The sequence below is a fragment of the Bacillus sp. 7705b genome (assembly GCF_002289525.1).
GTDB lineage: Bacteria > Bacillota > Bacilli > Bacillales > Bacillaceae > Bacillus > Bacillus halotolerans.
In genome coordinates this window covers 115,343-173,013 of sequence record NZ_NSDH01000003.1, presented here as the reverse complement: position 1 = coordinate 173,013, position 57,671 = coordinate 115,343, and the positions used below count along the sequence as shown (strand labels likewise).

Annotated in this window: 44 protein-coding genes, 5 pseudogenes and 3 riboswitches (2 of these 52 running past the window's edge); of the genes and pseudogenes, 12 read left to right on the top strand and 37 right to left on the bottom strand. The window is 42.9% G+C overall.

Features of this window, described 5'->3' with window-relative positions; all coding sequences use genetic code 11:
• The 6 genes and pseudogenes from pepT to CJU60_RS01210 all read left to right on the top strand — a co-directional run.
• A protein-coding gene (gene pepT / locus CJU60_RS01225; protein ID WP_024123364.1) for a peptidase T crosses the window boundary here: on the top strand, positions 1–643 show its 3' portion. Its footprint begins 590 nt before the window's first position; 643 of the gene's 1,233 nt are visible here — the last part of the coding sequence; the start codon falls outside the window, past its left edge; its stop codon occupies positions 641–643.
• Between the two features lie 107 nt (positions 644–750).
• Positions 751–876 carry a hypothetical protein gene (locus tag CJU60_RS21680; protein ID WP_255237564.1) on the top strand — a complete coding sequence of 42 codons (126 nt, stop codon included), beginning with the start codon at positions 751–753 and terminating at the stop codon, positions 874–876.
• Positions 877–1,153: 277 nt separating this feature from the next.
• Positions 1,154–1,432: pseudogene (locus CJU60_RS21675) on the top strand (hypothetical protein).
• Between the two features lie 151 nt (positions 1,433–1,583).
• Positions 1,584–1,739 (top strand): annotated as a pseudogene (locus CJU60_RS01220) (LURP-one-related/scramblase family protein); the annotation flags it as partial.
• A 66-nt stretch (positions 1,740–1,805) separates the two neighbouring features.
• Positions 1,806–1,912: riboswitch (SAM riboswitch) on the top strand.
• Positions 1,913–1,996: 84 nt separating this feature from the next.
• Complete coding sequence (locus CJU60_RS01215; RefSeq protein WP_095712773.1) at positions 1,997–3,130, top strand: 5-methyltetrahydropteroyltriglutamate--homocysteine S-methyltransferase; 1,134 nt, start codon at positions 1,997–1,999, stop codon at positions 3,128–3,130.
• Between the two features lie 68 nt (positions 3,131–3,198).
• A riboswitch (SAM riboswitch) is annotated at positions 3,199–3,306 on the top strand.
• Positions 3,307–3,384: 78 nt separating this feature from the next.
• Positions 3,385–4,524, top strand: a complete 1,140-nt coding sequence (locus CJU60_RS01210; RefSeq protein WP_095712690.1) for a 5-methyltetrahydropteroyltriglutamate--homocysteine S-methyltransferase — start codon at positions 3,385–3,387, stop codon at positions 4,522–4,524.
• Positions 4,525–4,571: 47 nt separating this feature from the next.
• On the opposite strand, the gene CJU60_RS01205 is transcribed toward CJU60_RS01210, so the two are convergent.
• The 6 genes from CJU60_RS01205 to CJU60_RS01180 form a co-directional block, all read right to left on the bottom strand.
• Positions 4,572–5,966 carry a sigma-54 interaction domain-containing protein gene (locus CJU60_RS01205; RefSeq protein ID WP_095712772.1) on the bottom strand — a complete coding sequence of 465 codons (1,395 nt, stop codon included), beginning with the start codon at positions 5,964–5,966 and terminating at the stop codon, positions 4,572–4,574.
• Positions 5,967–6,046: 80 nt separating this feature from the next.
• The gene (locus CJU60_RS01200; RefSeq protein WP_095712689.1) at positions 6,047–6,820 is read right to left on the bottom strand and encodes a 3-hydroxybutyrate dehydrogenase; all 774 of its coding nucleotides are present in this window, start codon (positions 6,818–6,820) and stop codon (positions 6,047–6,049) included.
• Positions 6,821–6,837: 17 nt separating this feature from the next.
• Positions 6,838–7,494, bottom strand: a complete 657-nt coding sequence (locus CJU60_RS01195) for a CoA transferase subunit B (RefSeq protein ID WP_024123370.1) — start codon at positions 7,492–7,494, stop codon at positions 6,838–6,840.
• Entirely contained in the window at positions 7,491–8,204 is a 714-nt protein-coding gene (locus CJU60_RS01190) for a CoA transferase subunit A (RefSeq protein WP_095712688.1), read from the bottom strand. The genes CJU60_RS01195 and CJU60_RS01190 overlap by 4 nt, the downstream gene beginning before the upstream one ends.
• Before the next feature lie 24 nt (positions 8,205–8,228).
• Positions 8,229–9,668: a GntP family permease gene (locus CJU60_RS01185; protein WP_095712687.1), complete on the bottom strand. Its 1,440-nt coding sequence runs from the start codon at positions 9,666–9,668 to the stop codon at positions 8,229–8,231.
• 231 nt (positions 9,669–9,899) lie between these two features.
• Complete coding sequence (locus tag CJU60_RS01180; protein WP_038954317.1) at positions 9,900–10,742, bottom strand: methyltransferase domain-containing protein; 843 nt, start codon at positions 10,740–10,742, stop codon at positions 9,900–9,902.
• Positions 10,743–11,638: 896 nt separating this feature from the next.
• A riboswitch (purine riboswitch) is annotated at positions 11,639–11,740 on the top strand.
• A gap of 127 nt (positions 11,741–11,867) precedes the next feature.
• Between CJU60_RS01180 and CJU60_RS01175 the strand changes: the two genes are divergently transcribed.
• Positions 11,868–13,061 carry a NupC/NupG family nucleoside CNT transporter gene (locus tag CJU60_RS01175; RefSeq protein ID WP_095712686.1) on the top strand — a complete coding sequence of 398 codons (1,194 nt, stop codon included), beginning with the start codon at positions 11,868–11,870 and terminating at the stop codon, positions 13,059–13,061.
• A 42-nt stretch (positions 13,062–13,103) separates the two neighbouring features.
• Here the strand turns inward: CJU60_RS01175 and CJU60_RS01170 are convergent, their stop codons facing one another.
• The 3 genes from CJU60_RS01170 to CJU60_RS01160 form a co-directional block, all read right to left on the bottom strand.
• Positions 13,104–13,778 (bottom strand): DUF3298 and DUF4163 domain-containing protein, encoded by a 675-nt coding sequence (locus CJU60_RS01170; RefSeq protein ID WP_095712685.1) that lies wholly within the window; start codon positions 13,776–13,778, stop codon positions 13,104–13,106.
• A gap of 148 nt (positions 13,779–13,926) precedes the next feature.
• On the bottom strand, positions 13,927–14,217 hold the full coding sequence (locus CJU60_RS01165; RefSeq protein WP_095712684.1) for a hypothetical protein: 291 nt from the start codon (positions 14,215–14,217) through the stop codon (positions 13,927–13,929).
• Positions 14,218–14,266: 49 nt separating this feature from the next.
• Entirely contained in the window at positions 14,267–16,327 is a 2,061-nt protein-coding gene (locus CJU60_RS01160; protein ID WP_095712683.1) for a catalase, read from the bottom strand.
• A 207-nt stretch (positions 16,328–16,534) separates the two neighbouring features.
• On the opposite strand from CJU60_RS01160, the gene citH reads away from it, so the two are divergent.
• Positions 16,535–17,815, top strand: a complete 1,281-nt coding sequence (gene citH / locus CJU60_RS01155; protein WP_095712682.1) for a citrate transporter CitH — start codon at positions 16,535–16,537, stop codon at positions 17,813–17,815.
• A gap of 44 nt (positions 17,816–17,859) precedes the next feature.
• Here citH and CJU60_RS01150 read toward each other — a convergent pair whose 3' ends face one another.
• From CJU60_RS01150 to CJU60_RS01130, 5 genes are all read right to left on the bottom strand, one after another.
• Positions 17,860–18,966: a hypothetical protein gene (locus CJU60_RS01150; protein WP_095712681.1), complete on the bottom strand. Its 1,107-nt coding sequence runs from the start codon at positions 18,964–18,966 to the stop codon at positions 17,860–17,862.
• 95 nt (positions 18,967–19,061) lie between these two features.
• Entirely contained in the window at positions 19,062–20,483 is a 1,422-nt protein-coding gene (locus tag CJU60_RS01145; protein WP_095712680.1) for a glycoside hydrolase family 1 protein, read from the bottom strand.
• 19 nt (positions 20,484–20,502) lie between these two features.
• Positions 20,503–22,335 carry a beta-glucoside-specific PTS transporter subunit IIABC gene (locus tag CJU60_RS01140; protein ID WP_095712679.1) on the bottom strand — a complete coding sequence of 611 codons (1,833 nt, stop codon included), beginning with the start codon at positions 22,333–22,335 and terminating at the stop codon, positions 20,503–20,505.
• Positions 22,336–22,645: 310 nt separating this feature from the next.
• Positions 22,646–23,479, bottom strand: a complete 834-nt coding sequence (licT, locus tag CJU60_RS01135; protein WP_024123382.1) for a BglG family transcription antiterminator LicT — start codon at positions 23,477–23,479, stop codon at positions 22,646–22,648.
• A 96-nt stretch (positions 23,480–23,575) separates the two neighbouring features.
• The gene (locus tag CJU60_RS01130) at positions 23,576–24,256 is read right to left on the bottom strand and encodes a hypothetical protein (protein WP_095712678.1); all 681 of its coding nucleotides are present in this window, start codon (positions 24,254–24,256) and stop codon (positions 23,576–23,578) included.
• Between the two features lie 210 nt (positions 24,257–24,466).
• Between CJU60_RS01130 and CJU60_RS01125 the strand changes: the two genes are divergently transcribed.
• Entirely contained in the window at positions 24,467–25,750 is a 1,284-nt protein-coding gene (locus CJU60_RS01125; protein ID WP_095712677.1) for an MFS transporter, read from the top strand.
• Positions 25,751–25,768: 18 nt separating this feature from the next.
• Here the strand turns inward: CJU60_RS01125 and CJU60_RS01120 are convergent, their stop codons facing one another.
• Positions 25,769–27,208, bottom strand: a complete 1,440-nt coding sequence (locus tag CJU60_RS01120; protein ID WP_095712676.1) for a DEAD/DEAH box helicase — start codon at positions 27,206–27,208, stop codon at positions 25,769–25,771.
• 81 nt (positions 27,209–27,289) lie between these two features.
• Positions 27,290–28,438 carry a rhamnogalacturonan acetylesterase gene (locus tag CJU60_RS01115; protein ID WP_095712675.1) on the bottom strand — a complete coding sequence of 383 codons (1,149 nt, stop codon included), beginning with the start codon at positions 28,436–28,438 and terminating at the stop codon, positions 27,290–27,292.
• A 164-nt stretch (positions 28,439–28,602) separates the two neighbouring features.
• Here CJU60_RS01115 and CJU60_RS01110 point away from each other — a divergent pair, with 164 nt between their 5' ends.
• Positions 28,603–28,944, top strand: a complete 342-nt coding sequence (locus tag CJU60_RS01110; RefSeq protein ID WP_095712674.1) for a PadR family transcriptional regulator — start codon at positions 28,603–28,605, stop codon at positions 28,942–28,944.
• Positions 28,941–29,462: a DUF2812 domain-containing protein gene (locus CJU60_RS01105; protein WP_095712673.1), complete on the top strand. Its 522-nt coding sequence runs from the start codon at positions 28,941–28,943 to the stop codon at positions 29,460–29,462. The genes CJU60_RS01110 and CJU60_RS01105 overlap by 4 nt, the downstream gene beginning before the upstream one ends.
• 213 nt (positions 29,463–29,675) lie before the next feature.
• On the opposite strand, the pseudogene CJU60_RS21670 reads toward CJU60_RS01105, so the two are convergent.
• The 18 genes and pseudogenes from CJU60_RS21670 to CJU60_RS01010 all read right to left on the bottom strand — a co-directional run.
• Positions 29,676–29,804 (bottom strand): annotated as a pseudogene (locus CJU60_RS21670) (hypothetical protein); the annotation flags it as partial.
• 17 nt (positions 29,805–29,821) lie between these two features.
• Positions 29,822–30,277, bottom strand: coding sequence for a hypothetical protein (locus CJU60_RS01095; protein WP_095712671.1), 456 nt, complete (start codon positions 30,275–30,277; stop codon positions 29,822–29,824).
• Positions 30,278–30,290: 13 nt separating this feature from the next.
• Complete coding sequence (locus CJU60_RS01090) at positions 30,291–30,587, bottom strand: YxiJ family protein (RefSeq protein ID WP_095712670.1); 297 nt, start codon at positions 30,585–30,587, stop codon at positions 30,291–30,293.
• A 28-nt stretch (positions 30,588–30,615) separates the two neighbouring features.
• Positions 30,616–31,116 (bottom strand): annotated as a pseudogene (locus CJU60_RS01085) (DUF2716 domain-containing protein).
• A gap of 15 nt (positions 31,117–31,131) precedes the next feature.
• A complete protein-coding gene (locus CJU60_RS01080; RefSeq protein WP_095712771.1) occupies positions 31,132–31,584 on the bottom strand; it encodes a hypothetical protein in 453 nt (150 codons plus the stop codon).
• 72 nt (positions 31,585–31,656) lie between these two features.
• Positions 31,657–31,983: pseudogene (locus tag CJU60_RS01075) on the bottom strand (DNA-binding protein); the annotation flags it as partial.
• A 47-nt stretch (positions 31,984–32,030) separates the two neighbouring features.
• Positions 32,031–32,201: a hypothetical protein gene (locus CJU60_RS01070; RefSeq protein ID WP_176471062.1), complete on the bottom strand. Its 171-nt coding sequence runs from the start codon at positions 32,199–32,201 to the stop codon at positions 32,031–32,033.
• 327 nt (positions 32,202–32,528) lie between these two features.
• Positions 32,529–33,203 (bottom strand): DUF7003 family protein, encoded by a 675-nt coding sequence (locus CJU60_RS01065; RefSeq protein WP_095712669.1) that lies wholly within the window; start codon positions 33,201–33,203, stop codon positions 32,529–32,531.
• A gap of 155 nt (positions 33,204–33,358) precedes the next feature.
• On the bottom strand, positions 33,359–34,057 hold the full coding sequence (locus CJU60_RS01060; RefSeq protein WP_255237528.1) for a DUF7003 family protein: 699 nt from the start codon (positions 34,055–34,057) through the stop codon (positions 33,359–33,361).
• Positions 34,054–41,082, bottom strand: a complete 7,029-nt coding sequence (wapA, locus tag CJU60_RS01055) for a tRNA nuclease WapA (protein WP_095712667.1) — start codon at positions 41,080–41,082, stop codon at positions 34,054–34,056. The genes CJU60_RS01060 and wapA overlap by 4 nt, the downstream gene beginning before the upstream one ends.
• A 170-nt stretch (positions 41,083–41,252) precedes the next feature.
• A complete protein-coding gene (locus CJU60_RS01050; protein WP_095712666.1) occupies positions 41,253–42,188 on the bottom strand; it encodes a DMT family transporter in 936 nt (311 codons plus the stop codon).
• Positions 42,189–42,347: 159 nt separating this feature from the next.
• Positions 42,348–42,794, bottom strand: coding sequence for a universal stress protein (locus CJU60_RS01045; protein ID WP_095712665.1), 447 nt, complete (start codon positions 42,792–42,794; stop codon positions 42,348–42,350).
• 102 nt (positions 42,795–42,896) lie between these two features.
• The gene (bglH, locus tag CJU60_RS01040) at positions 42,897–44,306 is read right to left on the bottom strand and encodes an aryl-phospho-beta-d-glucosidase (protein WP_095712664.1); all 1,410 of its coding nucleotides are present in this window, start codon (positions 44,304–44,306) and stop codon (positions 42,897–42,899) included.
• Between the two features lie 26 nt (positions 44,307–44,332).
• Entirely contained in the window at positions 44,333–46,171 is a 1,839-nt protein-coding gene (locus CJU60_RS01035; RefSeq protein WP_095712663.1) for a beta-glucoside-specific PTS transporter subunit IIABC, read from the bottom strand.
• Positions 46,172–46,632: 461 nt separating this feature from the next.
• A complete protein-coding gene (locus tag CJU60_RS01025) occupies positions 46,633–46,992 on the bottom strand; it encodes a hypothetical protein (protein WP_095712770.1) in 360 nt (119 codons plus the stop codon).
• A gap of 5 nt (positions 46,993–46,997) precedes the next feature.
• Positions 46,998–48,659: a T7SS effector LXG polymorphic toxin gene (locus CJU60_RS01020; RefSeq protein WP_232351000.1), complete on the bottom strand. Its 1,662-nt coding sequence runs from the start codon at positions 48,657–48,659 to the stop codon at positions 46,998–47,000.
• 19 nt (positions 48,660–48,678) lie between these two features.
• Complete coding sequence (locus tag CJU60_RS01015; protein WP_044160050.1) at positions 48,679–48,948, bottom strand: YwqI/YxiC family protein; 270 nt, start codon at positions 48,946–48,948, stop codon at positions 48,679–48,681.
• Positions 48,949–48,959: 11 nt separating this feature from the next.
• The gene (locus tag CJU60_RS01010; protein ID WP_009968400.1) at positions 48,960–49,325 is read right to left on the bottom strand and encodes a YwqH-like family protein; all 366 of its coding nucleotides are present in this window, start codon (positions 49,323–49,325) and stop codon (positions 48,960–48,962) included.
• A gap of 308 nt (positions 49,326–49,633) precedes the next feature.
• On the opposite strand from CJU60_RS01010, the gene CJU60_RS01005 reads away from it, so the two are divergent.
• Positions 49,634–52,762, top strand: a complete 3,129-nt coding sequence (locus CJU60_RS01005) for a DUF3427 domain-containing protein (protein WP_095712661.1) — start codon at positions 49,634–49,636, stop codon at positions 52,760–52,762.
• Here the strand turns inward: CJU60_RS01005 and mutT are convergent.
• The 3 genes from mutT to abnB form a co-directional block, all read right to left on the bottom strand.
• Positions 52,751–53,140, bottom strand: a complete 390-nt coding sequence (gene mutT, locus CJU60_RS01000; RefSeq protein ID WP_095712660.1) for an 8-oxo-dGTP diphosphatase MutT — start codon at positions 53,138–53,140, stop codon at positions 52,751–52,753. The genes CJU60_RS01005 and mutT overlap by 12 nt on opposite strands.
• A gap of 243 nt (positions 53,141–53,383) precedes the next feature.
• A complete protein-coding gene (locus CJU60_RS00995) occupies positions 53,384–56,131 on the bottom strand; it encodes an AAA domain-containing protein (RefSeq protein ID WP_095712659.1) in 2,748 nt (915 codons plus the stop codon).
• A gap of 159 nt (positions 56,132–56,290) precedes the next feature.
• Positions 56,291–57,671, bottom strand: partial view of an arabinan endo-1,5-alpha-L-arabinosidase AbnB gene (gene abnB / locus CJU60_RS00990; RefSeq protein ID WP_095712658.1) — the 3' portion only. It continues 41 nt past the right edge of the window; the window shows 1,381 of its 1,422 coding nt (coding positions 42–1,422); its start codon lies beyond the right edge, outside the window; the stop codon is at positions 56,291–56,293.

Below are 57,671 nucleotides of genomic sequence, written 5' to 3'. Positions count from 1 at the left end.
CGTTGACGGCGGCCCGCTCGGTGAGCTTGAATATGAAAGCTTCAATGCTGCCGCGGCGAAAATCACGATCAAAGGCAACAATGTACATCCCGGCACGGCAAAGGGCAAAATGGTCAACTCTGCGAAGATCGCAATGAAGCTGAACAGCATGCTGCCGGCAGATGAGGCACCTGAATATACAGAGGGCTACGAAGGCTTCTATCACCTGCTTTCCATTCAGGGAGATGTAGAAGAGACCAAACTCCACTACATTATCAGAGACTTTGACAAAAACATCTTCCAAAACAGAAAAGAAACCATGCAGCGCATCGTTGAAGAGCTCCAGAACGAATACGGACAAAATCGCATTCAGCTTGATATGAACGATCAATACTACAACATGAGAGAAAAAATTGAGCCTGTCATCGAAATTGTCAACATTGCCAAACAAGCGATGGAAAACCTCGGCATCGAACCGAAAATCTCTCCGATCCGCGGCGGCACGGACGGTTCGCAGCTTTCCTATATGGGACTCCCAACGCCGAACATCTTTACCGGCGGGGAAAACTTCCACGGCAAATTTGAATACATCTCAGCCGACAACATGGTCAAAGCCGTAAATGTCATCGTTGAGATTGCAAAGCTGTTTGAAGAACAGGCGTAAGCTGAGAAACCAGTCCAAAAAAGGACTGGTTTTTTTGCGTGAAAATGAAACATTTTAAAAGCTCTGTCCGTAAAACAACTATCAACGGATGAGGAGGAAATGCAAAGATGAAGAACACAATTGCCGCAAAAAGCCTGTTCAAAAAATGGATGATTTCCCGCCCGCTCAAAAAGCAAACAAAACGATCAAACCCATTTAAAAAAATAAGAAGAATGTTCAAACGCTTTTTCTGACCCTTCGCCGGACTCCCCTCAAATCAGCCAACCATTCCAATTTTCCGCCCAAATGCTCCGTAATTTGGGTTTTTTGTGTTCAATTCCTCAAAATAGGGTATACATCAAACAAAGAAGAACACATTATCCATATATAGTTAATTTGAATTACAGAAATTTAGGTTAAAAGTTATATAAAGGAATTCATTTTAATGTCGATAGTAACTATAGAACCAATCAAAAGGAAAAACACAGGCTTAATGCAAGACTATTTTCAGGTCATCGGAGAAAAGGATTTTTGAGGGATACGCATTTATTATTAGTTGATTTAGAATTTTTTGAATACTTTTAGACGTTTTATCCGTACAATAGAGAATACCAAAACTTTTTTTGGGAGGTATGTAAAATGATCCTATTTATTATCATCGCATTATGTGGCTATCTTCTCTTTTCATTCAGCAAAGACAATAGACGAAAACCGCAAAAGACAAGCCCTCTTCCTGCACCCGTTCCTCATCATAATAACCTAATCGACCTTGACGCCATCCGCCAAAAACGCCGGATGCATCTTTCCTAAGACATACCTTATAAAATGAAAAGGCTGCAGATATATGCAGCCTTTTCGTTATTCCTGGAACCTATCCAAACAAAAGGAGACTTCAGTAATGATCGAATGATTGATGAAACAACGAATCTTTTCGTTTAAAGATGCTTTTCACATTTACAGCCAGAATGTGCGGATGTCTATCAGCAAAAAGCGGCTCAGCTGGGGTGATACGTATCGCCTCCAGATTGGACATGAGGCAGATATGCTGATTTGCACAGCCATCGCGATTGTGCTGGATACGGTATTGTATGACGGTGAAGATAAGTCAATTTTCTAAAAAACTGTTGACAATTCATGCAAAAATACTAATATTAAGATAATTGAAAATCCAATAAGAAGATTTACCTTATCAAGAGAGGTGGAGGGACTGGCCCTATGATACCCGGCAACCGCTGTTTTACACAGAATGGTGCTAAATCCTTAAGAACATCGCGTTCTTGCAGATGAGGCAGAGATTTGATCGTTCAAGCTCTTCCTTACACAAAGGAAGAGCTTTTTTCATGCAGCAAACATTTTAGAAAAGAGGCGAATGATATGGCTCAACAAGTAAACCTTGCAGCACAGAAATCAGAAAAACAAAAGAAAGCCCCTTTCCGCGCCGATCATGTCGGCAGTTTATTACGATCCGCCCCAGTAAAAGAGGCGCGGCAAAAACAAGCGGCCGGCGAGATCACGGCAGAACAGCTTCGTGATATTGAAAATAAAGAAATCACCCGCATTGTCGAAAAGCAAAAGGAAATCGGCCTAAACGTTGTAACCGACGGAGAGTTCCGCCGTTCGTGGTGGCATTACGATTTCCTGGAAGGGCTCGACGGAGTGGAACCGTTCATCCCGGCTGAAGGAATTCAGTTCCATAACGCGAAAACAAAAGCCCGTAGCATTAAGGTGACGGGAAAACTGGATTTCACCAGCCATCCGGCGCTTGCCGATTATCAATTTTTACACAGCATTGCCGGAGATGCGACAGCAAAACTGACAATTCCAAGTCCGAATATGCTGTTTTTCGGTGAAAAAGCTGATCAAGGCGTATATCCCGATCAGGAGGAATATTTTCATGATCTGGCCCAGGCGTACAAAAAAGCGATTAACGCTTTCTATGATGCGGGCTGCCGCTATCTTCAGCTCGATGATACGTCATGGTCTCTCTTCTTTGAAGAAAAAGGCAGAGAGGTTGTCCGAGCCCTCGGCGGTGATCCGGAAACATTGCCTGCGTTGTTTGCCAAAACGATTAACGATGCAGTGGCGGACCGTCCTGACGACTTAACGGTCACGATGCACATTTGCCGCGGCAACTTCCGTTCAACTTGGGCGGCATCAGGAGGCTACGACGCTGTAGCGGAAACGATTTTGGACGGTTTAAACTTGGACGGCCTGTTCTTGGAATACGATGATGACCGCTCCGGAAATTTTGATCCCCTCCGTTTCGTGAAACGCAAGGATCTGCAAATTGTCTTAGGCTTGATTACATCCAAATACGGAGAACTTGAGGACCCAGAGGATGTCAAACGCCGAATCAGCGAAGCTGCGCGCTTTGTCAGCTTAGATCAGCTTTGCTTGAGCCCGCAGTGCGGTTTCGCTTCAACAGAAGAAGGAAACCTTTTGACTGAGGAGCAGCAGTGGGCGAAGCTCCGTCATGTGGTCGACATTGCCAATGATGTGTGGAAATAATCTATCATTGACAGAAAAGAGAAATGTGTGAATAATAGATACTATCAGAAAATTTCATAAAAAGGTTTTCCTTATCAAGAGAGGTGGAGGGACTGGCCCTGCGATACCCGGCAACCGCTGTTTAACAGAATGGTGCTAAATCCTTTAGAGCAGATTTTTGCTCTAGAAGATAAGGTTGAGATTGTTCACGCAAGCTCTTCCTTATCCAAAGGAAGAGCTTTTTTATATTCGAATGGAAAGAAGGAATGAACAACATGTCACAGCAAACAACACCCGCAGAACAAAAACAATCGCTTCAGAGAAAAAAAACGCCGTTTCGCGCGGATCAAGTCGGAAGCCTGCTGAGATCTGAGCCCGTCAAAAAAGCGCGGCTGCAAAAGGCGGCCGGCGAAATCACTGCCGAACAGCTTCGCCAGATTGAAAACGATGAAATCATACGCATTGTGAAAAAACAAAAAGAAACCGGCCTGAACGTCGTGACAGACGGGGAATTCCGCAGAGCGTGGTGGCATTTTGATTTCCTTGAAAATCTGGATGGCGTTGAGCCGTTTATACCTGAACAGGGTATCCAGTTCCATAATGTGCAGACAAAAGCACGCGGCATCAAAGTAACAGGCGATATTGATTTCTCAAATCACCCAATGCTCGAAGATTACTCATTTTTACATGGCATCGCTGGTGATGCAACGCCAAAAATGACAATTCCAAGTCCGAATATGCTCTTCTTCCGCGGCAGATTGGAAAAGGATGCATACAAAAACGATTATGCTCTTTTCCAGCATGATGTATCAAAAGCGTATAAAAAAGCGATTCAAGCGTTTTATGACAGAGGCTGCCGTTACCTCCAGCTTGATGATACAGCATGGGCTGTTTTCTTATCTGAAAAAGGCTTGAAACAAGTGGAAGCATTCGGAACAACGCCTGACGAGCTTCGCCAGCTGTTTGCGAAGTCGATCAATGACGCAATTGCCGACCGTCCGGATGATATGACCATTACCATGCATATTTGCCGCGGCAACTTCCAGTCCACTTGGACAGCTGAAGGCGGTTATGATGCGGCGGCGGAAACCATTTTTGACGGCTTGAATCTGGATGGGCTTTTCTTAGAGTATGATGATTCACGCTCAGGCGGATTCGAACCGCTTCGTTACGTGAAACGCTCTGATCTTCAGCTTGTCCTAGGCTTGGTGACATCTAAATTCGGTGAGCTTGAACATCCTAATGACGTGAAACGCCGTATCGAAGAGGCGTCCCGTTATGTCAGCCTAGATCAGTTGTGCCTGAGTCCGCAATGCGGATTCGCTTCGACTGAGGAAGGCAACAAGCTGACCGAGGAACAGCAATGGGCGAAGCTGCGCCATGTTGTTGAGATCGCTAACGATGTTTGGAAATAAGGAACAGAAAAACACACTTGATTCCCTGGCGGGGCAAGTGTGTTTTTTTATGCCTGCTCAATTTGATAGGCTTTGCATTTTTCATATAAGCTTGTTTTTCCTATGCCTAATAGCTTTGCTGCCTTTATTTTATTGCCGTCTGCTGCGGCAAGCGCCTCGATGATCGCGTTTTTTTCCGCCTCAGCGATTGTCTCTTTTAATGGCTGTATAGATTGATATTCCCGGATTTTGATTGTTCTTTGGATGGGTTGATCTTCAGAAGTGAGATTCAGGTGTTTCGGTTCGATTCGTTTGCCGTCGAGGACGTTGACAGCCCGTTCTAGGACATTTTCCAATTCTCGTATGTTTCCCGGCCAAGAATAGCTCTGAAGCACTGCAATTGCTTCTTTAGAAAGCTCCAAGCCATCAAAGCCAAATTTCCGTTCAAGTTTTTTTAATAGAAGCCCCGCGATCGGCACTACATCCTCTATGCGCTCTCTTAAGGACGGGATTTGAATGTTGATCACATTCAGTCGGTAATAGAGGTCTTGCCGGAAGTCTCCTTCCCGGACCATTTCTTCGAGATTTCGGTGTGTCGCCGCAATCACTCGTACATCTATTGGGACCGGGCTTCTTGCGCCGATCCGCTCTATCTCTTTCTCCTGCAGTACGCGAAGGATTTTGCTTTGCATATGTAACGGCATATCACCTACTTCATCAAGGAAAATGGTTCCTTGATGCGCAAGTTCGAATTTTCCTTTTTTCCCGCCTTTTTTTGCCCCCGTAAAAGCGCCGTCTTCGTATCCGAACATTTCTGATTCAAACAAATGCTCTGGGATCGAGGCGCAGTTGACGCGCAGAAAGGGAGCATACCGGCGGCGGCTGTTCTGATGGATGGCGTGTGCAAACAGCTCTTTTCCCGTGCCTGATTCTCCTAAAAGCAAAACGGCCGATTGGCTGTCAGATACCCGTTCAGCCAGCCGTTTCGCTTCCATAAAAAGAGGACTGTTTCCGATCAAGTCGCCAAAGTGGTATTTACTGAAAAGCTCTTTTTCGTATCTATTTTTGTAGTAATTGAGTTCATTGAGGAGGGGTTTAATTTTTCTTGAATAATCCATCCATTCCTGCGGATTGCGAAACATAACGGTTCCGACCGCTCCTACAAGCTGCTGGTTCACATAGAGCGGATACCGGTTGGCGATCATTTCGCTGCCGTTAATCGGATGAATAGCGGCAGCCTCTGTCCGCCCCGTCTTCGCCACGATGTGCATTCTCGAGTTTTCAATCACGTCCTGAACGGGTTTCCCTATCGCTTCTTCCTCTGTTTTTTTTAGAAAGTCACAGTACGCCGGATTGATATAGAGAATTTTCCCCTCATGATCAACCACAACAATACATTCCGCCGCAAGGTTGATGATTTCATCCAGCCATTCAAAGGGTAATCTTTTAATAGAATGTTTCATCTCCCTGTCGCTCCCGTCACATTTTGTAATCGCTTTCAACCTTATGATAAACGAGAGCCTCCTATGAATACAAGAATCTATTATTGAGCTGTGTAGCCTCCATCCAGCACGACCGCCTGCCCTGTGACGCCTTTCGCCTTTTCACTCGCCAAAAATACGGCATAATCAGCAATTTCTTTAACCGAGAGAAGACGTTTTTGCGGCACAAGCGGAAAAATCACCTCTTCCAGAACCGATTCATAGGGAACATTTCTTGTTTTAGAAAGATCGCTCAGCTGATTGCGGACAAGCTGTGTGTCCACATATCCCGGGCAGAGTGCATTCACCGTAATCCCGTGGGGCGCGCCTTCCAGCGCCCCCACCTTTGTCAGCCCAATGACGCCATGCTTTGCGCTGTTATAAGCGGCTTTTCCCGCAAACCCCACCAGTCCGTTCACAGACGCGATATTGATGATCCTGCCGAACTGCTGTTTTTTCATAAGGGGAAAGACATGTTTCATTGCGATGAATGGCGCGGTCAGCATGACGCGAATAAGCTGTTCAAACCGTTCTGTCGGAAACTCTTCAATCGGCGCGACATGCTGCATGCCTGCGTTATTCACCAAAGTATCCAAACGTCCGTATCGGGTCTTGATAGTATGGACGATATCAGAGATTTGCTCTTCCTTTGTTACGTCACATGGAATGCCCGTGGCGCTAAAGCCTTCCTCATTCAGCTTGGCGGCGGCCTCACCGCACGCTTTTTGATTTACATCTGAAATAATGACATCGGCGCCTTCCCGGGCGAATTCCTTTGCGATTTCAAATCCGATTCCGCCGGCTGCGCCTGTCACAAGAGCGACTTGTTTTTTCATGACATACACCTTCCTGCTCAAGATTTTTGCCGGATGACTGACTGGCTTACGGCGAAGTCAGCTTCAGTTTTCTCATATACCTCTTCCAGCGTGACACCGTCCTGGAGCTCAGTCAATGTCATATGTCCATTATCAAAATCAAAAACAGCTAAATCAGTAATCAGCCGATGAACGACTTTCTGTCCTGTCAGCGGGAGGGAGCATTGTTTTTTCACCTTCGATTCCCCATGTTTATTGACGTGCTCCATGATGACGACGATTCGCTTAGCCCCGTTGACCAAGTCCATAGCGCCGCCCATTCCCTTCACCATTTTCCCCGGAATCATCCAGTTCGCCAAATCCCCTTGCTCAGAAACCTCCATGCCCCCAAGGATGGCCAGGTCGATATGCCCGCCTCGTATCATCGCAAAGGATTCCGCGCTGTCAAAATAGGATGCGCCTGTTACGGCGGTGATCGTTTCTTTCCCCGCATTTATCAGATCCGGGTCTTCCGTTCCTTCCAGCGGATACGGGCCGATCCCGAGCAAACCGTTTTCTGATTGAAGCATCACATGCACGCCCTCGGGTATCTCATTTGCGACAAGTGTCGGCATCCCTATCCCAAGATTGACGTTCATACCGTCTTTTATTTCCTTTACAGCACGTTTGACCATTCGTTTTCTGGCTTCCTTCATTGTGCCGCCTCCTTTCCCTTCGCTTGCCGAACGGTTCGTTTTTCAATCCGCTTTTCATGTGTGCCGAGCACAACATGCTGTACGTAAATACCAGGCGTGTGGATGTGGTCGGGATCGAGTTCTCCCGCCTCAACAATTTCTTCTGCCTCGGCAATTGTGATCTTTCCCGCCATGGCGGCAACCGGATTGAAGTTTCTAGCCGTTTTCCGAAAAACTAAATTTCCCATGGTGTCCGCTTTCCACGCTTTTACAATGGCGACGTCCCCAGTAATTCCTTTTTCTAACACATATGTGCGTCCGTCAAAGGTTTTATGCTCTTTCCCGTCAGCGATGGTGGTTCCGGCGCCTGTGGCTGTATAAAATCCAGGTATGCCTGCTCCTCCTGCTCGGATTCTTTCAGCGAGCGTCCCTTGGGGAACCAATTCCACTTCCAATTCTCCGCTTAAAAATTGCTTTTCAAAAATTTTGTTTTCACCAACGTAGGAGGCGATCATTTTTTTGATTTGCTTGTTTGCCAACAGAAGGCCGAGCCCCCAATCATCAACTCCGCAATTATTGCTGACGACGGTTAAATCTTTTACCCCTTTATCCCTTATCGCCAGAATGAGCTGCTCGGGAATTCCGCACAGGCCGAATCCGCCCGCGATCAGTGTATCCCCCTCCCGAATAAGTTCTGCGGCTTCCTTACTTGATGACAGCACTTTTCCCATATCTGATTCCCCTTTCGTTTTGTCCTATACAAGGCCCGTCAAACTGTAAATCGCGATAATCACAAATACGGCGGCGGTTTTGATGAGAGTAATCGCAAAAATATCCCGATACGATTGGCGATGGGTCAGACCCGTCACAGCCAGCAGGGTGATCACCGCCCCATTATGCGGAAGCGTATCCATGCCTCCTGACGCCATTGAAATGACCCGGTGCATCACTTCAGGCGGTATGTGATAGGTCTGAATCGCTTTCAAATATTGATCAGACATCGCACTTAACGCGATTCCCATTCCCCCTGAGGCCGATCCGGTGATCCCTGCCAGCGTTGTTGTCGTCACAGCTCCGTTTACAAGCGGATCCGTAAACGTATGTGAAATGCCGCTGCTCAGCTTATGAAACCCCGGCAGCGCAGCAATGACACCGCCGAAACCATACTCGGCGCCTGTATTCATCGATGCAAGCAAAGCGCCGCCGATCCCTTCATTCAGTCCTTCCTTTAGCTGTCCAAACACTTTTCTCCAATCAAACAAAATGGTTGCGATGATTCCGATCAGGAGGGCCAGCTCCACTGACCAAATGGCAACCGCGGAGGAGATATCAAGTTTCCCGAACTCTCCCAATCCTATGGCGGAAAAATCAAATTCATTCGGATACCATTTGGGAAGGAACGTGGTGAAACATTTGTTCATCACACCAACGAGAATAAGAGGAACAAAAGCGAGTGCGTGCCGGACCTTACTTGTGTCAGGCTCTAAGACCGGCGGGCTTTGTTCCGGGGCAAGATCAGATGGCTCACGCGCGGCAGAAATCTCCGATTGAAAACCGGCGTAGCCTTCGCCCGTTTTCTCTGCTTTTTTGCGCCTCGATTCCAAGTAGAACATACCCGCCGCCAGCACAAACACCGCACCGATCATACCAAGCCAAGGGGCGGCGTAAATGTCTGTTTTGAAAAACGTCGTAGGAATTACATTTTGGATTTGCGGTGTACCCGGCAGTGCGTCCATTGTAAAAGTAAATGCCCCGAGAGCAATCGTCCCCGGTATGAGGCGCTTCGGGATGTCAGCTTCTTTGAACATATTTTTCGCAAAGGGGTATACAGCAAAGACGACAACAAACAGGCTGACTCCGCTGTACGTTAAAATGGCGCCCATCAATACGATAGCGAGTGTTGCTCGTTTCGCCCCGACCAGTCTGACAATTGTCTTCGCAATGGAAGCCGCCAAGCCGGACATCTCGACAACCTTTCCGAAAATGGCGCCAAGCAGAAATACCGGAAAGTACAGCTTAATAAACCCCGCCATCTTTTCCATAAATATGGTTGAGAAAAAAGGAAGCACAAAGCTTGGATCTGTCAGCAGCACAGCAAATAAGGCGCAAATCGGAGCAAACAAAATGACTGAAAATCCCCGATAGGCGACAAACATCAGCAAACCCAAAGCCAAAAGAATAATAATAATGTCCACAAACATCCCTCTTTTCCGCTTGTCTGAGAAAAGGAAAGCGTTTACAAAATATCCCCTCCCTTTCCGTCATTTCTAATGCAAGTTCTGTGCCAGTTGCCAGAACACCATTTCAAGCCTCTCCCCTTCCATATTTACGGAAAATGCGAGATAACTATTCCAATCCGGTGGAAAATTCCGTTTTTGCGGAAAACAAGAAAGGAAAGCTCCTTTTTGGGAGCTTTCCTCTTTCACTCATTTCGTTCCGATTAATACATCGACATCAACTGTCAGCTGAGCCGATTCCATTTTTCTAAACCGGTTGATGTTTTCATCCGATGCGGACCAGGCTAACGGTGTCATGTTCAGAAGCCATTCTACGCCTTGCTGATGAAGCGTTTTGGTATAGCGCAGCCTCATCAGATGATCGAGCTGAAAATGTGTGGTAAAGCGCTCAATTGCAGGTGTATTGGAATAGGTTCTTCTTTCTGAATCTGCGTATAAAACCTGCCTTAGTTCTGTTAAATAATCTCTTTGAGGAACTACCTTTATAACCAAACCATCTTTTTTCAGCAGTCTGTGAAACTCTGCATAATTTGAAGGTGAGAAAATCGATAGAATGACATCAAATTGCCGGTCTTGAAAGGGCGCATTAGCTACATCGGCTACGGCCCACAGCTTTCCGCCACTATTTTTTGAAGCTCGTAAAATGCCATCCTTGGCAATATCAATCCCAATTCCGCGAACTGTTTTCTTTTCTTGAAGCAGATCGCACACCGCTTTCAAGTGGGTCCCCTCACCGCATCCGCAGTCTAAAATGGTTAACGTCTCTTTTTCAGACTTACGGTCACTGATCAAGTCAGCTATTGCCTGATGAAGCGGTGCAAAAAAATGATACTCTGCCATCAGCCGGCTTCTTGCTTCGAAAAGCCCCGCCCGATAGCTGCTTTTGACCGGCTTTGTCAGGAAATTTACGTACCCATGCCGGGATATATCAAACGTATGCCCGCTCTTGAAACAAACCAAACTTTTCCAAGATGTGACCTTCATTGAAGAATCGCAAATCGGGCATCGAAATTGAGAGACAAATTGATTCATATAAGCAGCATGCTTCTTTATGTTTGACACAAAAAACACCTCATTCATTCGTTTTTAAATAAATGAAAAAGGCATAGACAAATAAACCTGGGCCTATCTAACTTTTTGGCCAGATCTGGAATGTCGTCTATACCTGTCATTATCTATAACGAATGAATTGAATAATCATAAAAAAGAACTCCTTTTTGCTGCATAGAGGGTTTCCCCGCTATTATGATACAACAATCATCCAGGAATAGGAACTAAGATTCTCACCGAGAGGCGGCTGCCCGAACTCCTCACTGTTCAGAAGGTCAATTAATAAGCAGACTGCAATCTTCCTTCTTTCTCTAACTGAATGAATTGATCAGCATCAGGAAAATCCTCTTTACGAACGGATCGGATTTCAGTTTGCAGCCGGGTATCAATCAATCCGGGATACAGCTGATCCGCCTGCTCCAGACTGATGCTTTTAGAAAATGAACCCTGCCCCGCTTTTGACGTGCGGCAGCAGCTTTGTGAAGGCAGCAGATATTTAGTTGGAAGCTGACGAGATATTCATGATTCGCTTATCCGTTTTGATGTGCTTGTTGCGCTTCATAAAATGGAGGTGATCACCATAGGTTAATTGATCTGCAGGTATTTGTATCATCTCCTCCGCTTCATGTTGTTCGATCAGCCTTTGATTAGGCTGTCTTGACATACAGTACAGCCGATGGTCAGCATGTATTCATTTCTTCACCAATTCCTCTTGACGTGCCTGTGATGATGAAATGCTTCATTCCTGATCACAATTTCAGCATAGCAATCCAATGTGATTTTCCTTTATTTTCTCGACTTCGAAATATAAATTTATTATTTTGAAAATAGTTAAAAAGGTTGATTTTCAAAAAGTGAAAGGATAAAATACTGCTATCATCTTAGAAAAAAGACATTCTTGTATATGATCAGTAATATGGTCTGATTGTTTCTACCTAGTAACCGTAAAAAACTAGACTACAAGAAAGTTTGAATAAATTTGAACGAGTTGAAAAGGACAAGTTCTTTTCTGTTTGCTCTTATTTTTCACACTTTCTGCACTTCCAGAATTTGTGAAGGATAAGGGCTTTTTTCATTTCCATAATAAACCTCATAGGAGTTGCTATCATGTACTTTTTATTAAACCTTGTCGGTCTCATTGTGATTATGGCAGTTGTGTTCCTATGCTCCCCGCAGAAAAAGAAAATCCAGTGGCGTCCAATCATTACGTTAATTGTTCTGGAGCTTTTGATTACGTGGTTTATGCTGGGGACAAAAATTGGCAGCTGGGCCATCGGACAAATTGGAAATTTCTTCACCTGGCTGATTGCTTGTGCCAGTGACGGGATCGCCTTTGCCTTCCCTTCTGTGATGGCAAATGAAACGGTAGACTTTTTCTTCAGCGCACTTCTTCCAATTATTTTCATCGTCACATTCTTTGACATTTTAACTTATTTCGGCATTTTGCCATGGCTGATTGATAAAATCGGCTGGGTGATCTCAAAGGCTTCCCGCTTGCCGAAATTAGAGAGCTTTTTCTCTATTCAAATGATGTTCTTGGGAAATACAGAAGCTCTGGCAGTCATTCGCCAGCAGCTCACAGTATTAAACAACAACCGCCTGCTCACATTCGGCTTAATGAGCATGAGCAGCATCAGCGGCTCCATTATTGGATCTTACCTGTCAATGGTGCCGGCGACATACGTGTTTACAGCCATTCCTTTAAACTGCTTAAACGCGCTGATTATCGCAAACCTGCTGAATCCAGTGCATGTGCCGGAGGATGAAGACATCATCTATACACCGCCTAAAGAAGAGAAAAAAGACTTTTTCTCTACGATTTCTAACAGTATGCTTGTCGGCATGAACATGGTGATCGTTATTTTGGCAATGGTGATTGGATATGTGGCGTTAACGTCAGCAGTCAATGGCATTCTTGGCGTTTTCGTACACGGCCTGACCATCCAGACGATTTTTGCTTATCTCTTCAGTCCGTTCGCATTCCTGCTTGGGCTGCCGGTACACGACGCGATGTATGTTGCGCAGCTGATGGGAATGAAATTGGCGACGAACGAGTTTGTTGCAATGCTTGACTTGAAAAACAATCTGAAAACACTGCCGCCTCACACAGTTGCGGTAGCAACGACATTCCTGACGTCATTTGCCAACTTTAGTACAGTCGGCATGATTTACGGAACGTATAACTCGATCCTTGACGGCGAAAAGTCAACCGTGATCGGGAGAAACGTGTGGAAGCTGCTCGTCAGCGGAATTGCGGTATCTTTACTAAGTGCTGCGATTGTCGGTCTGTTTGTGTGGTAGAAACATTGAGCCATATCCCTTTTAAGGATATGGCTCTTTTGATTATTGATAAATAGAGGAAGGCACCTGCACATCCCGGATTCCGGCTGCATATGGTCCTAAGTCATACTGGCCGAAGACGATGGCGATTCCGTTTTTCGTAAAGTAAAACGTTGTGTCTTGGTTAAGGGTAATATCCTCTTTCTTTACATCAGGGAAAAACAGCGTGTCATGTTTTTTGATATAGCTGTATAGGTAATCTTTCGTTTTGCTGACTTTTGTTTTGGTATTCAGAATCTGATTCAGTGTCACCCGCTTTTGTGTGTTCAAGTCATAGTTGAAGGACTGAACAGACGTTAAACCATGGGCGCCGCCTGAATAGATATAATTGAGCGTTTGTATGCTGAGCTTGCCAGCCGCATTATATTTGACGCTGAAGGATGTTTGATATTCCGCGTTGAACCCCTGCTGTTCGCCTGCTATTTTGTTTTTCAGATATTCCTGATACGATTGTTCAATGTAGGCTTTCAGCTCTTGATTAATGTTCTTTTCAAACGCGGCATTCCCGATGTGATGCACCTGAGGATACTTTAATTCCTTGATCTTTTTGTACGTATGGCTGCTTACAGTCGGCGTTTTCGCTTGAACCGCTTGTAAAGATGGGGCCGCATATGCAAATACACTAAAAAGCAAAACAGCAGCAGCTACCGCATATTTCATCATTTTGTTCCATTTCATACAATCTCCTCCTTTTTGATCTTCTTTGTTTATCATTCCCTTTTTTCTGCAACGCACACTTTTATAGACTGATGAAGTGAAAAGAAGTTTCTAGGTCGATCTGCTCGATTTTTCCCAAATAAAAAAGAGACAACATACTGTCTCTTTTTTACTGTTTACGCTCAGCAATCACTTCGTGAACCACTTGTGCCAAATCAATATTCCCAAACATCTCCAACACCGCAATGACGGTCTGGTCAGGTATGTGTTCTGACTCGTTCTTCGGTACGATCAGTTCTTCCACTGTTTTTTTCAAGCTTTCATTCAGCTTTTGCTGCGGATATGCTTTGGCATATAGCTCCAACGGATCAAGATCATGGTTCACACACCATTGGGCAAACACTAATATCATCATATTTTCGTCGCGCTCGTAAGCCTCTGCGAGCTGTTTTTCGTTCATATGTCATGCTCCTTATGAAAAGTATCTTCCTCTAAGATACAGGAGCGAATCAAATTCGTCTATCCCAATGGCGGTGGGCGGCAACTGCTTCGATAAACGCTTTGCTAAAGCCGGTGTAATCATCTTCGTCTTTTGCTGACACAACGCCCGGCCCCTCTGTTGTGCCGACAGCTGATTTGAGGAGGTCAACTCCTGCGTTTGCCGCGCCGACCGCCTTATAGTGATTGTAGGCTTCTCTGATAAACGCCATCGCTTGTTTATCTTCTTTTAATTCAGGTCCTCCTGCGGCATAAACCGCGTCATACAGAACAGAGTCTGTCGTCAGGAATGTGCCGCTGACCTCAAGCTGCTGTCCGGCGCCGCTTGTGATATACCCCAGCGTTTGACTGATGATATCCGCTGTGATCCCTTCTTGTTTTAAGGCGTCCAGGACTGTTTGCAGTTCTTTTTCATCAAAACCATTGCCGGCGAGAACCGCGACTTTTCTCGTTGACGCTGCTTTCACTGTACGGGCTTGGCTTAATGCAGGTGAGGTAAGGATTTCTTTTGATGCTTTGCGTTTCGCCGGCGGCGCCACACCTACTCCTTTGGCGATTTCTTCTGCCAGGACAGTATCTACGTTGCTGAAGACATCTACGACCTGCCGCTGCACATCTTTGCTTTTGACCTTCCCGACCTCGAAGCAAAAGGCAGAAATGATGTGCTTTTTCTCAACCGGTGACATGCTGTTCCAGAACAGTTTTGCCTGTGAGTAGTAATTATTGAAACTGTCGCTCCGCTGGCGGATTTTTCTGCCCTCTACTTTCTCCTGATAGTGGACGTAACCGCCTTCTTCGGCTGACGCAGGAGACGGGTCATTGTTCTGCAGAGAGTTTTTATGATAAGCGACCGGCCCCTTGTTGATGGTCATCCGGTGATAACCGTCGTACTGGTTGTTATGGAACGGACATACCGGGCGGTTAATCGGAATCTCGTGGAAGTTCGGACCGCCAAGACGGATCAGCTGTGTATCCGTATAAGAGAAAAGCCGTCCCTGCAGCAGCGGATCATTTGTGAAGTCAATGCCCGGCACCACATTTCCCGGGTGGAATGCGACTTGCTCCGTTTCAGCAAATACATTATCCTGATTGCGGTTCAGCGTCATTTTCCCAATGATCTTCACCGGCACAAGCTCTTCCGGCCAAAGCTTCGTCGGATCAAGAATATCAAAGTCAAATTTGAATTCATCTTCTTCATCTATCATCTGCACGCCTAGCTCATATTCAACAACGTCGCCGTTTTCAATCGTTTCCCACAGGTCGCGGCGGTGGAAATCAGGGTCTTTTCCGGCAATTTTCTGCGCTTCATCCCATACGAGAGAATGCACGCCGAGCACCGGCTTCCAATGGAATTTCACGAAACGCGCCTTTCCTTGTTCGTTCACAAAACGGAACGTGTGAACGCCAAAGCCCTCCATCATCCGGTAGCTGCGGGGAATGCCTCTGTCAGACATCGTCCACATCACCATGTGAGCCGACTCTGGATTATTGGCGACAAAGTCCCAAAACGTATCATGAGCTGTCGCGGCCTGAGGCATTTCATTGTGCGGCTCAGGCTTAAACGCATGCACCAAATCCGGGAATTTGATCGCATCCTGAATAAAGAAAACCGGAATATTATTGCCTACTAGATCATAGTTTCCTTCTTCGGTGTAGAATTTCGTCGCAAAGCCTCTGGCGTCACGCACCGTGTCAGCGGAGCCTTTGGAGCCCGCAACTGTTGAAAACCGGACAAATACCGGTGTCTTCACCGAAGGGTCCTGAAGAAATTTCGCCCGGGTGAATTCTGTCATCGGCTCGTAAACCTGAAAAAAGCCATGCACGCCATACCCGCGCGCATGCACGATCCGTTCAGGGATTCTCTCATGGTCAAAATGGGTCATCTTCTCCCGAAAGTGAAAATCCTCCATCAATGTCGGGCCGCGAACTCCGGCTTTTAACGAATGTTCGTCCTCAGACACCCGTACACCTTGGTTTGTCGTCATTTTCTTTCCGCTGTTATCGACCCTGTACTGTTCGAGCTGCTCGTCTTTTGAGTGTTCATTGACTCGTTTGTTTTGATCATCACTCATGTCTGCTCCCCCTTTTCCTATTCCAGATCTCAAAAATAAACATTCTACAGCACATTTACCCGTGGCGATCTGCATATAAACTGCTCATCTGCTCTCTAGGTTTTTAGGTCTACTTGTCAACATGAGGTCATAAATATTTGAAATAAGCCTTCTCGAAGTGTGGAAGCGCTTACTAAAATTGTGCTGTTGAATGGGGGAGGTCATATCGTGCTTGCCATACTTGGTTTTGTGATGATCATTGTCTTCATGTATCTTATTATGTCTAACCGGCTTTCCGCTCTTATTGCCTTGATTGTCGTTCCTGTTGTGTTTGCCCTGATCAGCGGATTCGGCAAAGACCTGGGCGATATGATGCTTCAGGGTGTAACAGGCCTCGCTCCGACAGGCATCATGCTATTATTTGCGATCCTGTATTTCGGCATCATGATTGATTCAGGTTTGTTCGATCCGCTTATTGCCAAAATCTTATCCCTTGTCAAAGGAGATCCATTAAAAATCGCTGTCGGCACAGCGGTGTTGACGATGACCATTTCGCTGGACGGAGATGGGACAACAACGTATATGATTACCATTGCTGCGATGCTTCCGCTATACAAACGGCTCGGCATGAACCGGCTGGTGTTGGCGGGAATTGCAATGCTCGGGTCGGGAGTTATGAATATTATTCCGTGGGGAGGGCCGACTGCAAGGGTTTTGGCTTCTCTCAAATTGGACACGTCAGAAGTCTTCACTCCGCTGATTCCTGCTATGATTGCCGGCATTCTTTGGGTGCTTGCCGTAGCCTATATTCTAGGAAAAAAAGAACGGAAACGGCTCGGCGTCATCTCAATTGAACACCAGCACGCGTCAGATCCGGATACAGCGCCGCTCAAACGCCCCGCTCTCCAGTGGTTTAATCTGCTGCTGACTGTCGTGCTGATGGCCGCTTTGATCACCAGCCTGCTCCCGCTTCCTGTTCTTTTTATGATCGCATTTGCTATCGCCTTGATGGTGAACTATCCAAATGTAAAAGAGCAGCAAAAGCGAATCTCAGCGCATGCAGGAAATGCGTTAAACGTTGTCTCCATGGTATTTGCCGCCGGCATTTTCACAGGCATTTTGTCGGGCACAAAAATGGTAGACGCCATGGCGCATTCTCTCGTATCACTCATCCCTGACGCCATGGGCCCGCACCTGCCCTTGATTACAGCCATCGTCAGCATGCCATTTACCTTTTTTATGTCAAATGATGCCTTTTACTTCGGTGTTCTGCCGATCATCACAGAAGCCGCAGCTGCTTACGGAATAGATGCCGCAGAAATCGGCAGAGCCTCTTTGCTGGGCCAGCCTGTGCATTTGCTCAGTCCTCTCGTTCCTTCCACTTATTTATTAGTCGGAATGGCGGGCGTCAGCTTTGGCGAGCATCAAAAATTCACGATCAAATGGGCCGTGGGAACAACCATTGTGATGACGATTGCGGCACTGCTGATTGGGATTATTTCGTTTTAACGTGAGAAAAGGATTTCCGCTGCCGGAAATCCTTTTTTGGTAATTTAATTGATAAATTTTATGACAGGCAAGCTTTCAGCACCTGAAGCATAGTAGTAATTTAAAACACTGAAAAAGTCTATCGCTTTGCCGGTTTTCAGATCAACGATCAATATATGGTCCCCATAGTTCTGATCATCCGCATCAAGCCTTCTAGGTGTTTTTTTACCTAACGTATCAAGGAAAGAATCATCATAACCTACCCCCGACTGATAAGCTGATACATGATGCATAAAAAGCGTGCCTGTGTCTAAGTAAACCATGATGGCTGAGCTTGAACTTGCATAACTCGAACGATAAGTGACAGGGTCAGAAATATTTTTAACCTTCACATCAGAAATGGAATGGGTGCGCTGATTATACCCGCCTCCATAGGAAAAATAATATTCTCTTTCCCAGTCTAATGAAGATGTTTTCGTATTAGAATTGTACAGCAGTGTACCATTAGCATAAACGGAACCGTCTCCATACTCAGCAACAAAGGCTTGTAAATTAGACGTTACCGATTTTACACTTGAATAATTTGAAGGGTTTTTCGCATTTAACTGAATGTTATATGAATCTCCCGTCGTTCCTTCAGAGTAAACCCGGATCATATAATCGCCAGCGGGAAGCTCTTTTAAAAGCACTAAGTTCCCTGCTGCCATTGATATATTAGACGGCTGAGCTTCTCCTGTATCCCAATTGACAACATACAATTTCAGATGGTAATCGCTGTTGTCTGAAAGAATTCTTGTGATAAGGGTTCGATCTGACGAAGTACTGAAAAAGTACATATCATCAGGATTATTTTCATCAAGGACAGAGGTTGTATTGAAAACCTGGTCATCGGAGTTGTACATGGAACTTGTTTTAAAAACATTCTCATTCGAAGGCTTCTTCACTTTCATCTTTTCTGTTTTATTGTCCGTTTTAAGGCTTACTTGCTTCGCTTGATTTAATGAAACATCCTCAGTTTCCTTTTGTTTTTTCAGTTTTTCCTGCTGCTCCATGATTGGTTTATCTTTTAACACACTTTGCGCTGAGGCAGCATTTGAACTCATACATAAACTAAAAACAACAAGCAACACAGTACACAAAAAAGGCAGTGAAACAATTTTTTTGTTCTTCATATACAAACCCCTTTCCAATTTTATACTATACATATCGGCAAGGAGCTCGGATCATTTACATAAATATATTTATTTTCATAAATTGTTTATTTTTTCTATCGGTTCATTGACGCGCCATTCGAAGCAATCAGCTCTTTATACCAATAAAAGCTTTTCTTGCGAATACGGCGCAGGTCTTTCAGATCGAATTCATCACGATTGACATAGATGAAGCCGTAGCGTTTAGAACAGCCCTGGTGCGTGGAAATTAAGTCAATCGCAGACCACGGTGAGTAGCCGAATACGTCAACGCCGTCTGTAATCGCCCATTGAATTTGTTCAATGTGCTGCTTTACATAATCAATCCGGTAATCGTCATTAACCGTATCGTTTTCTTCGAGTTGATCGAAAGCGCCTAACCCGTTTTCTGTGATGATCAATGGCAGCTGGTAGCGGTCATAGATTTCACGAAGTGTGGAACGGAAGCCAACCGGATCAATTTCCCAGCCGAAATCGTTTTTCTTCAGGTTCGGGTTGGCGCTGCCGCGGTAGACGCCGTCTTCTCCCGTTTTCAAATGCTGGTCTCCTCCTCGCGCTGCCTCGTCCGAGCCGTCGCCTTTGCTTGCTTCCGCCGTTTGAGACGTGTAGTAGTTAAATGCGATAAAATCAGGCTTCGCAGATCGCAGAATCTCCATATCACCATCTTCAATGACTGGCGTATAGCCTTTTTCTTTCATATATGCCCAAGCTGTCGTGTTATAACGCCCGTGAACCGCCATATCTAAATAGAGCCAGTTGCGGATTGCATTGTAGTTGAAGGCTGCGACAACATCTTCCGGTTTTGAAGATGCCGGGTAAATCAGCGCAATGTTTGGAGCTGGGCCGATCTTGGCTTCCGGCAGCATCTCATGGCATAGATTCATAGCCTTCGCCTGTGCCACCAGCATGTGGTGATTTTGCTGATACAGTTCTTTTTTCGGGTTTTTCAGATTCGGATCAAGTGTGCCCAGCGCACTTCCATGCAGGATCATCATGTTTTGTTCATTGATCGTCAGCCAGTACTTGACACGGTCACCGAAGTGTTCAAACAGCACCTTCGAATACCGTTCAAAAGCGTCAATTGCAGATCGCTTTGACCAGCCTCCTTTTTCCTGCAATGCATTCGGCAGATCAAAGTGATACATCGTGACGATCGGTTCAATCTTATATTTGAGCAGCTCATCAATCAGATTGCTGTAAAATTCAATCCCCTTTGGATTGATGTCTCCGTCGCCATCAGGAATAATGCGCGTCCAGGCGATAGAAAAACGGTATGCTTTAAAGCCCATTTCAGCAAACAGCGCAACGTCTTCTTTATAACGGTGATAATGGTCGCTGGCTACCTTAAAATCAGTCGTTCCCTCAGGATAGCTGTCGCGGGCGTCAATCACTGAAGGCCCCTTTCCATCTTCGTTCCACGCGCCTTCAACCTGATAAGCAGAAGTTGATGCTCCCCACAAAAAGTTCTCCGGAAATGCCGCAAGTTTGTTATAGTTCATCGTTTGTTCCTCCAATGTTTTAGATTAAAGAAAGAATTCTTTCTTCTGTTTTGACTTGCTTTTGATCAGTTTGAATCACGTCGGTATATTGATCTGTATTTGTGATGATGATCGGCGTATTCATATCAAACCCTGCTTTTATTAACTCCTCTAAATCAAATTCAGCCAGCAGATCGCCTTGTTTGACGGCTTGCCCCTGCACCACTTTAGGATAAAAGTGTTTTCCTTCCAGCTTCACCGTATCAAATCCGAGGTGAATCAGGATTTCTGTTTCCTGATGGGTGATCATGCCGAATGCATGGCCAGTTGGGAAAACAGTCGTTATCACGCCATCTGCCGGAGCCACCAGCCGGCCTTTCTCCGGCAAAATCGCAATTCCCTTTCCAAGCGTCTCCGATGCGAACACCTTATCCTTCACTTCCGCTAACGGAATCACGCTTCCTTCTAATGGACTGCTGATCTGCTCATGATGTGTGGCAGGTGCTGGCGGTTCCGTTTTGGCATCTGCTTTTTCCGCGGGATCTTCAAATCCGACAATGTACGTTAGGATAATTGAGAGAATAAAAGATACCGAGATTCCCAAGATAAAGCCTGCAAACCCCTGTCCGTAGAAAATCGGGATGGTCAATAGACCCGGCGCACCTGAAGCGATGGCCACACTGTGAGCCTGCCCGATAATCGCCCCGCCAACAGCCGCACTGATGACACCGCATACAAAAGGTTTTTTCAGTCGGAGCGTCACCCCATAAACGGCAGGTTCCGTAATGCCGAAAATTCCGGTGACAGCGGCGGAGCCCGCAAGCGCCTTCAATTTTTTATTTTTCGTTTTTAACATGACTCCGATGGCGGCACCTGTTTGGGCAAACACAGCAGCTGCTGTAGCCGGTTTGATAGAATCCTGCCCGTTGACCGCAATATTGTTTAAAATAACCGGCACGATGCCCCAGTGAATGCCGAAGATGACAAGGATCTGCCAAAGGGCTGCGATTACGGCACCGGCCAGCATCGGATTAAAATGAAAGATCGCCAGAATCACAGCCGCGATGCCATTTCCGGCATTTACGCCAATCGGCCCGAACACGATTAATGTGAGCGGCACGACCATCACTAAACAGATCAGCGGCGTGATGAAGGTTTTTACACTGTCATGAATCAGCCTGTTTAGAAACTTCTCCATGCAGCTCATCACGAAAATCGCCAGGATGATCGGTATAACGGTTGATGTGTAATTCATTAAAACAACGGGAATGCCAAAAAAATCGGTATCCGCATTGCCATTCTTCAGTTCAATAATGGTTGGATAGATGAGCGCCCCGGCAACCGTGACAGACACAAACACGTTTGCGCCGAATTTTCGGGCAGCTGTAATGGCAAGCAGCAATGGCAGAAAATAAAACAGGCTGTCCGCGGCGGCATACAAAATCGCGTAAGTTGTATCCTCAGTTTTGAGCCAGCCGGCATTTGTACAGATCATAAGCAGGCCCTTTAAAATTCCCGCTCCCGCCATCACGCCAAGCAAAGGCGTAAAAATGCTCGATACGATATCAACCAGCCGGCCGAACAGATTCCCTTTCTGAGCATAACGCTCTGTTTGGTCATCCTGCAGCACACTTGATATCTTTCCAATCTCGCGATACACTTCGGAAACATGATTACCGATGACCACCTGAAACTGCCCGCCGCTTTCCACAACAGTCACGACATCGTCTAAAGCTTCTATTTTTTCTTTGTCTGCTTTTGAGCGGTCGTTCAGCGTAAAACGCAAGCGCGTCGCACAATGTACAAGCGAACGCACATTTTCTTCCCCGCCGACCAATTGTAAAATGTCTCTGGCTGCTGCCTGAATCCCCATTTCCCCTCATCCCTTCCGCTGAAAAATAAAAAACCTAAACTACCCCTGCCACAATAGGAACAAGTAGTTTAGGTTTTGCCTGCTGACCAGTAACAATCCTATAAAACTTCATCATTCGATTTTTCTTCAATTTTGCACCATCACCATCCCCTGAAAAAAATAAAAACCTAAATTACCACCAGCACAGACAGAGATCCTCCGCACTCATCGTAATTTAGGTTTTGCCTGCTTATCAGTAACAATCCTAAAATCATAATATATTGATGTGAGAAAAAATTAACACACGAAAACAAAAATGTCAACGCTTTCATCATGTTTGTTTGACGACCCTTTCAATATGAATCGTTAAGTACAGCAGCTCGTCCCTGGTGAGTTTGTGTTCATATTCTTGTTCCATATACGCTTTGATTTTCTTCGTGCAGTCATACGCGCGATGATATTTTTCTTTCACCGTTTCCAGCAAAAAATCGTCCTGGCTTTCAAGATAAGTTCCGTTAAAAAGACGCTGCGCGAAAAACTTCAGGTGAGTGACAAACCGGTAATAATGCAGCGATTCTTCATCAAATTCAATATTAAAATGATATTTTACAATACTTAAAATCTCTTGCATCACTTTTGTAATGTTAATGATATTGGGCATCTCTTCATTGAGTTCGGCATTCACGATATGGAGGGCAATAAAACCTGCTTCATCCTCCGGAAGGGAAACACCTGTCTTGTTTTTCACCATGTGCAGCGCTTCTTTGCCAATGGCAAACTCATCTTTGTACAGCCGTTTGGTTTCCCACAGCAAAGCATTTTTGATATCAAGGCCCTTTTTATTGCGCTGTATGGCAAAGTTAATATGATCGGTCAGCGACACGTAGATGCTGTCGTTCAGCTTTTTGCCAAGCTGTAACTTCGCATAGCTGATAATGTCCTCACACACTTCCATACACTCGAGCGGTATTTCATACAAAAGGGTTTTAAATTTCTCTGATACATCCTTGTTATCGAGAGTGAACACCTTCTCAATGCGTGCTTCATCGACCTCGTCGCCGGACTTTTTTTGGAATGCGAGCCCTCTGCCCATGATGACCAATTCTTTCCCTTGTTCATTGACCACACTAATTACGTTATTGTTGATCACCTTCGCAATCTTCATGACATGTCCCTCCAATCAGCTAAGAACAGACTACACCTTGATTGTACATTCTTTTTGTACTAGGTCAATATCTTCAGGGAAAGAGCAGCGATCCGGTCAATATACTTCACTCAGCACCGTCTGCCCGCTCTGTTTCTGAAGCAGCGCCTCAAGATGGCGTTCAAAGGATTCCTTATCTGCCCCCTGCTTCTTGACTATGCCATTCATTAAGTTGATGCTTTCGGCATTGTATTTCGTATATTGTTTTTTCAGCTGATCCAGCTGTTTTCTTGTTTGTTTAGCGTTTTTCGGGGTGACCTGATTGATGAGCGCGATCATGCTGCCGGTAATCTCAAAAAAGGTGTCTCTATTGTCTTTAAGCTGCTGATTCTCATTGCGGCTCTTTTCTTGATTGCGGGTTTTTTGTAGCATTGCGAATGCCTCGCTGTTTTGTTTTTTGAGCCGCCCGTTTTCGAGTTTAATGGATTCAAGATTTTTCTTCGCTATGTCTGCTTCCTCTTCTGTCATGCTGCTGCGAATGAAATATTCAGGGTTGCCGATCCCATAATCAAACGTCTCGCTTACGTGTACCATAGAACTGAAAACAACCGCCAGCTGCATATCGTTTGATAGGGTCTGAAAGTCTTGCTTTTTCTTGCTGCCCAGTGATTTTATCATGCTTTGTTTGATCGTCTTTTGATCATGTTGGGCAGCGTTCTGAACATCGCTTTCGCTTTCACATGCGCTCATCGCAAGAACAGCGACCAGCAGGCTTATCAACAAGCCTATTCGCCTCATGCTCTGTCTCCTCTCTGCTGAAACCCTTCTGGAAAATGCGGCAAAATATAGTTAAATCGTACCAGATACATGATGTGTCAGCAATAAACCAAAAGTATTATTTGACCTATATAGAACATAAACATTTTGTAAAAATTGACCACGGTTCCATCCTTTTCTATGCGGTTTCTCGTACAATAGAAGTATCGTTACTGGGGAGGGGCTCTGCAGATGAAACGTTTTACGAAACAAGAAAACAGCTGGGTTGTATATGACTGGGCAAACTCTGCTTATTCCATTGTCGTCACAACCGCGGTATTTCCGTTGTTTTATAAATCAGCCGCTGCGGAAGGCGGTGTCAGCGCTGCTCAATCAACTGCTTATTTAGGTTATACGATAGCGATTTCTACCTTTATTCTCGCCATGCTCGGCCCGATTTTAGGAACCATCGCCGACTATGAAGGCTGCAAAAAAAAGTTCTTCGGTTTCTTTGTGTCAGCCGGTGTCGCCTGTACCGCGGCGCTTGCATTTATTCCAAGTGAACATTGGCTGCTATTGCTGCTGTTCTATACCATATCGGCTGTCGGTTTTTCCGGCGCCAATGTATTCTACGACGCCTTCCTCGTTGACGTCACGCCTGAGGAACGGATGAATCTCGTCTCCGCCCGCGGCTTTGGCTTAGGCTATATCGGCAGCACGATCCCATTTATCCTCAGCATCGCCGTCATCCTGCTCGCACAAGCAGAAACGATTCCGATGTCTGTGTCTGGCGCAAGCCAGCTGTCCTTTTTTATAACGGCCGCTTGGTGGGGACTGTTTACCATTCCGATGCTGAAACACGTTCATCAGCGCTATTACATCAAAAGAGAACCCCGCATCATAGCCAACAGCTTTAAACGCCTCGGACAAACGTTGAAACGGATCCGGCAGTACCGGGCGCTGTTCCTCTTTCTGCTCGCTTATTTCTTTTATATCGATGGAGTCGGCACCATTATTACGATGTCGACCTCTTACGGGTCAGATTTGGGCATCAGCTCCACAAGTCTCCTGATCATCCTGTTTGTCACTCAGGTCGTCGCCGCGCCGTTTGCCATTTTATACGGAAGACTGGCGGAACGCTTCACAGGGAAAACAATGCTGTACGTTGGCATCGTCATATATATGATTGTCTGCGTATATGCGTATTTTCTGGAAACGACGTTTGATTTCTGGATTCTAGCCATGCTTGTCGCCACCTCGCAGGGCGGCATTCAAGCATTAAGCCGCTCCTATTTCGCCAAGCTCGTCCCGAAACACCATGCAAATGAATTCTTCGGCTTCTACAATATTTTCGGGAAATTCGCCTCGATTATGGGGCCGCTGCTCATTGCCGTTACCGCCCAGCTGACCGGGAAATCCTCGACCGCGGTGTTCAGCCTGATCATTTTGTTTGTGATCGGAATTGCGATCCTCGCGTTTGTGCCGGAAGAGAACAGTGCCGATGTCAGCCATCACAAAAATGACCTGCCCCTTTAACTGGGAGCAGGTCATTCATCATTTATTCGCTTTATTCACCTTAAGCTTTTTCCCTTTGACGGTTGTATCCTTCATGGCTTTGAGAACATGTGGGCCTTTTCCGTTTAAAATTTCCACGTACGAGGCGTTATCCATGATCGTAATGATGCCAATGTCATCAGCAGAAACCCCGTCGATTTTAGCGATCGTTCCGACAAAATCAACGGCTCTGATTTTCTTTTTCTTTCCGCCGTTAAAGTACAGCTTCATGATGTCTTTATTCAGCTCTTCGCTCTTGTCTTTTTTGATCGCCGGACGGTCTTTCAGTTTAGCGAGAAAATCCGGTTTCTTTTTTGCGACATCCTCTTGGGATGGGGCTTCTAATTTCTGAATCCCGAATCCGATATAGTCTTCTATTTCAGTCAGGAACCGCTTTTCAAACGGCGCCACAAATGAAATCGCTTTTCCCTGATTTCCGGCTCGGCCTGTCCGTCCAGTACGGTGTACGTAGCTTTCTTTCTCAAGAGGCAAATCATAGTTGATGACAAGGGCGATATTTTCGATATCGATCCCCCGCGCGGCGACGTCTGTCGCGACTAAATAACGGTACTCGCCTCTTTTAAATTCATTCATGACGTCAAAGCGGTCTTCCTGAATCATCCCGCCGTGAATTTTATCGCATGGATATCCTAAGTCATCCAATTCATCAGTCAGCTGATTGACATGCTCTTTCGTCCGGCAGAAAATGATGCAGCTGTCCGGGTTCTCAGTGATAAGTACATCCTTCAGCAAAGAAAACTTATTCTCTTCTCTGACTTGAATCACCGCATGTTCAATATTCCTTGTTGTGAGGCCGGCCGCTTTGATTTCGATATGCTCTGGGTTTTGCATATATTGACGGCTTAATTTCTCAATATCCTCTGGCAGTGTCGCAGAAAACAGCATCGTTGTGCGCTTAACCGGGAGATGCTTGATAATCGCCTCCACCTGATCGATGAAACCCATATTCAGCATCTCATCCGCTTCATCAATGACCAGATAGGAAAGGCGATCCAGCGGCAGCGTGCCTTTTTCAATATGATCCAGAACACGCCCCGGAGTGCCGACAACAATATGGCTTTTTTGCTTCAGCTCGGCTTTTTGTTTATCAAAAGATGATTTTCCAAACACAGCTGTCGCTTTGATTCGTTTAAATCTTCCGATGTTCGTGATATCCTCTTTTACTTGCACGGCAAGCTCACGGGTCGGCGTCAGCACCAGTGCCTGCGGTTTGTTTTCGTCCCAATCCGCCAGCTCACAGAGAGGAATGCCAAACGCAGCCGTTTTCCCGCTTCCCGTCTGTGATTTGACGACAAGATCTTTTCGTTCAAGGGCTGCCGGAATCACGTTTCGCTGCACCTCGGTCGGTTCTGTATACCCCAGTCCTTCCAATGCTCGTAAAATGTCGTGACTGATTTGATAGTTTTTAAAATGACTCATGTATAAACTCCTGTCTCTTGCAGATGTTCTCATTATACTCTAATTAACGGCGGTGTATGTGTTTTGCTGAAAAATGACGTTTTAGAAGCCATCAATCCCCTGTCTTTTTAGTTCCTGAACGGCCAATCGCGCCAGTACATCGGCACCCGCGCGGTTCGGATGCAGCGTATCTCCATTCATATAAAGGGCAAGCGTTTTTTCCGGACCGATCGATGTAAAGTAAGATGAACTGAGGACATTCAGGTCAATAAGCCTTGTTTTTTCTTCATCGGCCAAAGCCAAAATAGAAGCCCTGTACCATCGGTTTACAGAGGAATGGATGCCTTCAGAAGTAAAGTCTGTCGCCCGGCCCTGCGGTGTTGAAAGGATGACTTCCGCGCCCTTTGCTTTCACCTGCCGGATCATATCACGCATAATCTCCTTAAATTCCGCTTCAGATTCATTATGCTTCGGATTTGTATCGTTAATGCCGAGCTGCAAAATAAAGTAATCACCCGGTTTGATGTACTTCAAGATCGCCTCAAGCTGTCCGTCATTTCGAAACCCTCTCGCAATCTGCCCGCCTGACGCCATGTTTCTCACTTGAAAGGTATGCTTGTCGACATAGTGAGGCAGCATTTGCCCCCAGCCCGCCTGCTTGCTGCTGTTGAGCGGATAATAATTGCACACCGTCGAATCGCCGCCGATATAGATCGTTCGGTTTGTCACCGGCTGATCAGACAATTTCTTGATCTTCAGGGCGCTGAGCGTAAAAGCGGTACCCGCCTTGCCTTCAGTCACCAGCAGATTCAGCTGCCCGTCGGTGACAGGGATTTGGAACGTATCCTCCGCACCGTCTCCCGTCATATTGATGACCTGATACACACCCTCCGCCGCCACGCTTGCCCTCGCCGTATTGCCCAGCGTCACCTTCACCTCATAAAGGCCATTCGGAAGATCCACATTAAACGTGTTGTCGCTTTTCGTCCCATACGCCAAAAATTGAACCGCATCACTTTTCACGCCCGTCCCGGATGCCGCCACATCCTTCATATGTTCCGGCGTTTGAAAACCGTAGCCCTTTGATGGGTTATAACGGTCAGACGCCCTTACCCCAATGTAATCAGGCTCAACCGAACCGCTCCCAAAGTCAAACTGATACACCTTCGGCTCAGACGCCTTCAAACTCTCCGCCCCGCTGAAACACAACATCAACATCATCACAAAACCCGCCGTTATCCATTTTTTCATTAAGAATCCCCCTCTATGAAAACGCATTCATTAATGCATACTCGGTGATTGTTTCTTTATGATGACTGAACGCAGAAAAAAATTGCATTGACAAAAGAAAAGGAAGATTTTATTATATCAATAATTGATATATCATTAGTTGATATAAGAAATGAGGTGACCGCTTGCCAAAGCAACGTCCGCAAGAAATGGATCAGCTTACCGATCCAGCCTATTATATTGTCTTAACCTTGCTGGAGCCAAAACACGGCTATTCGATCATGCAGGAGATTGAAGACATGACCGATGCCTCCTTTACGATCGGCCCAGCTACCTTATATACATTGTTAAAGAAATTATTGCAGGAAGAGATCATTGAGCTTGTCAACAACGACAACCCGCGCCGCAAAGTGTACCAGACCACCCTGCACGGCCAAGAATTACTCAAAAAAGAAATGCAGCGCAGAAAAATGATGGCGGAACACGGCGAACGCGCTTTTCAACAATTGAAAGGGGATTCATCATGAAACAGAAAAAATATATGATGTCTGAAGGATTGGCCTTTTCAGAAGAAAAAGATATGAAGAAACTCAGCGATATGGCCAGCAAAGGCTGGTTGCTCGATTCTTTTGCGGTTATGGGGTATAAACTTAGAAAAGCTGAGCCGCGGAAATTGATCTACAGTATTGATTATCATGATGTTGGGGAAGAAAGCTTGGCGGAATACACCGAGATGTTTGAAGCGGCCGGATGGGAACATGTTTGCTCTTCACAAGGTATGCATATCTTTTCGGCTGTGCCCGGGACTTCGCCGATATACAGTGATCAATCCACCTTGAGAGAGAAATATAAAAGAAGCGAAAAAGACGTTCGAAACGTCACCTGCACCTTGAGTTTCCTGACTCTCTTGTCCATTACAATCCATTATGTAACCGGATTATCAAATTGGGTGCCTTTGTTTTTTCTGATTGTGACTATCCCGTTTCTCGTGACATATGCGGCAACAAAAGCAAGAACGCTTGGAAAGTGGGGAAAATCAGTGTGACTTCTTGTCACACTTGATCACATCCCATCCTCCGCAATAGAAACTCATTTGGTTTTCTTGATCATACACATAATAACGGAGCCTTTCCCATTGATCGTCAGTCGGTAAAAGCTCCAAGTCAACCGCATCGATGGATTCAAGATCATCCAGCTTCGATGCACTGATGTCTTCAAACCGCAAATGAATGTCACAGGTTTGAGCGGATAGTTTTAATTCAAACACAGGAATATGAAAATAACGATCATCTGCTTTCATATAGAAAGAAAACTCGTTTAATGTAAATGGACCTGTATCCGCATCAGAAAGATGTTTTTTCATTTTCTCGTATTGTGTGATATTCATATGGATTCCTCCTCCTTTTATGTTTCATCGCCAACCATATAGATCTCCGCAGCATCGTATTCAAACCACATGATCCGTTCGCCTGAGTCCGTTAGGCACTGGAGTTTGCCTTCGGAAAAATAGTTTTTATCCGGTTGAGGGTCAGTGATCAGAAAAACATCATCATTGATGGAAGCTAACAGAGATAGAAAACCTGCAATGTCCCGATCTGTTTCATGTACTATGCATTGGAAATGAAATTGCCTTTTCGCCAGCTTCGTCACTTTGTAAGCATAGCCTTTGAAAAACTCTGACAGGTCTTCTATAAATGAACCACCCGTTATCACCTGTATCATGATTCGCTCATAGGCAAGCCCCTGCCAAAAACGATAAAAAGACTCAGCATCTTCAAGTTCGCATGACATAACGGTTTGGTCAGGCTTAAGCTCGATCATGTCCAAATTGCCAATATTGTTTATAGAGGTTTTTTCCATAAAATCCTCCTTATCAGTTGGATAGCGTAGCGCAAATTTCTTGTCTGACTTGCTCGTACAAAAGAATGTGATGATACAAATCGGTATCGTGTTTGATCATATCCGGCGGGATGTCAGGATACAGCTCAAAAAAGCTTTTCTCCAACGAATGCCGCTGATGCCGGGGCATCCTTTTATTCGCCAGCACATAACTCAAACTGCCAGCAACAAGCATAAAAAACTCATATATTTCCGCTTCAAAGCCGTACAATTCATCAGGATACGGCTTTTCTTCAAGCTCCTGCTGTCTCTTTCTCAGTTTTTGAAACATGCTGATTACCTCCATCCGACACATGAACTCATCTATTTTGAAACAGGATAGGCGGATATTTATCTATCGCCTTCAATAACTCTTCACCAAACACAGTGATTGTACATTTCCACGAATCACCCAAAAGCCCCCAAGAAAAGCCCCCAAGAAAAGCCCTGATGAAAAAAGAAATAGTAGTCTCCGTTTGGAAATACCGGAACAGGCCATTCGCCAAATTCATCCTTAGGCATTGTCTGGTGAGGGCTAAAGATATAGCCGTCATGCTGCCAGTCTAATGCGTACATCACATCGTTCTTTCCAGTACATGATTGAAATGCTTTTAAAATAAATTCTCTAAATCACTCAGCACTCCGCTCACATCATTATGACCAGCTTTACTGCTCATCCCGCTTGAGATATCAAACACTCGATATGGATCAGGCGAGATGATGTGATGACATCTGCTTCCAGGCTTCCATCTTATGAGCTGGTTCACTTCTGACCAGCTGCTGTCTTGTTTTGTCTGACTTAAAGTGCGCCAATTCATCATGATCTCATCAACACCTTATTGGATATCCTGCTTATAAACACCAGAAGAAGTCACTGCGTAAACAGCGTTACTTGTCAGTTTCAGCTGTTGAACGTCTAGGGCTTCACCGTTCGAGTCACAGCACTTCACCTCTTGCATCGGCAGACTCACATCAGCAGAAATCAAATAAAGAGACGGCTTAAGGTCTGCTCTGTAACAGTTGACCGTCCCGATCCAAAAACCTTCTTTAGTTACTGTGAGCTGATCAAACACTTCTGATTTAGGTGCTTCATCCGACAGAATCCACACCCTTCTCACAACCGTTTCATCAAATGCGGCAATGACTGCATCTCCGTAATACAGCATATAAATCAATCCGTTTTTTTCTACAAGCCCATAACATTCATCTACAACCGGTGCATCCATTTCTTCAAGCTTTCTATCAATATACATTTCCTTCTGCTTACCATCTAACGTAAAACACCACACACTATCACCCTTGGGATTTTCATCATGATAAATGCCTTCATCACATAAACCGACCCAAAAGTGTTGCTTCCCATCAAGAAGACAGCAGGAGACCCCTGAAGGCAAACAAAAAGCACTTCTCACTCTTCCCTCTTCTGAAAATACCTTTACCTTCGGCTCATGCGAATCGTAATAAACGAAAACATAGCTATTTGCACATTGTTGAAAGAGCAGAATATCGCTGCATGTAATCTGCTCTTTCACTTTAAAATCCTGAACAACACCGGAAGGATCATAGATTGAAATAGTGAGATCACCTTTCACCCCTTTTCCAATGTAGACACGTCCCTGTGCATCAGCATGGAAAAAACAATCTTGGGTGTCCTTGTTGGTGATTTTATTCATGTTTAATTTTTTCATTGGTTATGCTCCCAAGTTAGAAATGGCCAAATTTGTTCTCTTACTCGTTAACCTAATACTTCATAAAATTGTTTTGAATCAAAAGAAACAGTCTCAGCCTTTACTCTATCTGAATAATACTCTGTAATTACAGGATTTGATAGGCTTCCGATTCCTTCCGGGTGATAACTAATCTTGAAAATTTGCCAATTGAACTCCTCCGGAACAACTTTTTCCAATCGAATGTTCCCATCACGTCCATTAAAATAAACAAAAGCCAGTTTCTTCGTCTTATTGGTAGCCTGCGTAGCGGCATTTTTCTATTTTTATCCATGGTTAGTCGTCTTTTACTTCATTAAATATTTCGGATTGTTATTTTATCCCACCAACCATCTAGCCTTGTACTGGTGAGTTCTGACCGCATTGGTGAAATGCCGATAGTTCCTCACTATGAACTGAAGATGAAAGAAACCATAAGAAGTTACCGGTTTTATAAACTGTATTTATTGAACTAAATTATTATATTTTAAGTACTAGTTTTTCAGATTAGACGTTTCCCTAGCAACTCATTCGATATCATAATCTTCCCATTCTTTCCAATGGTTATTAGGAACTCCTACATTAACTGGAGCTATACCATCTTCAAGGTATTGAGCAAATGATTGAAACGAAATTGATTGACTTGGATCTGTTAGATAATCAGGATATTCCCAGTTCTCTGTTTCGTATACACCTTCATCATCACCTTTTAAACCTAGTTCACTCTCAAGTCTTTTGGATTTAATCCAAAGCGCTTCTCTAAAATTAGCATCCTCAAACAAATTTCTAAAATATGCTTTCCATGCCTTTTCTTTGGTTTGCTTTTGGAATTCATTTCTTTGGTGAACATTTACGCAGTAAAGGGACCCTGCAATTTCAATTTTCACTACTTCGCTTAATTGATTAATGTTACTTTCACTATATGTTACTTTCTCACCTTTTTTGGTCTTTAAAACGATGTCATCTATTATTATCAATTTGTAGTTCTCTGAAAAACAATTACTATAGGCATGAACAGAAAGAAAAGGTCCCTTATTATCTATTTGGAAGCATTGGATTGCCAGTAACCAGTGCTCTTTATTTAATCGTCTTAAGGTACATTTACTTCCTATATAATTAGATTCGCGCCATTCGAAAAGTGGTCGATTTAATTCACTGAATTCGTCGTCTAATAGATCAAGAATTTCTGTTTTTTTTATCAATGTTTAATCTCCTTTTTTATACTGCTTTTTTCTTTATATCCAGTAACATCCAATAATACTTTGTAGACTATCTAACTCTTTATATCGTACACAGAATATTCGAGTGATTTGAACGTTATGAATATACAGCCATAGGCTGTATATCCATATCATCTTCAATAATACTCAACAGAATCGGAAGATGTCCATGTTGCCCAATCTGTGTTACCTTCATCATGTTTCTGGATACATGTAGCATCTTTACAACAAATTGCTTGAGCAATGGATTGAAAGAAAGGAGAACGGCTAGGAAAATTCTTTTCTGTTTCTGGATGCATCCATGATTCAGTTGAACACAGTTGGTCATACTCACAGGAGAGACCTGCTAATTGTAGTTGTTCTTGTTTTGTCAACCAGAGTGCGTCGAGGAATAAACGATTTTTAATCATCTGCCTTAAACATGTAATCCATTCATTCTCTGATATAATCTTTGCTTGTATTTCCTGCTCAATGAAAAATTGAAATGTTCTCTCTCTAAGGAACACACTGATTTGTTTTCTAGTAAAACCCGGTTCTACATCTTCCAATTCCAGTTGGTTTCCTATTTCATCTACAAAACAAAACGGTTCATCCACTAAATAACTTGCTACATTATTTGTTAATTGATTTCCAAACGCATAAAAGTCAATGGCTGGTCCCAATTTCGACAATCCAAACAACTGGATCGTTAAAAGCCAGTTGTCTCCATCAACAAATACCGAAAGCTTTCCTTTGGCGAAATCAAAATTCGAATTACAAATAAAAGGGAACTCTCCCTTTTTGAATGAATCGTTAAGTAATGCTAGAATCGCTTCTTTTTTCCCCAATTTCCTCACCTCCGTTGATGTCTTTTTCTCAAGATAGAACTTGTATATCCTCCCTGTTTCCGCGAACAAGTTTGACAGTGAGGATATAGCCTTTGGCGCTGGCCTTTCTTCCTTAATTTTGATACTGGTTGGTGATCCGCAATCCAATTTCCGCTTTTAGTTCCAGGGTGCCTTCTACCACAAGTGTGACAGCCATATTTATTCCCAATTTTGTTTAATACTCTTCTTTCCTTTTTATTTAACCTGCTACTTGTACTTCTTGCAGGAATTGACCTTTTAGCGTATTTACCTGGTTTTAAATACTTCTTAGCTCCCTTCGCAACACCTAAAATCTTCTTGGCGCCTTTAAGCACTTTTCCAGGCCCAAAGTTAGAAGCCGCTGCCCAAGCAACACCTTTCCATCCTTTACCTGATTTATATGCCTTATACCCATCATAGGCTGCAAATCCGGCATTTACCACAAGCCAAGCCCAATGCCCATCTGGATCAACATTCATCACCGGGTTATTATTTCCATAAGTATACCCATTCTGATCCAATGAATCACCGTCACTGCCCGGGTCTGGGTCAAGTGAGAGGAACACGCCGTTTCTTGGCTCGTAGTAGCGGGCCATGAGATAGTATAGGCCGGTTTCTTCGTCGTATTGGTAGCCTGCGTAGCGGTAGCGGTTGTCTTTTACTTCATCGCTTGCTTCGGTTTTTGTTGGATTTCCCCATGTGTCATATTGATACTTAGCAACAGTTTTTCCAGTGCTGTCTGAGATCGCGATGACGTCTCCGTGTGCATTGTAATGATAGAAATATTTCTTGCCATTCTCCGTGTAGGATAACAGCTGGCCGCTGTCACCGTACGTGTATGATTTTGTGACTTTGTTGTCCGCGTCTGTTTCATACAAGACGTTCAGGCTGTCTCCGTCGTAGAAGTAGTTCGTAACGTTTCCGTTGACGGTTTTTTGGATTCTGTTTCCTTTTTCGTCATATTTGTATGTTGCGAAAGGCTTGTCTTCGCCTTTTTTTGTAACGGCAGTAAGGTTATCCTCTGCATCCCACGTATATGTGAATTTGCCGTCGGATGTGCGGTTGCCGTTTTTATCGTAAGACATGCTTTCATCATTGACTTTTGTCAGCTGGTTCATGATGTTGAAGGAAGCGGTCACCGTTTTACTTGAACCGTTTTTTACAGTTGTAACGGTTTTCCGGTTCCCGAATCCGTCATATGTGTATTCAATGACAGTACCGTCTTCATGGGTTTCTTTGACAAGTTGATTCAGCTTTCCATACTCATATTTCACCTTGCCGCTTGCTGAGCTGTTTATCGTTGTGCGGTTGCCGTTTGCATCGTATTCATAGCTTTCCGTCAGAATGCTTCCGCCATTTTTGTCGCCGATATGCAGCGAGCTTACAAGGTTTCTTTCGTCATATGAAAAACTTGTTCCGCCGCCGTTGCCCGTAATAAAGGTTTGGACGTTGCCATTTTCATCATAATCAAATGAATAGGAAGATGTACTATCTTTCATCTCAACCATTTGATCCAGTTTGTTATACGTAAATTGATTCGTTCCTTTTTGGTCCCCATGGCTCCATGAGAAGGTTTTCAGCTTATCGGAGTCACTAGGATATGTCCAAGTTTGGCTGCCGCCGCGGTCAGTCAATTCGGTTAAACGGTTTTTGTTGTCAAATGTCCGTTTCTTTGTGGTGTTCTGCTCTTTATTGACGACCGATGTTTCATTTCCATTTTTGTCATACGTGAAATTGTACTTTTCTGTACCGTTATACGATTTTGATTTCACCCGGTCTGTTCCATCATAAGAAAGAGACACTTCGTTGCCATTCGGTGAAATGGTTTTGGTTAGATTGCTGTTGGCATCATATTCACTTGCTAGCACATTACCCAGAGGGTCAGTTGTTTTGACAAGCTTGCCCATGACATCATATTCGTATTTATAGGTTTGATCTGCTCCCGCCCGAATGGTTTTGCTTACCTCATTGCCTTCCTTATCATAGCTGTGAAGGATAGACGTGCCGTTAGAGAGCGTCATGTTTGTCAATTGGTCTGCCTGATCATACGTATAGGTTGTTTTTTCACCTTTTGCATCCGTTTCAGCCGTTTTCTTACCAGTTTCATCGTAATCAGTTGAAGTAGAGTATCCTAGTTCATCTTCTTCCTTGGTCACATAGTTTCCATTGCTGTCATACGTGCTTTTTGTTAAAAGGCTTCCTTCAATCAGACGGATATCATCAAACCACGCTGTTCCTGTCGCACTTTTTTGGAACAGTATGCTGATATCGACTTTATTAATCGGCTTTGTTTTTGGTATAACAACAGCTGCACGGTTCCATTCCTGTGTTCCAGAAGGGAATTTCGCATTGTATACGCCTGTGCTTCCGTCCGCATAAGTAACATTAGCCTGCAAAGAATAGTCTTTTTCATCTGTGAACTTGACACTGCTTGCTTTCGACATGCCTGTCAGTGTGAGATAAACCGGTTTGTCGTTTGCACTTTGCCCTAAGACAATGGTTTGTTTTGTTACTGATCCAGCTTGGGACGCACTGGTCCGGGCAGCTTTTAATGATACTTCATCATTAAAGCCTTCTTCAGAATCAACGGATGCCCCGCTTGCGCTCCAGTTTTCCGTTGCTGCTGTGAAACTGCTGTTTTGAACTGGGTTATAGCTTGACGATACTTCGCCTTTTTCCAGCTGGACTTCATCAAACCATGCTTTTCCTTTGCCATCTTTATCTCTATGATCGACTTCCATATACACAACAGCTTTTCCTGCATTTGCTGGAGTCGTAAAAGTGATTTGCCGTTTTGTCCAGTCATTTTTCCCGGCTAGTGCACTGTATTCATTGTGAATCCATTGAATTCGTTTTTGATCTTTGTCTCGCAAATCAATGTTAAAGTAGGCTCTTGATTTCACTAGATCTGTTTTGATTTTCCCGCTTAATGTATAGGTTGTATTCGGCTCCAGTTCCACTGTTTGTGTCGCTGACGAATACCCATGATCTGTTCCGGCAGACGTTGATTGGCTCAAGACTTCCAATGCCTTTGATCCGGAAAGAACCCCGCTTTTATCGGCGATGACTGAGATTTTGCCGCTGTCTTTAGATGCGGTCAGATTCCAGCCGGATTTTTGCGCTTCAAAGCTTCCATCTTTCAGGATATTGGTTGAGGCTGATAACTCTTTGCTGGATTGAATCTGATTTCCGTATTTATCATAAACGGCTGCTGAAGATGATTTTCCGCTCTGATCGGTTTCGGATACAGCATCTAGTCCGTCATAGGCAATATCCGTGACATTGCCCTCGGTATCCTTCATCTTTGTGACATCGTTGTTTTTGTTGTATTCGTATGTCTCAGTTCCATATGCGTCTTTAACAGACGTAACGTTGCCATCTTTGTCATATTGATAGCTTTCCGTTGCTTTTCCTGTTCCGACGTCGTTTGGATCTACATCTTCTACGACATTGTTGCCTTCATACTTTGTATTCGTTGTAATTTTTAACCCTTCCGCATCATCAATGACCTGAATCGGATTTCCCGCTTCATTATAGCCGTACTGTACTTTCCGGCCATTCGGCTGTGTCATGAGAAGCGTCTTTTTATCAGCATCATAGCTATAGACATATGTTTCTTTCTTAGCGTTAATCGCTTTATCGAGACGGTGCCCGCTATACTGATATTCGGTAAAGACAGGCTTTGCTTCGGTACTGTTGGCTGAATATTGTTTAACAAGGCGTCCTTCACCATCGTAGTCATAGCTTGTGACAGTCCCATCTGTATCCGTGACTTTCTTCAGCAAATCATTCTCATATGAGTAGGTGACTTTCTTATTCTTAGGTCCGGTGATGGAAGTCACATGGCCATTTTCATCATATGTGAATGTGAGCTTGCGGCCCGATGCATCTGTAATGGCTGTCAGTTGATTCTTGTCATTGTAAGTGTAGACGGTTGCATTGTTGTGGCCATCCACTATCTTTTGAAGCTTGCCGCCTTTTTTATTGAAATAAGCGTTTGTTTGATCCTTTGTTTTTAATATGAACTGATCAGCTGTTTCTGTTAATTCAAGATAGACACCGGTCGGCGGCTGATACGTGCCATCGGCTTTTTTAGTAAAGCGATGAGTAGTAGCGTCTTCATCAATATACATTGCCCCGCCGTCCGTCGAGATGACAGATGTTTCTGCATCAGCATACCAGCCTTGTCCAAATAAGTGATCGGAGCTGTCAAGACTGTTGTAGGTTCTCGATAAGCCAAGTCCCGGTCCGCGCCCGTCAATTGACAGATCCTCTTCATTCACAATAACATTGCCTGTCGCACCGTTTAACTGGCCGCTTGGGATATCAATGATAGACCAGTATTCTTCTGTTCCAAGGAATTCTGCGCCTTCATGGAACGTTGGGTTAAAGGGTGCTGTCGGAATCGTTTCACCATTCGCATCATAGGCGGAAAGAGTGAAGGAATAATTCTTCTTCCCTTTGTAATTTCCATTTGCATTGTTATAGACAGGTGACGGGTCAAGTGCCAATTCACGGCCTTTTCCGTCTGTATGCAGCTTGTAGCTTCCGGCTTTTATTTCCTCAGAAGTCGGCCAAATGTTTTTATTTTGGGTTGTCCAATGATCCACGTCCCCAACATCATAGGACTGATATTCTTTTCCGTTATAGATATTAATTTTATAGCCTTTCGCATTTTGAACCTTTTCCCATATCAAATTCACATAACCGGTTTGGCTTGATTTTGTGTTTGTATACACATAACCGGATAAGTTCTTTGGTTTAGCGATATCAGGAAGTGTCGGGTTGGCAGCCGGTGATGCAATGGCTTCGCCATCTTTGTTATAGGCGATTATTTTAAATGAGTAATTTTTTTTGGCTGCATCCCCACCGGCGTTTTTATAGGTTGGTCCGGGATTGATCGGCAGCTCTGCTCCGTTTCCATCCTTTAGGTGAAGAGCATATTTTCCCGCTTTAATTTCTGCACTTGTCGGCCAGATCTTTTTCCCCTTGGTGGTCCAAGACGTCTGATTTCCGAGATCAAGTGTTTCAAAGCCTTTCCCATTGAACACCTGAACTTTATAGCCAGTTGCACCGGATACAGCTTTCCAAGAAAGATCGAAGTATCCTGTGGCATTCCCATTATTAAATGCCTTTGTTGACGGTGCTTGTGCTTTCCCTACATTAGGGATAACAGGCTTTGCCGGTGCGGACATCGCCCCTTCTCCCTGATCAAAAATCGCGCTGACCCCGATCCAATAGTTTTTGCTTGTGGCATAGGTTCCGCCGGAGTTCTTATACACTGGAGATGGATCTAGCGCTAATTCAGTTCCGCCTTTTCCATCAAGGTGAAGCTTGTACTTACCGGATGAAATTTCTGCACTTGTCGGCCAAATGTTTTTCCCTTTTGTGCTCCAGGATGTCGTGTTGCCGACTGAGATCGCTTGATATTCTTTACCATTATAAATCCATACCTTATAGCCTTTTGCACCCTCGGCCTTTTTCCAACTGATATTGAAAAAACCAGTGCCGTTCCCGTTATTGTATGCCTTAACAGCAGGTGTGCTCGCCTTCGGGATGGTGTATGTCACTTCAATATAAGGCTTATTGTTTGAGTTCGCTGAGGAAATTAGTTTTTTCCAGTATTCCTTACCGTTTCCGTTTGCATGAAGCTTAAATCCATAATTGGCCCCGCCGGAGTTCCATGACTTTACAGCGGCGGTCACATCGTAACTCGCCCACTGTCCTTTATGGACGTCGGCTTTTCCGATATTTTTAGATGCCGGTTTGGTGTTCCATGTTACTTTTGCATGATCATAATTGCTGTTGACTGTATCCAGCCAAAGACCAGTTGCCTTTGTTCCATAATAGGAATGGGCTACGTATGTTTTTAATGTAGCTTTGCTGACTGTCATATTTTGAATCGGTTTTAAATTGTTAAATTTCATAAACGCATAATTGGTGCCTGTTGTTTTGTCGTAATAACCCGTTTTCAGCACATAGGCCTTCAGATTAGCATCCCATTTCTGCGAAGATGCCGAATAGTTGGTCGTCGGGTAGGCACTCATGACAAACGTATCTGATGAAACAGATAAAGACGTTGACGGGTCGATAGACACTGGATACACGCGTTCAGGGTCTTTCAGCCAGTTCTCGTCTGCCGTGAGATGAAGCAAATACCCTTCTTTATTCTTTTCCAGCTTATAGCTGACTTTTTCTGATCGTCCCACCTCGCCGGAAAGTTCATCCAGTTTTGAATCAGTCATAAAAGGTTTAGGCACAGAAAAAACAACTTTTCCTTTTTCATCAGAAAAATCTATTGATCCATCCTCTTGTTCTTTTGCCTGCAAATCGGTTTTCACCTGAAATGAAAATGTGTTGTATCCGTCATACTGATGAAGGACTAAATCTTCTTTTATGTTTTCGTTGAATGTGAAAGTCTGAAGATCAATGTTCGGAAAAACATCCGGATAAACAATCTCATTACCATCAGTCTTATAATCTGCTGGAGTATCTTTCGGAGTAAGTGAAGTTTTATTTGGACCTTTTGCTTCTACAAGTGAATATGTAAGCTTGTGATCATTGTGCTCAAAAGTCGCATAAAGTCCGTTCTTCATTTGCTTTTGAAAATCTGAATTCAAAACAGCATTTTCAGTTTCAACTTGTTTGCTTGTCGTTTCTTTTAATTCAGGAGAAATCTCCTCCCAGTCTGCATTCGATGTTTCCTTTGTATGAATAGGATCAAGGTATACTTCCTGTTTATAAACACCGTCCCCTTCATAATAAAGCTTTGTGTTTTCCGTTCTTTCTGAGGTGATTTCTCCCTCTTTGTTTATATCCTTCTCATTAAATGGTACAGCTTTCTCTATTTGATCATTCTGAAGGGTTTCTTCCGGATCAGCAGTTGCGACACGATTTCCGGACTCTTCTTCTGAAGTTTTTGCCAGTACATCTACTGGCAATAATGAAATCATTAGCGCCAACACTAAACATACGGCAATGAATCTCTTAACGTTCCGCCTCTTTCTTTTTTTCATTTTCTCTCTCCTTTTGTAATAAAAGTAATATTTACTCAACAATGTTAACGTCACTGAAATATTATTACAATATTTTTCTAGAAAATTTATCTTATTTTAAGATTTAAACAGAGCAAAAAGACCCAAAAAACCAAAAAAAGGCCCATTTAAGGCCTTTACACTTTTTTCTATCATGATTGAAATTGTTCTAAATCCTTTTCTTCAGCAGCTGCATCCGCCCTCCCCTGCCTCCTAACAAGCGTCAAAGCCATACCCGCAAAGATCATTGCAATGCCGAGTGTCTGAAAAAGATCCGGGCGGAATCCCGTAAACACGGTATCGAGCACGATCGCGACAGCGGGGTCGAGGAAGACAATGACCGAAATAAATTTCGTTGATAAAAATCGCAAACTGTCAAAAAACAGCAAATACACAATACCTGTATGAATAATACCAGTGGAGACGACCATGATCCAGTTTCCCTGAGACAGGTTTGCAAAAGCGCCGAAGTGAATAAACGGAATCAGGATGATAACCCCTAAACCGGTTTGCAGGAAGGTGGTCGTGTAAGGACTGAGGTTGTGAATGCCTTTTCCCAATAAAGTGGTGAACGCATAAAACAGTGCGGCGAGAACTGCCCATATGATCCCTGATCCCATCAGCTGTGTCAATGAAGTGCTGCCGTTAATCCCGGAAATCAGCGCCGTTCCAAGAAAGCAGATGATAATGGAGCTGACGGAGATCACATTTAATTTTTCTCTATAGATGATACTCCCCAGGAGAAGAACAAGCACAGGTGCAAGGTGGTATACAGAGATGGCAATTGTAACTGACGTTTCTTCAAAAGACTTAAATAAGAAGACCCAATTGAATACCAGAAAGAAACCGCATGCTAATGTTTGAAGGACTTCCCGCTTGCTCCATTTTTCATTTTTATGCTGACCGGACACCAGCCAGCAGAAGCTTAAAAATAGCGTCGCGCAAAGGCAGCGGACAAAGACCAATTCAAATGACTGCAAATTGGTATGCTCAGAGAAAAAGCCGATAGAACCGAAAATCACCATGGAAATGACCATTTTCAACACGGCTGTTGATTTTTGTTTTTGTAATATGAGATTTTGCTGCATCAAATGCCCCCCCAGTGTAGCTATCTTCAGATATAAGAGAAAATCCTCTTTTTTACATATTGATACTATTATAAAGGAAGCAGTTCCATAAATCACCCAGAGTTATTTTACGAATCTATACATAAAAAAAGCGCCTTGTAGGCGCTTTTTTCTTCTTATCTATCGAACAATTAAAACCGGACAAGTTGATAATTGAGACACTTTATGGCTGACGCTTCCAAGCATCATTTCTTTCAGGCCGCTGATGCCCCGGCTTCCTACTACGATCAGGCTAACGCCTTTCTCTTTTGCGGTATTTAAAATTTCGTGTGCCGGCTCTCCCTGTGCGTAAATGATGTCGGCTTGAACACCGCTCTCGGCCGCTTTCGCTTTCGCGTTCTCAAGGATGTGTAAGCCTTCTTTTTTCACTTCTTGCCTGATTTCATCAATAAAATGTTCTGGTACATAGACAATCCCGGTCAGAGAAGAAGTCGCTACGACGGCTTCTCTCCCCACATGAAGGATGCTTAGTTCTGCCTGCTGTTCTTTTGCCAGATGCACTACGGCATCAAGGGCTTTTGCACTCATTTCTGACCCGTCAATCGCAACTAACATTTTGTTAAACATACGCTTCCCGCCTTTCGGACTGTGGGTGGTTCATCTTTCTCTTTTATTGTCCGCCTGCTGTCTGTTATTGTCAATTGGGGTGTATGTTTATTCATAAAGTTGTCAGAGACTTTCTCCGTTTGTGGCAATGACCTGCTGATACCAGCCGAAGCTTTTTTTCTTGATGCGATTCAATGTTCCGTTCCCCTCATTGTCTCGATCAACATAAATGTAGCCATAGCGTTTTTTCATTTCGGCAGTGGACGCGCTGACAAGGTCAATCGGTCCCCATGATGTGTATCCGATCAGCTCAACACCGTCAGCAATCGCTTCACGCGCTTCCATTAAGTGGTCCCGCAGATAGTCAATTCTGTAATCATCGTGAATGGAGCCGTCCTCCTCAACTTTGTCTGCCGCGCCAAGGCCGTTTTCCACGATAAACAGCGGCTTCTGATAGCGGTCGTATAACGTGTTGAGCGTGATGCGCAAGCCTTTCGGGTCAATCTGCCAGCCCCATTCTGATGATTTAAGATATGGATTTTTCACACCGCCCAGCAGATTGCCCCCTGATTTCGCAAGATCTTCAGGATCGGTGCTCGCCGCCATGGACATGTAGTAGCTAAATCCGATGTAATCGACCGTATGTTTTTTCAACAATTCCTCATCGCCTTCAGCCATTTCAATTTCAATATTGTTTTCTGCCAGATAGCGTTTCATATATCCCGGGTACGCACCTCTTGCCTGCACATCTGAGAAGAAAAGTGTTTTGCGCTCATTCTCCATTGCCGCGAAGACATCCTCCGGCTTAGAGGTCATCGGATAGGTTGTTGTCGCGGCGATCATACAGCCAATTTTTGAGTCGGGAATGATCTCATGCCCCGCTTTAACGGCAAGGGCGCTGGCGACAAACTGGTGATGTGCGGCCTGGTACATCGCGTTCAATTGATGTTCTCCTTCTTCAAAAACAAGACCGCCGCCTGTAAACGGTGCATGGAGGACCACATTAATTTCGTTGAATGTCATCCAGTACTTCACTTTGTGTTGATAGCGTTTGAAAACAGTTCTGGCATAGCGTTCATAAAACTCTATGACTTTGCGGTTCTTCCAGCCGCCATAATGTTTCACAAGACCGAGCGGCATTTCATAATGAGAGATGGTCACGACTGGCTCAATATGATGCTTTAACAGCTCATCAAACAGATCGTCATAAAATTTGAGGCCTTCTTCATTTGGCTCCTCTTCATCGCCATTCGGAAAAATTCTTGTCCACGCAATCGAAGTGCGGAACGCTTTGAAACCCATTTCTGCAAATAAGGCAATATCCTCTTTATAACGATGATAAAAATCAATTCCGGTATGATACAGATTTAAAGAAGTCATCGATTCATCAAATGGAGACATGATGCCGTTCGGTGATACATCAGCTGTTGAAAGTCCCTTGCCGCCCTCGTTATAAGCACCCTCCACTTGGTTGGCAGCGACCGCGCCGCCCCATAAAAATCCTTCTGGAAATCGTTTTGCATTTGCACTCATTACAGTTCACCTCATCAGTTTATTTTTTAAGATAAAGCAAGCAGCGCTTCTTTTGTTTGAACCCTGCCGATTTCTTTTACCGGCGAAAATGAATATCGGTCTGTGTTAGTGACGATAACCGGGGTGATCACGTCATATCCAGCTGCTTTAATCTGTTCCAGATCAAAGGAAACGAGAGGATCTCCAGGCGCGACCTTGTCGCCTTCTTTGACATGTGACGTGAACCATTGGCCCTCCAGTTTGACAGTGTCCAATCCAATGTGTATGAGGATTTCAGCTCCCTGATCACTCGTAATGCCAATGGCGTGCTTTGTTTTAAAAACGGTGGTAACGCTTCCATACACAGGTGAAACCACTTCTCCTTCTTCAGGCTCAATAGCAAATCCTTTTCCCATAATCCCGGCAGAAAACACTCCGTCATTGACTTCGCTTAATGCCTTGACTTCACCTTTAATCGGACTGTGAATGATTTCTCCGCTGCCCTCATGGCCATTTGTCACAGAAGGCTGCTGATCACTTTCAGACGGTATATCCTCGAATCCAATAAGATAAGCTGCCGCTGTTCCCGCAACAAACGCAATCACAAGACCAATTATCGCGTAAATAAACGTTGGGCCGATAAAGACCGGGATACTCGGCAGCCCTGCGTTGCCTCCGACAATGTAGGAAGCGACACCCGTAACGCCGTAAAATGCGCCGCCAGCCGCACCGCCAAGCAAAGCGGCCGCAAACGGTTTCTTCAAACGCATATTCACGCCGTACATCGCGGGTTCTGTAATTCCCATCAGCGCCGTCACACTTGTGGTAAGCGCAAGCGATTTAAATTTCTTATTTCTGGAGCGAAGAAAAACCGCAAAAGATGCGCCGGCCTGCCCCATATTCGCCAAAAACATGGCGGGCAGCAAATAATCATGGCCGTTTTGCGCGATGTTGTTAATCATAATCGGCACCAATGCATAATGCATGCCCGTCATAATGATCAAAGAGAACGTTCCCGCAAGCAAAATCATCGCCACAAGCCCGGCATGAGCAAATAAATAGTTTACGCCGACAGACAAGTATTCTCCTAAAATAGCACCCAGCGGACCAACTGTAATCAATGTCAGCGGCACGACGATCAATAATGTCAGGGTCGGAACGACAATCAATTTGAGAGAAGAATGCGTGATTCGGTCAATCCCCTTTTCCACATACGATGCGATCCAAATCGCAAGCAAAATCGGGATGACCGTTGATGAATAAGTGGCAGCGGTTACAGGAAGCCCGATAAAGGAAATGCTTTTCCCTGAACTGAGCAGCGCCGTCAAATCCGGATGCAGAATCGCCGCTGCAATCGCCGCCGCTACATACGGATTGCTTCCAAACTTTCTCGCCGCACTCATCGCAAGCAGGAGCGGAAGAAAGTAGAACGCACCGTCACCAACAGCTGACAGAATGACATGGACCTGGCTCTTTTCCGCTATCCAGCCGAATGTGACCGCTAACGCAACGAGCCCTTTGATCATCCCCGCTCCCGCAATCGCAGGCAGAATCGGTGTAAACACACCAGAAATCACATCAAAGACCGCACTCAGCACATTCTTTTTCTGGCCAGATGCCCCGGCGCTCTTTTCATCACTGAGGCTGCTGTTTTGCAAAATCGCCTGATACACCTTCGGCACATCATTTCCGATGATAATTTGAAACTGCTCGCCGCTGATATTGGTGCCCATCACACCCGGCAGCTGCTCCAATTGACTCCGGTCCGCTTTCGAATTGTCATAAAGATTAAAACGCAGTCTCGTCATGCAATGAATCACGCGCTGAACGTTTTCTTCACCGCCTACGAGTTGTAATATGTCTCTCGATAATTTATCATAATCCATGTGTATACCTCCTTTTTTTGGGGGAACCGGCTGGATGAAAGGTGGCCGCCTTTCTCCAGCTTTTTTGTATTTAATGCTGCATCACCTCCAAAATGAGAATAAAAAAAACCTAAATGACACAGATTGCGAGAGTCTCCTCCTGCACCTGTACCATTTAGGTTTTGCCTGCTTTCGCAGTAACAATCCTGACGGGTCGCTGTATTTGTTTTGTAGGTATACTTTAGCACTAGATTTATGGGATGTCAACGCTTTCATTTTCCTTCTATTACAATATGCCGATAATTTTTTTCAAGAATGAGAACTACCAACCATTATTTTGAGAATAATAACAAATATATTTAACATAAACTTTTAGGCTTGGAAATGTTATAGTTTTTTGTTTTCTCATATCAAATACATCAAAATTACAAATAGAAGCTGGTTCCCAGCTTCTATTTGTCGAAAACCTGAAAGGTCCAGATTTAATCGTATTCAATTACAACAGTTTTATTTTTTGCATTTTCAAGAAATTGTATAATCTCTTGAACTAATTCTACTAATTCTTTTTTAAAACCATCTGAAGTATCTAGTTTGTTTACATCAAAACTTTTCATTTGATCTATTGTTAATTGTACGTCTTCTATGACCCAAGGTGAGTCATCATACCAGCCTTCTTGATAAAAGTATTCTTTAATAATTCCCTCTTTTTCTAGATTGTTATCTAATAAAGCTTTTAATAAAGTTTCAAAGTATCCATTCCACATGATGAACTTGTTTTCTCCATCAAATAAGGCAAGTTCAGGTTCACCCTCAAATCCATCATAAAATTTTGTATTTAACAACTCAATCAATCCTTCCAATGGCCTTTTTCTAAAATTCTTAATTGGTCTTTAGTAGCTGTCCCGGCTTTTCTTTCCCTAATAGCTTCAAACCACTTATGTCCTTCAACCCACTCGTTTTCTCCGATTTTAAAGAACCTTTGTGGTTGTTGTCCACCATTTCCCGGAACAGTTTTTTGTACAACCCACGTATTCCCTTGGTTTTTAGGCGCCCCAGGCGTACTTGTGTGCCATCTGACCTCATATTTGTATGTTCCATCGTTCCATTTATAAGTTATTTGTTCATAATCAGTTTTCGATTGAGCTTTGATTTTTGCAGCATCGGGGATTCTAATCGGAGCCCTCTTGGAATATTCTTTGGCTATTTTTATTTGTTCATCAGCTGTCATTTCTGAAAATTTAACTTTACTTGCTGATTTAGAATTTTTCTTCTCTCCTTTAGCAACTTTCTCTGCCGTTCTCTCCCTTTTCTCAACTTTCGAAACTTCATCAGTGGCTTTCTCTGCTTTCTTAGACACTTTAGCTAGTTTATTTCCCCGTCGAATCCATTTGATAACTTTAGCAGGCGGCGTTATATTAACACCAGCTTTGAATCGATCTAGAAGTGAGAGTTTTTCATGTGTATGGGGGTCAAATCCTAATGCTGCTCGTTCCCAATCGTCTGCACTAAATAACTCCAAACCCATTTCTAAGTATCTCTCTATATCACTTTCATTGTCATCTGGTTCTGGAGGTTCATCAATACACTCTATCTTGACAATTATATTTCCATCTATGTAGGCACAGTAAGTTATTCCATCAATAGTTTTATAAATTTTCTGTAGTTTTTTTATATCCTCTTCACTATATACTTTCTTGGTGACTTTTTGACTCTTTATCATTTGTTCTAGGCGATTATGGGCAGCCAGCGAATCAACTTCAGTACCTTCTTTCTCTCCTAGCTTCTTCAACATCATCTCCATCGGTGATTCATCCGGCTGTTTCATTTGCGGATTGATGGCGCCGAAGGTTTGGTTGATGTTTTCTTCTTCCTTTGATTTCAAGATGGAGCCGCTTTTGTAGCCTGTGATTTCAATTTTCGGACCGGTGTACATGGTTTCGAGCTGGTCTATATATTTTTTCATCGTTTGTAAATCTGATTTTGGCGTTTCTAGTGCTTGGGTTTGCTGGCCGTCAAATTGAAAGAGCTTATTCAGGGTGTCCGAAATCAGTCGCTCAGCCTGTTCTGTTTCCATCCGGAAAAAGGAGTCATTGACTGTCGGCAGGCTGACGATGTGGCCGATGGCTGATGTCTGGCGATTCACTGCGTCTGTGAGCTGCTCTGTCACTTCTCGTGCATGCTTGACCCCGTGTCTCGCGTCGTGTGAGAGAAAAGCCTCTGCGATCATGCCGTGGGAGTCAGATTCTACAGAGGAAATCGCTTGCTGTGTTTGTTTCAGCACTTTTTTGTATTCGTCGATAAACATGCCAAAGAAAAGGAGAAAAGGCTTGTGGCACTCCTCGTAAAAGGTCCGGATGGCATCTCCGCCTTTTCCTTTTAACGCATCCTTCATGCCTGCCAGATGCTCAACACTTTTTTCCAGCTTCTCCAGCTGCTGTTTTTGCTTGTCCAGTTTCTCAATCGTATGCTGAATGCCCTCGTGAAGAGCGTGGACATCTAATGTTTTCAATCCCTTGTCCTCCCGCGCTTTATTTCATGGAAGATGATATGTTTTCGTCCGTTTCCTTCATGGCGTTTACCGCGCTTTCCGTTTGTGCGATATGTTTGGCCAGAACGGATGCATATGCTTCAGTGAGCTCTTTGATGTCCTCATTTAATTGCTCGATGGACTTCACAACGTTTAAATGATTTCTGCCTGAGAGATGGCCGGGCACGGAGGACTTGAGTTCAGCTGAATTCTTGAGCTGAGAAAGCCCTTGCTTCACTGTGCCATAGACCATTTTGATTTCCTGTGCCAATTGTGCTCACCTCACTTTTTATGTTTTTCCTTCTCTATTTCATGCTCTATTCTCGTAATTTGGCGTCTTATGGAATAGACGTCTCCCTCTAATGAGTGGATTTTTCCTTCGATGCTTTCGATGATACCGCTGACTTGATCACTTTTGATTTGCTGATATGCTTTGTTCATTCCTTCACGAATATCTTCAAACCGCTCCGCATGTGTTCCTCTCCATGCCTCTCGGTTAAGGTGAGGCCGGTGAATGAGATGCTGGGCCTCAGAAAAATCGTGTTTGATTTGTCTGATTTCGTGCAGCACTCGTTTTAATTGATGGATCTGTTCCTGTTTTTCATGTAAGTCGGCTTTTACCGAATGTAACAACATTTCACTATGCATGCCGCAACACCTCGTGTTTCTATCAAACTGTGTAAATTCTTTACAATACAGACTATTTTCATATTACATGATGGGTCATATTGGATAAATAGGTAAAAAGGTTTGTCTTATAGAGAGTGTAAATAAGTATATTTATCTATCATCCTCTCCATTTCACTTTCTCGCGAATGTTATTCAACTTACACAGGACTATAAGCGCAGGTACAATTATCCTCATTTGATTCGCAATGCCATTTGCAAATCCCTGTTACCTATAGTCAATAATAATGATAAAATTAGGATATCTATCTAAATATGGGGAGCAAAAAATGACAAAAAACAGTGGTTTTCATGAAGAATTGCAAGAAAAAAACAAGCTTTATCCCGCCGAACATCAATTTCAACCTGTTTTACCGAAAGAATATGCAGAAATTTTAACTTTACATATCGCTAAACAATTTGGCGAGAAAATCAAAACGCTTGTTCAACATGGACAATATCATCAGGCGGTTGAATTAACCCAAAAAATATCTTCTGATCTTGGTAATGATACTGCCTTTGCAATTCCACTTTCTACAGTTCTTTATCATTTAGATGACATGGATCTTCCTTTATCGGAGCATTTTTCACTATCACGGTTGAATCTGCTCGGAAACCATAGAGCGGATGATAATTTTTTTAAAACATTAAAGAATGAAATGTTAACTGCTGATCGTGTGGATTTTATGGTCAGTTTTACAAGATGGTCTGGTGTCCAACTTCTTATTCCACCATTACAAGAGCTCAATAAACGTAATGTGCCAGTACGTATTATCACATCAACATATATGGGAATTACTGAACCTAAAGCACTTAAACAACTCATGCAATTTCAAAATGTCGACTTAAGAATTGTAAATGATTACCGTCAATCTTTTCATACAAAAGCTTACTTATTTGAACGTCTTTCAGGGCAACATAGTGTCATTATTGGATCATCAAATCTTTCGCAATCCGCTCTGACCACTGGGTATGAGCTAAATGCGAGAATACCTGATACAAAATATCTTCCTATTTTTCAACAAACAAAAAATGTCTTTAATAAAGTATGGCTCGAAAAAACACAACCGGTCGATGACCAGTTCTTAAAAGCTTATGAAGAATTTCAAGCAGCTAACCACAAAATGAGCGCGTCTCTCGTCTCTCAAAACTCTCTTTATCAAACAAAAATACAACCTAATGCCATGCAAGAAATAGCTCTTAAAAACCTCAAGAAAACGAGAGAGCAAGGTGAGGAAAAGGCTGTTATTATCGCTGCAACTGGTACAGGAAAAACATATCTTGCAGCATTTGATTTTTCCGAATATCAACCAAAAAAATATCTTTTTATCGCTCATCGTGAGGAGTTACTAACTAAAGCTATTGAAACATTTGAAAAAGTCACAAATGACCCTGATAACTTTGGATTGTTAACTGGATCGAAAAAAGAATGGAATAAAAGGTTTTTATTTAGCACAGTTCAAACCTTGCATAAAGAAGAAACATTAAAACGGTTTGCACCAAATGAATTTGATTACATTGTCATTGATGAATTTCATCATGCAGAAGCCTCTACCTATCAATCAGTGTTGAATTACTTTAAACCTGAATTCTTATTAGGTTTAACTGCAACTCCAGAACGTTTAGACGGTAAAGATGTGCTTGAGATCTGCAATCATAATGTTGTCTATGAAATTCGCCTTCGAGATGCGTTAGAAGCTGAATTGCTCGCCCCATTTCATTACTTTGGTATTCCGGATCATACTGTTGATTACGATAAAGTAAAAATAACAAATGGGGTCTATGATGAACGCTCCCTGGTCAACCACTTGAAAAACCATGAGCGAGTCGATTATGTAATAAAGATGATAAATATGTACGGTTTCCACGGAGAAAAAATGTGTGGGTTGGGCTTCTGTACTAACGTTGAACATGCCCAATATATGAGCCAAGAATTTAATCAATTAGGATTCCATACAACATATTTAACAGGGCAGGATTCCTCAGCACAACGTCAGAAAGTGATTAGAGAACTTGAAGATCCGCATCATAGTTTAGAACTGATTTTCACAGTAGATATTTTTAATGAAGGCATTGATATACCAAAATTAAACTTACTGCTTTTTTTGAGGCCAACTGAATCACCTACCATATTTATTCAACAGTTAGGAAGAGGATTAAGGAAGGCTGATGATAAAGAGTTTGTAACGGTACTTGATTTTATAGGAAACTATCAAAAATCATTTGTCATACCGCTAGCCCTTTCTGGACAAACAAGTCAAAAATCGTTTGATAAAGATTCGTTGCGAGTTGCAGTTACCCATGAGTTTGCAGACTTACCTGGTGGGTCTTATGTAGATCTTTCATCTGTAACGAAGAAACATATTTTACATAAAATAGATAGTATTAAACTAAATTCAGCTGCCATGCTAAAAACATTATATTATCAATTTAAACGAGATATTGGGCGTTCCCCAGAGCTACTTGATTTTCTTTATTCAGATCAAGCTCCAGGGCTTACCTTTTTTATAAAAAAATATAAGTCTTGGGTTGAAACGAAAAGAAAAATGGATGACCTTCATTCTTTAGATAAAGAAGTATTAAATGATTCGTTAGTTTTAAGAATGGTATCCTGGTTAGAGCAACAGTTTCCTATCAAGTGGCCTTATGATTTATTAGTGTTGCAATGTGGATTTAATACAAGAAGAATCACTGTCGATGATGTTAAAAAATCTTTAAAAGATACATTTCATTTACAAATCAAAAACACGAATATACACGACAACTTGATTAAACGATCTATGGAGCGCTTAGCCACACCAAAACAACAATGGTGTTTTGGTGTAATAGAGGAAAATACGTTCATACTACAATCAGATATTATTGAACGTTTATGCCATCCTCAGTTTGGTCCTTATATTAAGGAGCGTATCCAATATGGTTTAACTGAATTTAGACGTATGAATAATATAGAAGCACTTTTATCTAGTGAACTACAACTCACCTTGTATCAAACATATACTAGAAATGAACTCATACATTTATTTCAATCAACTGATCAAGAGGGGACGTGGCGAGAAGGTGTAAGGAGAGTTAACAATAATTACTTAATTTTTATTACATTAAATAAATCTGAAAAAGTTGAGGACCATTTGTTATATAAAGATTACTTTATGGATCCCTATCATTTTCATTGGCAAAGTCAAAATCAAACATCACATGATTCTACTGTAGGTCAGAATTTTATTAACCATAGACAAAGAGAATATAAAATACATCTATTCGTACGTAAATTTAACGAAATGCATGACATCACCTTACCTTTTATTTATCTAGGTAAAGTAGATTACGTATCAAGCAATGGGGACAAACCTATGAATGTAATATGGAAGCTTCATCAGCCTGTCCCAGAAAACTTGTATGTTGATTTAATTAACTAGTGCATTTACAGTTGGAAGATCAGCAGGTGCCCATTCAAGTGACTCAAGTTCACTCACGGGCACCCATCTGAGTTCCGCATGTTCTTTGGCAACAGGTTCACCCTCAACAATTTTCGCTTGAATAGAAATCAAATTAACAATGACTTTCTCATATTCGTGATGAATGTCAGCGATAATTTCACCTGCTTCAATCTTACAACCAAGCTCCTCATGAATTTCTCTGACAAGAGCTTCTCGTGCATTCTCTCCCTCTTCAAGTTTCCCTCCTGGGAATTCCCATAGATTGGCCAAAGACATGGTTGGCGAACGAAGTGCACATAATATCATATCATTATCGTTTTGAATTACTGCTGCAGCTACTTTGATTGTTTTTTTCATTTTATTTTTTCCTTTCATTTCTTATTAAGTCACAAACCTATATTTAATATTACATTTAGTGATCTGATCTTCATTTTTAGTTAAACTTTATCATACTGAATAGGTTGTGGGACAACAACATAATTTTTTGACTATATAGAGTTATTTTCACTCACCAAAATAAAACCCTATAGAGCTAAATAGTTAGACGAAAAACTATTTAAGCAATATTCACTTATCCCTTGCTAGTATTTTAATCATTCTTTAACTTATTCGTTTTAAAATAGAATTTAGCAGTACTTTTATTTTTTCAGTCTCGCCACTCTCATTTGTCCTTAATCTAGTAAAAGGTATCCCCGATTTCTTCAGAATAGAATCTTTTAATTGATCCCGTCTTTTCTGGTCATTTGAATAATGATAAGCAGTACCGTCTACCTCTATTACACCAGCAGGTTCATTCCCCATTTTGTAATAAAGCAAAAAATCAAATCGAGCTACTGTTTTAACGAACTTTTGTTCCTCTTGATTTAAATGAGAGGTATCGTTAAATAAGTCCTTTAAACGGTACTCCCTTCTAAACTCAATTTTTTTATAGGCTTCTTCTTTAAGAATATCTCTGAGTAAACTTGCAATAATCCTTTCAGATTTATACTTTGAGTCACTCTCTCGCAGTTTATTTTCTCGTTGCACTAAAACTTCGGAGAATTCTTTATATAGTAAATCGAACACAGAAATGACCTGACTTTCATGATATAAACTAGCTTCTGTATAATATTCCATATAACGTATTAACTCGGAGATTTCTTTGTTACTTCTCTTGAAAATATCGACGGCAGATACTAAAACAAAACGTTTTTTTGCTCTCGATATAGCTACATTTATTAAAGTGGCACTATCAACAAATTCAATATCCTTTTTACCACCCTTATCATCAAGTACTGTGGAGAAAATAATCCCATCACATTCTCTTCCTTGAAACTTATGTACAGTATCTTTAATAATTTCTTCTCTCATATAACGATTAGCTGCTTGTATCTGGGCTCTATAAGGAGCAATAAATCCAATATCATCAAAATCATGTGGGAAAACCTTCTCTCTAATCGTTGCCTCTTCAAGAGAATCCAATTCACGAACATTGTGTCGTCCGCCTTGAAACCTCATATGATTTCCTTTAACGGTTTTTATTAAAATAATTGAAGAATCCTCTACTTCATCATATTTAGTCAACGGAATGAGATTGCCTTCATAATATTGTTCATTACAAAATTTGATGATCATAGGGTGGCAACGATAGTGCTCCTTTAACAAAGTAACGGGAATTTTATTCTCATATACTTTTAAAATTGAATGTAGCAGGCTATTTTCTACATAATCAAAGCAAGGTTCGATTCCCATTTCTCCCTTTGATATGTTCTTATCTGGTATGTGAGGTAGTTGTTTTGTATCTCCAACAATAATTACATTTTTAGCACAACCTAGAGCAAGGATACCTGGCATCAATTCTAACTGTGAGGCTTCATCTACAATTAAGTAATCAAATAAGAAACCATCTGGAATTGATTTCATTAAAGAGAATGCAGTACTCAGAATAATAGGATATCGATTTATAAATCGATCAAACTGCTTTGCATCTTTATATTTCTTGTGCTCAAAAATCTCTTTCTTAATCGTTTTTTGTTTATTATGTATATAATTTTTGAAAATTAATGTAGAGTAATTTTGAATTCGATTACTTAGCGCGTCAAAATTTTTGGCATGTAGCATTTGATTTATTTTACTTAACTCGGTATTTAATTCAATTAGTTTTTGCTTATAGAATTGATATTGGAGTTGAGAAAGCATTTTCTCTTTATTTAAACTGTCCCCTATTTGTTTGAAGTCATATAATCCATAGTAGAAAAGATATTTTGTTTTCTTAAAGAAGTTCATACGGTTTTGTTTGTTGAGTACTTCATCAACCATAAAATTTAGAATCTTAGAATTATTAAACTTATAAAAGGGTAAAAGCTTTGGCTTTATTGTTTCTAATGAATCAAAATGTTGTTTATAATATTTTTCCTCTGTTTCTAGGTCTTTTATTTGCTGTTTTATTACTGCTTGTCTGTTTTGTAACTTTAATAGTTCTTTAATAGATTCTACATCATTTAAGAGGCTTTTCAGTAACTCTGATTCTCTCTCATTCTCAATCTTCCATTCGGCTATATTTTGAGGAAATTCCGGAAGTTTCTCAAAGAATTTTTTTTGATTATCTTGGCTACCTAATGATGCAAGAAGAAAATCGTAGCCTGCTTTCTTCATTTTTTCTCTAACATTGTCAACTGCAGAGTTATTACTTGAGACAATCGCAGCATTCTTTCCTTTCATCATTAAATTAGTGATTAGATTTAAAATAGTTTGTGTTTTTCCCGTACCAGGAGGGCCTTCAATTACACTTATTTGAGAAGAAAAAGCAGATTGAACTGCCTGGATCTGACTTAGGTTTAAACCAAAAGGAAAAAGGAGTGTCTCTGAATCCTTATATGCTCGACTTTCCTTCGAAAAATAAGCATAGAGAGCACTTTCTATTCTCAATGGCATACGCTGAATTTCACCTTCCAAAATAGGTGGGATATCATTTTGTGTTTTATCTTTAACAGCTGCTATATATCCAAAATAATCTAATAAATGTTTAAACTTTGCATTACCCAAAGTAATCTTTTCAATATCTTTTTCTTTATAAATATATTTCTGATCATTTCCACTAAAATTCAAAACGGCATATTTATCTCCATATATTATAACGTTTTCAATATTCGCTTTTACATTTCCCTTTAAAACAAGTCGTTCTTGTTTGTTAATGGCCATTTCTCGAACAGGTCTAATTATACACCTATCTAACTCTTCACTTTTCTTCATTCCACTTTTCAATGTAATATGAACAATTATTTTAGCATTATCACGTTTAGATAATCGCCATTCTTTAATTTGCTCAGAATATGTTGTATTACCTACCTCAATGCTTACACCCGACAAATTATTCCCTCCAAAAACATCTTATTTATCTATATAAAATTGTTATTTTTTGTTATAGTATACAAAATTAATAAGAGATTATCAAAATACCTATTAGAGTAGTAAGTAAGAAAAGAACCTTTTCTTAAATCAAGAAAAGGTTCTCAAACATAATTTAACTTATAATTTTACTCCCCAAACAGCCTCACCGCTGCCATTCAACACACTAAACGTCATGACATTCTTCTCTCTCACCGAATCCCACTGGCGTAAAAATACGCCATTATACGTCTTGCCGGCTAACGTGATTTCGGCTGCGTCATTTCCAGTTTTATTCCACGTTCCGGTCATTTCCCCGGAAATGGTGTGGTCTTTGTTGAGCTGAATGTTGATGGTTTTTTTGATGTCGGCTGAGATGTCTTTTCCGTGCTGGATGAGTTTGTATGTTCCTGTGATGTCTTTTTGCTTTACTTTTTTCAGTGTTTCACCTGCGTATCGATATGGCGCTGCTACCGGCCAGCCGTCTTTGTTCATGAACATCTGGTGGACCCTGACTTCGTGTTCTTCACCTCTGCCCGGGAAGCGGGTGTGGAAGATTAAATAGGAACGGCCGGTTTTTTCGTCATAATAGGCTGAGTTGTGGCCCGGTGAGACGTATCCGGCTCCTTTTTCAGTTTCTGTTTCAAATGAATAGCTGCCCATGAGTTTGACGCCGTACGGCTCAATGGAGCGGTCATCGAAGAATGTGCCTTCTTTGCCTTTGACATCAATCATTGGATTGCCCTCTGCGTCATAATACGGGCCATCTGGTTGTTTGGAGCGGGCGACACGGATGTTGTAGCCGCCTGTTGCGTCTAGACCGCCATATGATAGGTATAAGTAGTAGTAGTTGGTGTCTGGATTGTAGAGGATATATGGGCCTTCGATTCTGCTGTGGTTGCCGCCGAGCAGTTTTTTGCCGTACCCCTGTCCAGGGAGCGGGAAGCCAGTTTTCGGATTCATTTCCAGGATGAAAATGCCGCCTGAATATGAACCGTACACCATCCACAGCTTGCCGTTTTTATCAAAAAAGGTGTGCGGGTCTACGACGTTCGGGTGTTTTGTTGCGTCATACGGTGTTCCGTCATTGCTTGTGCCTTCCATGCCTGATTTCAAAAAGATGCCCTTGTTTTTATAGGGCCCTTCGATGTTGTTAGCGACGGCCACTCCCATGGCGGATCTTGGTGAGTCACCGCGGCAGGCATTGTAGTACATATAGTATTTGCCGTCCGCCAGCTGCGCGACATCAGCCGCCCACAGGGTATCGGATTGCGCCCATTCGAAGGTATCTTTTAATTCTTCATAGACATTGGGAATAAGAGGGTTATTGTTGCTGACACTGCTAGTCAGCTGCTGCCATTGCATGAGGTCATTTGTTTTCGCTGAAGCTAAGTGAGATCCGAAAACATAAAAGCTGCCGTTCGTCTCAATGATGGAAGGATCATGGACGCTGACTTCTTTAAAGACGGGTTTTTCTGCCTTTTGTGCATGGGCAGCGTTGGGCAGGGTGAAAGCCATGAGA

What these genes read in the sequence shown, in the direction of transcription:
- CJU60_RS01190 (WP_095712688.1), bottom strand. Translation starts at nt 8,204, where the DNA reads ATGGGAAAAGTGCTGTCATCAAGTAAGGAAGCCGCAGAACTTATTCGG.
- CJU60_RS01180 (WP_038954317.1), bottom strand. Translation starts at nt 10,742, where the DNA reads ATGAATCAATTTGTCTCTCAATTTCGATGCCCGATTTGCGATTCTTCA.
- CJU60_RS01035 (WP_095712663.1), bottom strand. Translation starts at nt 46,171, where the DNA reads ATGGATTATGATAAATTATCGAGAGACATATTACAACTCGTAGGCGGT.
- CJU60_RS01090 (WP_095712670.1), bottom strand. Translation starts at nt 30,587, where the DNA reads ATGTTTCAAAAACTGAGAAAGAGACAGCAGGAGCTTGAAGAAAAGCCG.
- CJU60_RS01045 (WP_095712665.1), bottom strand. Translation starts at nt 42,794, where the DNA reads ATGTTTAACAAAATGTTAGTTGCGATTGACGGGTCAGAAATGAGTGCA.
- CJU60_RS01170 (WP_095712685.1), bottom strand. Translation starts at nt 13,778, where the DNA reads ATGAAATGGAACAAAATGATGAAATATGCGGTAGCTGCTGCTGTTTTG.
- CJU60_RS01120 (WP_095712676.1), bottom strand. Translation starts at nt 27,208, where the DNA reads ATGAGTCATTTTAAAAACTATCAAATCAGTCACGACATTTTACGAGCA.
- CJU60_RS01210 (WP_095712690.1), top strand. Translation starts at nt 3,385, where the DNA reads ATGTCACAGCAAACAACACCCGCAGAACAAAAACAATCGCTTCAGAGA.
- CJU60_RS01200 (WP_095712689.1), bottom strand. Translation starts at nt 6,820, where the DNA reads ATGAAAAAACAAGTCGCTCTTGTGACAGGCGCAGCCGGCGGAATCGGA.
- CJU60_RS01005 (WP_095712661.1), top strand. Translation starts at nt 49,634, where the DNA reads ATGACAAAAAACAGTGGTTTTCATGAAGAATTGCAAGAAAAAAACAAG.
- CJU60_RS01195 (WP_024123370.1), bottom strand. Translation starts at nt 7,494, where the DNA reads ATGAAGGAAGCCAGAAAACGAATGGTCAAACGTGCTGTAAAGGAAATA.
- CJU60_RS01125 (WP_095712677.1), top strand. Translation starts at nt 24,467, where the DNA reads ATGAAACGTTTTACGAAACAAGAAAACAGCTGGGTTGTATATGACTGG.
- CJU60_RS01115 (WP_095712675.1), bottom strand. Translation starts at nt 28,438, where the DNA reads ATGAAAAAATGGATAACGGCGGGTTTTGTGATGATGTTGATGTTGTGT.
- licT (WP_024123382.1), bottom strand. Translation starts at nt 23,479, where the DNA reads ATGAAGATTGCGAAGGTGATCAACAATAACGTAATTAGTGTGGTCAAT.
- mutT (WP_095712660.1), bottom strand. Translation starts at nt 53,140, where the DNA reads ATGAAAAAAACAATCAAAGTAGCTGCAGCAGTAATTCAAAACGATAAT.
- CJU60_RS21680 (WP_255237564.1), top strand. Translation starts at nt 751, where the DNA reads ATGAAGAACACAATTGCCGCAAAAAGCCTGTTCAAAAAATGGATGATT.
- wapA (WP_095712667.1), bottom strand. Translation starts at nt 41,082, where the DNA reads ATGAAAAAAAGAAAGAGGCGGAACGTTAAGAGATTCATTGCCGTATGT.
- CJU60_RS01010 (WP_009968400.1), bottom strand. Translation starts at nt 49,325, where the DNA reads ATGCATAGTGAAATGTTGTTACATTCGGTAAAAGCCGACTTACATGAA.
- CJU60_RS01130 (WP_095712678.1), bottom strand. Translation starts at nt 24,256, where the DNA reads ATGAGGCGAATAGGCTTGTTGATAAGCCTGCTGGTCGCTGTTCTTGCG.
- CJU60_RS01145 (WP_095712680.1), bottom strand. Translation starts at nt 20,483, where the DNA reads ATGAACTATAACAAACTTGCGGCATTTCCGGAGAACTTTTTGTGGGGA.
- CJU60_RS01215 (WP_095712773.1), top strand. Translation starts at nt 1,997, where the DNA reads ATGGCTCAACAAGTAAACCTTGCAGCACAGAAATCAGAAAAACAAAAG.
- CJU60_RS01205 (WP_095712772.1), bottom strand. Translation starts at nt 5,966, where the DNA reads ATGAAACATTCTATTAAAAGATTACCCTTTGAATGGCTGGATGAAATC.
- CJU60_RS01140 (WP_095712679.1), bottom strand. Translation starts at nt 22,335, where the DNA reads ATGGGGATTCAGGCAGCAGCCAGAGACATTTTACAATTGGTCGGCGGG.
- CJU60_RS01160 (WP_095712683.1), bottom strand. Translation starts at nt 16,327, where the DNA reads ATGAGTGATGATCAAAACAAACGAGTCAATGAACACTCAAAAGACGAG.
- CJU60_RS01050 (WP_095712666.1), bottom strand. Translation starts at nt 42,188, where the DNA reads ATGCAGCAAAATCTCATATTACAAAAACAAAAATCAACAGCCGTGTTG.
- CJU60_RS01105 (WP_095712673.1), top strand. Translation starts at nt 28,941, where the DNA reads ATGAAACAGAAAAAATATATGATGTCTGAAGGATTGGCCTTTTCAGAA.
- CJU60_RS01150 (WP_095712681.1), bottom strand. Translation starts at nt 18,966, where the DNA reads ATGAAGAACAAAAAAATTGTTTCACTGCCTTTTTTGTGTACTGTGTTG.
- CJU60_RS01095 (WP_095712671.1), bottom strand. Translation starts at nt 30,277, where the DNA reads ATGGAAAAAACCTCTATAAACAATATTGGCAATTTGGACATGATCGAG.
- CJU60_RS01175 (WP_095712686.1), top strand. Translation starts at nt 11,868, where the DNA reads ATGTACTTTTTATTAAACCTTGTCGGTCTCATTGTGATTATGGCAGTT.
- CJU60_RS01165 (WP_095712684.1), bottom strand. Translation starts at nt 14,217, where the DNA reads ATGAACGAAAAACAGCTCGCAGAGGCTTACGAGCGCGACGAAAATATG.
- bglH (WP_095712664.1), bottom strand. Translation starts at nt 44,306, where the DNA reads ATGAGTGCAAATGCAAAACGATTTCCAGAAGGATTTTTATGGGGCGGC.